This is a genomic window from Enterobacter cloacae complex sp. P14RS (genome assembly GCF_014895895.1).
GTDB classification, from domain to species: Bacteria; Pseudomonadota; Gammaproteobacteria; order Enterobacterales; family Enterobacteriaceae; genus Enterobacter; species Enterobacter bugandensis.
The window spans coordinates 133269-190939 of record NZ_JADBQM010000014.1 but is presented as its reverse complement, the minus strand read 5'-3'; the positions used below and the strand labels follow the sequence as shown (position 1 = coordinate 190939).

Annotated in this window: 48 protein-coding genes and 4 tRNA genes (1 of these 52 only partly in view); 24 read left to right on the top strand and 28 right to left on the bottom strand. The window is 55.4% G+C overall.

Annotation, left to right across the window (positions count from 1 at the left end; genetic code table 11):
• The 7 genes from ybgC to mngA all read right to left on the bottom strand — a co-directional run.
• A protein-coding gene (gene ybgC, locus IM295_RS13470) for a tol-pal system-associated acyl-CoA thioesterase (RefSeq protein ID WP_003858593.1) crosses the window boundary here: on the bottom strand, positions 1-13 show its 5' end (the start). The gene continues 392 nt to the left of window position 1, outside the view; 13 of the gene's 405 nt are visible here — the first part of the coding sequence; the start codon lies at positions 11-13; its stop codon lies off the left edge, out of view.
• A gap of 148 nt (positions 14-161) precedes the next feature.
• Positions 162-452: a cyd operon protein YbgE gene (ybgE, locus tag IM295_RS13465; protein WP_008501100.1), complete on the bottom strand. Its 291-nt coding sequence runs from the start codon at positions 450-452 to the stop codon at positions 162-164.
• Positions 452-565 carry a cytochrome bd-I oxidase subunit CydX gene (gene cydX / locus IM295_RS13460; RefSeq protein WP_003858598.1) on the bottom strand — a complete coding sequence of 38 codons (114 nt, stop codon included), beginning with the start codon at positions 563-565 and terminating at the stop codon, positions 452-454. Before cydX ends, ybgE begins: the two co-directional genes overlap by 1 nt.
• 14 nt (positions 566-579) lie before the next feature.
• Positions 580-1719, bottom strand: a complete 1140-nt coding sequence (cydB, locus tag IM295_RS13455; RefSeq protein ID WP_028012386.1) for a cytochrome d ubiquinol oxidase subunit II — start codon at positions 1717-1719, stop codon at positions 580-582.
• Between the two features lie 15 nt (positions 1720-1734).
• The gene (gene cydA, locus IM295_RS13450; protein WP_045261075.1) at positions 1735-3303 is read right to left on the bottom strand and encodes a cytochrome ubiquinol oxidase subunit I; all 1569 of its coding nucleotides are present in this window, start codon (positions 3301-3303) and stop codon (positions 1735-1737) included.
• Between the two features lie 679 nt (positions 3304-3982).
• Entirely contained in the window at positions 3983-6613 is a 2631-nt protein-coding gene (mngB, locus tag IM295_RS13445; protein WP_193066812.1) for a mannosylglycerate hydrolase, read from the bottom strand.
• 24 nt (positions 6614-6637) lie between these two features.
• Positions 6638-8554, bottom strand: coding sequence for a PTS 2-O-a-mannosyl-D-glycerate transporter subunit IIABC (gene mngA, locus IM295_RS13440; RefSeq protein ID WP_193066811.1), 1917 nt, complete (start codon positions 8552-8554; stop codon positions 6638-6640).
• A 171-nt stretch (positions 8555-8725) separates the two neighbouring features.
• Between mngA and IM295_RS13435 the strand changes: the two genes are divergently transcribed.
• Positions 8726-9445: a GntR family transcriptional regulator gene (locus IM295_RS13435; RefSeq protein WP_063154695.1), complete on the top strand. Its 720-nt coding sequence runs from the start codon at positions 8726-8728 to the stop codon at positions 9443-9445.
• An 83-nt stretch (positions 9446-9528) separates the two neighbouring features.
• On the opposite strand, the gene sucD is transcribed toward IM295_RS13435, so the two are convergent.
• From sucD to sdhC, 8 genes are all read right to left on the bottom strand, one after another.
• Entirely contained in the window at positions 9529-10398 is an 870-nt protein-coding gene (sucD, locus tag IM295_RS13430) for a succinate--CoA ligase subunit alpha (protein WP_008501094.1), read from the bottom strand.
• Positions 10398-11564, bottom strand: a complete 1167-nt coding sequence (gene sucC, locus IM295_RS13425; protein WP_006809579.1) for an ADP-forming succinate--CoA ligase subunit beta — start codon at positions 11562-11564, stop codon at positions 10398-10400. Before sucC ends, sucD begins: the two co-directional genes overlap by 1 nt.
• Positions 11565-11659: 95 nt before the next feature.
• Positions 11660-12880, bottom strand: a complete 1221-nt coding sequence (odhB, locus tag IM295_RS13420; RefSeq protein ID WP_041910762.1) for a 2-oxoglutarate dehydrogenase complex dihydrolipoyllysine-residue succinyltransferase — start codon at positions 12878-12880, stop codon at positions 11660-11662.
• A gap of 14 nt (positions 12881-12894) precedes the next feature.
• A complete protein-coding gene (gene sucA, locus IM295_RS13415; RefSeq protein WP_045261080.1) occupies positions 12895-15702 on the bottom strand; it encodes a 2-oxoglutarate dehydrogenase E1 component in 2808 nt (935 codons plus the stop codon).
• Positions 15703-15925: 223 nt separating this feature from the next.
• Positions 15926-16642, bottom strand: coding sequence for a succinate dehydrogenase iron-sulfur subunit SdhB (gene sdhB / locus IM295_RS13410; RefSeq protein WP_008501090.1), 717 nt, complete (start codon positions 16640-16642; stop codon positions 15926-15928).
• 15 nt (positions 16643-16657) lie between these two features.
• Positions 16658-18424, bottom strand: a complete 1767-nt coding sequence (gene sdhA, locus IM295_RS13405) for a succinate dehydrogenase flavoprotein subunit (RefSeq protein WP_041910764.1) — start codon at positions 18422-18424, stop codon at positions 16658-16660.
• Positions 18424-18771 (bottom strand): succinate dehydrogenase membrane anchor subunit, encoded by a 348-nt coding sequence (gene sdhD, locus IM295_RS13400; protein ID WP_003858621.1) that lies wholly within the window; start codon positions 18769-18771, stop codon positions 18424-18426. Before sdhD ends, sdhA begins: the two co-directional genes overlap by 1 nt.
• The gene (gene sdhC / locus IM295_RS13395; protein ID WP_026080740.1) at positions 18765-19169 is read right to left on the bottom strand and encodes a succinate dehydrogenase cytochrome b556 subunit; all 405 of its coding nucleotides are present in this window, start codon (positions 19167-19169) and stop codon (positions 18765-18767) included. The genes sdhD and sdhC overlap by 7 nt, the downstream gene beginning before the upstream one ends.
• Before the next feature lie 638 nt (positions 19170-19807).
• Between sdhC and IM295_RS13390 the strand changes: the two genes are divergently transcribed.
• A complete protein-coding gene (locus tag IM295_RS13390; protein ID WP_028012378.1) occupies positions 19808-21091 on the top strand; it encodes a citrate synthase in 1284 nt (427 codons plus the stop codon).
• A gap of 99 nt (positions 21092-21190) precedes the next feature.
• On the opposite strand, the gene nei is transcribed toward IM295_RS13390, so the two are convergent.
• From nei to IM295_RS13355, 7 genes are all read right to left on the bottom strand, one after another.
• Positions 21191-21982 (bottom strand): endonuclease VIII, encoded by a 792-nt coding sequence (gene nei / locus IM295_RS13385; protein WP_048959990.1) that lies wholly within the window; start codon positions 21980-21982, stop codon positions 21191-21193.
• Between the two features lie 18 nt (positions 21983-22000).
• A complete protein-coding gene (gene pxpA / locus IM295_RS13380) occupies positions 22001-22741 on the bottom strand; it encodes a 5-oxoprolinase subunit PxpA (RefSeq protein ID WP_193066810.1) in 741 nt (246 codons plus the stop codon).
• Positions 22728-23660 carry a 5-oxoprolinase subunit PxpC gene (gene pxpC, locus IM295_RS13375; RefSeq protein ID WP_193066809.1) on the bottom strand — a complete coding sequence of 311 codons (933 nt, stop codon included), beginning with the start codon at positions 23658-23660 and terminating at the stop codon, positions 22728-22730. The genes pxpA and pxpC overlap by 14 nt, the downstream gene beginning before the upstream one ends.
• Positions 23654-24310, bottom strand: coding sequence for a 5-oxoprolinase subunit PxpB (gene pxpB / locus IM295_RS13370; protein WP_063942827.1), 657 nt, complete (start codon positions 24308-24310; stop codon positions 23654-23656). Before pxpB ends, pxpC begins: the two co-directional genes overlap by 7 nt.
• Before the next feature lie 14 nt (positions 24311-24324).
• Positions 24325-25068: a type 2 GTP cyclohydrolase I gene (locus tag IM295_RS13365; RefSeq protein WP_193066816.1), complete on the bottom strand. Its 744-nt coding sequence runs from the start codon at positions 25066-25068 to the stop codon at positions 24325-24327.
• Between the two features lie 10 nt (positions 25069-25078).
• Positions 25079-26491, bottom strand: a complete 1413-nt coding sequence (phrB, locus tag IM295_RS13360) for a deoxyribodipyrimidine photo-lyase (RefSeq protein ID WP_193066808.1) — start codon at positions 26489-26491, stop codon at positions 25079-25081.
• 598 nt (positions 26492-27089) lie between these two features.
• Positions 27090-27296: a YbfA family protein gene (locus IM295_RS13355; protein WP_014069366.1), complete on the bottom strand. Its 207-nt coding sequence runs from the start codon at positions 27294-27296 to the stop codon at positions 27090-27092.
• Positions 27297-27604: 308 nt separating this feature from the next.
• Between IM295_RS13355 and kdpF the strand changes: the two genes are divergently transcribed.
• The 9 genes from kdpF to potE all read left to right on the top strand — a co-directional run bounded on the left by kdpF (position 27605) and on the right by potE (position 39537).
• Complete coding sequence (kdpF, locus tag IM295_RS13350) at positions 27605-27694, top strand: K(+)-transporting ATPase subunit F (RefSeq protein WP_014069365.1); 90 nt, start codon at positions 27605-27607, stop codon at positions 27692-27694.
• Positions 27694-29373 (top strand): potassium-transporting ATPase subunit KdpA, encoded by a 1680-nt coding sequence (gene kdpA / locus IM295_RS13345; protein ID WP_193066807.1) that lies wholly within the window; start codon positions 27694-27696, stop codon positions 29371-29373. The genes kdpF and kdpA overlap by 1 nt, the downstream gene beginning before the upstream one ends.
• Before the next feature lie 18 nt (positions 29374-29391).
• Entirely contained in the window at positions 29392-31440 is a 2049-nt protein-coding gene (kdpB, locus tag IM295_RS13340) for a potassium-transporting ATPase subunit KdpB (RefSeq protein ID WP_048957828.1), read from the top strand.
• 12 nt (positions 31441-31452) lie between these two features.
• The gene (gene kdpC / locus IM295_RS13335) at positions 31453-32028 is read left to right on the top strand and encodes a potassium-transporting ATPase subunit KdpC (RefSeq protein ID WP_045261086.1); all 576 of its coding nucleotides are present in this window, start codon (positions 31453-31455) and stop codon (positions 32026-32028) included.
• Positions 32029-34716, top strand: coding sequence for a two-component system sensor histidine kinase KdpD (gene kdpD / locus IM295_RS13330; protein ID WP_193066806.1), 2688 nt, complete (start codon positions 32029-32031; stop codon positions 34714-34716).
• Positions 34713-35390, top strand: coding sequence for a two-component system response regulator KdpE (gene kdpE / locus IM295_RS13325; RefSeq protein ID WP_008501074.1), 678 nt, complete (start codon positions 34713-34715; stop codon positions 35388-35390). The genes kdpD and kdpE overlap by 4 nt, the downstream gene beginning before the upstream one ends.
• A gap of 279 nt (positions 35391-35669) precedes the next feature.
• Positions 35670-35774: a leader peptide SpeFL gene (gene speFL / locus IM295_RS13320; RefSeq protein ID WP_003858645.1), complete on the top strand. Its 105-nt coding sequence runs from the start codon at positions 35670-35672 to the stop codon at positions 35772-35774.
• Between the two features lie 254 nt (positions 35775-36028).
• A complete protein-coding gene (gene speF, locus IM295_RS13315) occupies positions 36029-38227 on the top strand; it encodes an ornithine decarboxylase SpeF (protein ID WP_193066805.1) in 2199 nt (732 codons plus the stop codon).
• Complete coding sequence (gene potE / locus IM295_RS13310) at positions 38224-39537, top strand: putrescine-ornithine antiporter (protein WP_045630860.1); 1314 nt, start codon at positions 38224-38226, stop codon at positions 39535-39537. The genes speF and potE overlap by 4 nt, the downstream gene beginning before the upstream one ends.
• Positions 39538-39641: 104 nt before the next feature.
• Here potE and pgm read toward each other — a convergent pair whose 3' ends face one another.
• Positions 39642-41282: a phosphoglucomutase (alpha-D-glucose-1,6-bisphosphate-dependent) gene (pgm, locus tag IM295_RS13305; RefSeq protein WP_193066804.1), complete on the bottom strand. Its 1641-nt coding sequence runs from the start codon at positions 41280-41282 to the stop codon at positions 39642-39644.
• Between the two features lie 24 nt (positions 41283-41306).
• Complete coding sequence (gene seqA, locus IM295_RS13300) at positions 41307-41855, bottom strand: replication initiation negative regulator SeqA (RefSeq protein WP_041910775.1); 549 nt, start codon at positions 41853-41855, stop codon at positions 41307-41309.
• Between the two features lie 183 nt (positions 41856-42038).
• Between seqA and ybfF the strand changes: the two genes are divergently transcribed.
• From ybfF to fur, 4 genes are all read left to right on the top strand, one after another.
• A complete protein-coding gene (gene ybfF / locus IM295_RS13295) occupies positions 42039-42812 on the top strand; it encodes an esterase (RefSeq protein WP_193066803.1) in 774 nt (257 codons plus the stop codon).
• Between the two features lie 128 nt (positions 42813-42940).
• A complete protein-coding gene (gene ybfE / locus IM295_RS13290) occupies positions 42941-43228 on the top strand; it encodes a LexA regulated protein (protein ID WP_014883017.1) in 288 nt (95 codons plus the stop codon).
• Between the two features lie 155 nt (positions 43229-43383).
• Positions 43384-43914 (top strand): flavodoxin FldA, encoded by a 531-nt coding sequence (fldA, locus tag IM295_RS13285; protein WP_008501067.1) that lies wholly within the window; start codon positions 43384-43386, stop codon positions 43912-43914.
• A gap of 287 nt (positions 43915-44201) precedes the next feature.
• Entirely contained in the window at positions 44202-44648 is a 447-nt protein-coding gene (gene fur / locus IM295_RS13280) for a ferric iron uptake transcriptional regulator (RefSeq protein ID WP_028012361.1), read from the top strand.
• Positions 44649-44740: 92 nt separating this feature from the next.
• On the opposite strand, the gene chiQ is transcribed toward fur, so the two are convergent.
• The 4 genes from chiQ to nagE all read right to left on the bottom strand — a co-directional run bounded on the left by chiQ (position 44741) and on the right by nagE (position 50759).
• Positions 44741-45067 carry a ChiQ/YbfN family lipoprotein gene (gene chiQ / locus IM295_RS13275; RefSeq protein ID WP_028012360.1) on the bottom strand — a complete coding sequence of 109 codons (327 nt, stop codon included), beginning with the start codon at positions 45065-45067 and terminating at the stop codon, positions 44741-44743.
• Positions 45068-45114: 47 nt separating this feature from the next.
• Entirely contained in the window at positions 45115-46512 is a 1398-nt protein-coding gene (gene chiP / locus IM295_RS13270; protein ID WP_028012359.1) for a chitoporin, read from the bottom strand.
• A 447-nt stretch (positions 46513-46959) separates the two neighbouring features.
• A complete protein-coding gene (gene glnS, locus IM295_RS13265) occupies positions 46960-48627 on the bottom strand; it encodes a glutamine--tRNA ligase (RefSeq protein WP_041910779.1) in 1668 nt (555 codons plus the stop codon).
• Between the two features lie 179 nt (positions 48628-48806).
• The gene (gene nagE, locus IM295_RS13260; RefSeq protein WP_028012357.1) at positions 48807-50759 is read right to left on the bottom strand and encodes a PTS N-acetyl glucosamine transporter subunit IIABC; all 1953 of its coding nucleotides are present in this window, start codon (positions 50757-50759) and stop codon (positions 48807-48809) included.
• Positions 50760-51087: 328 nt separating this feature from the next.
• Here nagE and nagB point away from each other — a divergent pair, with 328 nt between their 5' ends.
• The 9 genes from nagB (at position 51088) to IM295_RS13215 (ending at position 57635) form a co-directional block, all read left to right on the top strand.
• Positions 51088-51888, top strand: coding sequence for a glucosamine-6-phosphate deaminase (nagB, locus tag IM295_RS13255; protein ID WP_028012356.1), 801 nt, complete (start codon positions 51088-51090; stop codon positions 51886-51888).
• A 55-nt stretch (positions 51889-51943) separates the two neighbouring features.
• Positions 51944-53092, top strand: a complete 1149-nt coding sequence (gene nagA, locus IM295_RS13250; protein WP_193066802.1) for an N-acetylglucosamine-6-phosphate deacetylase — start codon at positions 51944-51946, stop codon at positions 53090-53092.
• An 8-nt stretch (positions 53093-53100) separates the two neighbouring features.
• A complete protein-coding gene (locus IM295_RS13245) occupies positions 53101-54321 on the top strand; it encodes an N-acetylglucosamine repressor (RefSeq protein WP_028012354.1) in 1221 nt (406 codons plus the stop codon).
• A gap of 45 nt (positions 54322-54366) precedes the next feature.
• Complete coding sequence (nagD, locus tag IM295_RS13240) at positions 54367-55119, top strand: ribonucleotide monophosphatase NagD (RefSeq protein WP_003858667.1); 753 nt, start codon at positions 54367-54369, stop codon at positions 55117-55119.
• 250 nt (positions 55120-55369) lie between these two features.
• Positions 55370-57034, top strand: coding sequence for an asparagine synthase B (asnB, locus tag IM295_RS13235; RefSeq protein ID WP_028012352.1), 1665 nt, complete (start codon positions 55370-55372; stop codon positions 57032-57034).
• A 227-nt stretch (positions 57035-57261) separates the two neighbouring features.
• Positions 57262-57338: transfer RNA gene (locus tag IM295_RS13230), tRNA-Met, on the top strand.
• 7 nt (positions 57339-57345) lie between these two features.
• A tRNA-Leu gene (locus IM295_RS13225) sits at positions 57346-57430 on the top strand.
• 23 nt (positions 57431-57453) lie between these two features.
• Positions 57454-57528, top strand: a tRNA-Gln gene (locus tag IM295_RS13220).
• A 32-nt stretch (positions 57529-57560) separates the two neighbouring features.
• Positions 57561-57635, top strand: a tRNA-Gln gene (locus tag IM295_RS13215).
• Positions 57636-57671: the final 36 nt, after the last annotated feature.

Below are 57671 nucleotides of genomic sequence, written 5' to 3'. Positions count from 1 at the left end.
GCGTTGTATTCACTTTACATCCCAGTAATGCAACAAAAGTTAGAGCTTTTAAACTTCGCTACTATACGCGCGGGAAAGATGGTTTGGAATGGGGGAAAGTAAACGGAGAGTAAATTTTTATGGGCTCGGGTAAGCCCATAACGTTAACGGACATTTCTTATTCAGAAGAAGAAGAAAATCAAACCGGCGAGAAGCACCAGATCGGCAATCAGCGGGCAAAAAATTCCCTGCCAGTGAACGGCTTTCGGACGAAAGCCCACGCCGTGGATCACCCCGGCACACACTGCCCACATGATGAGGAAGCCGTGCCAAATCTCAAGCTCGCTGGTCTTTGCCGCAAAGCGCGACGGGTCCCAGAAGATACAGCCTGCCAGCAGTAATGCCATCACTAAAGAAAGCGCCCGTAACGGGCGCTTATCCATTACCGCGTAAAGCTTCGCGATAATATTCATCAGTGTTTTTCTTCACCCGCTTTGGTCGCTTCGACGTGCTCAAGCGCCAGGGCAGTGATGACACCAAAAGCACAGGCAAGAAGCGTCCCTAAAATCCATGCGAAATACCACATATTCAGCTCCTTACTTAGTACATAGAGTGGGTGTTGCTTTCGATATGTTCTTTGGTGATACGACCGAACATTTTCCAGTAACACCAGATGGTGTATGCCAGAACAATCGGAACGAACACGCAAGCAACGTAAGTCATTAAGTTCAGCGTCATATGGCTGGAGGTTGCATCCCACATGGTCAGGCTAGCATTCAGCATGGTGCTGGATGGCATGACGAATGGGAACATGGCAATACCCGCCGTCAGGATGATGCACGCCAGCGTCAGTGAAGAGAACACGAACGCCAGAGCACCTTTCTCCAGACGAGACGTCAGCACGGTCAGCAGCGGCAGCAGCACGCCCAGAGCAGGGATCGCCCACAGCGCAGGGGTATTGTTGAAGTTCACCAGCCATGCACCAGCCTGACGCGCCACTTCTTTGGTCAGCGGGTTAGACGGTGCCGAGTGGTTAATCGCAGACGTCACCACGTAGCCATCAATACCGTACACCACCCACACGCCTGCCAGAGCGAAGCAAACCAGCGTCACCAGTGCCGCCACCTGAGCAGTAGCACGGGAACGCAGGTGCAGTTCACCCACAGTACGCATCTGCAGGTAAGTTGCGCCCTGAGTGATGATCATCGCCACGCTCACCACACCGGCCAGCAGGCCAAACGGATTCAGCAGCTGGAAGAAGTTGCCGGTGTAGTAAAGACGCATGTATTCATCGAGGTGGAACGGTACGCCCTGCAGCAGGTTACCGAATGCCACGCCAATCACCAGCGGTGGAACGAAGCTACCAATGAAGATGCCCCAGTCCCACATGTTGCGCCAGCGGGTATCTTCAATCTTGGAACGGTAGTCGAAACCGACCGGACGGAAGAATAAAGAGGCAAGCACCAGAATCATCGCCACATAGAAGCCGGAGAACGCAGCCGCGTAGACCATCGGCCAGGCAGCGAACAGCGCGCCGCCTGCGGTGATCAGCCACACCTGGTTACCGTCCCAGTGAGGGGCGATGGAGTTAATCATGATTCGACGCTCGGTGTCATTACGACCGAGGAAACGGGTGAGCATCCCCACCCCCATGTCGAAACCATCCGTGACGGCGAAACCGATCAGCAGAACGCCAACCAGCAGCCACCAGATAAAACGCAATACTTCATAATCGATCATTTGATGACTCCTGTCTTAGCGTGCCGGCTGAGTAGTCGCAGTGGACTGCTCGTAGTGATAGCGACCGGTTTTCAGGCTGCTTGGGCCAAGGCGCGCGAACTTGAACATCAGGAACAGTTCAGCCACCAGGAACAGGGTGTACAGACCACAGATCAGCAGCATGGAGAAGATCAGGTCGCCTGCCGTCAGGGAAGAGTTCGCGACCGCCGTTGGCAGCACCTCACCAATCGCCCATGGCTGGCGGCCATACTCCGCTACAAACCAGCCGGATTCAATCGCGATCCACGGCAGTGGAATACCGTACAGCGCGGTGCGCAGCAGCCATTTTTTCTCGCCGATGCGGTTACGAATCACGGACCAGAAGGACGCCGCAATGATCAGCAGCATGATGATGCCGCAGCCCACCATGATACGGAATGCGAAGTACAGTGGCGCAACGCGTGGAATCGAGTCTTTGGTCGCCATCTGAATCTGTGCTTCCGTCGCATCAGAAACGTTCGGGGTATAACGTTTCAGCAACAAACCGTAGCCCAGGTCTTTCTTCACGTCGTTAAATTGATCGCGAACGGCCTGATCGGTAGAGCCGGCACGCAGCTGTTCCAGCAGCGAGTAAGCCTTCATACCGTTACGGATACGCTCTTCGTGCTGAACCATCAGCTCCTTCAGACCCGTTACCTGCTTATCGACAGAACGGGTTGCGATGATACCCAGCGCGTAAGGAATTTGGATGGCGAAGCGGTTTTCCTGCGCGTCCTGATCGGGAATACCGAACAGCGTAAAGGCAGCAGGCGCCGGTTGGGTTTCCCATTCGGCTTCGATAGCGGCCAGTTTGGTTTTCTGCACGTCACCCATTTCGTAACCGGATTCATCACCCAGAACGATAACGGAGAGGATTGCAGCCATACCGAAGCTTGCAGCGATAGCAAAGGAGCGCTTGGCAAACGCGAAGTCACGACCGCGCAGCATATAGTAGGAGCTAATACCCAACACGAACATCGCGCCGCACACGTAGCCAGATGCCACGGTGTGAACAAATTTAACCTGAGCAACCGGGTTCAGGACCAGCTCGGCAAAGCTGACCATCTCCATACGCATGGTTTCGAAGTTGAAGTCAGACGCGATCGGGTTCTGCATCCAGCCGTTCGCCACCAGGATCCACAGCGCGGACAGGTTCGAACCTAATGCCACCAGCCAGGTTACGGCCATGTGCTGGACTTTACCCAGACGGTCCCAACCGAAGAAGAACAGACCTACAAAGGTGGATTCGAGGAAGAAGGCCATCAGGCCTTCAATGGCCAGCGGCGCACCGAAGATATCCCCTACATAGTGGGAATAGTAAGACCAGTTAGTCCCGAACTGGAACTCCATGGTCAAACCGGTTGCCACGCCCAGCGCGAAGTTGATACCGAACAACTTGCCCCAGAACTTGGTCATATCTTTATAAATCTGTTTGCCGGAGAGGACGTAAACCGTTTCCATAATTGCCAGCAGGAACGCCATACCGAGCGTCAGCGGCACAAACAGGAAGTGGTACATCGCGGTCAAGGCAAACTGTAAGCGCGACAGTTCGACTACGTCTAACATTATGACTCCTTGCTCATCGCATGAAGACTCCGAGAGTGAACCCCGTCAGAAAGAGATTCACACGCATGCCCCAATACAAATTATTCGCATCCTGGTCGTCGTTATTACCCTGGAGAAGGATAAAAACGATGACGACAGGTTACAAATAGGTTAATAAAAAACTCAAATTGATCCCGCAAATATAATACGCTGCAAAACCCTTACAATAAACAGGTTTTTATTGAATCACATTTACGTTTTTCGACGGCGATCAATTTATAGCAAAATTACCACTTTTCGGCCATTTTGATCGGGGACAATTTAGCGCTTTTCGGCATCTTTTTCCAAGCATTAAACTTTGATTTAAATCAAAAACCGGTCTTGATGTTAATCATGTTTAGCTGCGGTAAGAATGGTAAAAACCATGTTAATGATATGTGCATGCAAAGATGCGATTGGTTATCGAAGACCAAAAAAAATATAAACAGAAGTGATTTTAATTAACGCGAGAGAAAAATGCCCTGTCGAAGCGGGACAAACAATAAGCGTAGCTGGGCCAGTTTATTTTTCCATTCTGTTTTTGCAACTCTTAGAAATTACATTTAATTTACTTTTATTATCCCGGAAGTTAACACCGAAACGTGACTATTTAATGAAAAAGGCCGCAAACTCTGCGGCCTTTTGATCGTATCAGCGGTTTTCAGGCAAGAAGAATGCTGAAGGTTCGTGACTGTCCCGGTCTGAACGCCCCGACGATGCCCTCTTCTTCACGATTGTCTATTATCCGTTCATTCATGTCCGTTTCGCAGCACCGTTTCACGGTCGGATCCACGGATAACGTCGCGTCACATGCGCTGGACTCGGAAGGGTTGAACAGACGAAGAATGAGCTCGTCTCGATCTTCAGCCTTTTTGAGCGTACTGAGCACGCATCCCGTTGGCGAAAGCGCCAGCAGGCTGTAGCTTTCCGGCGTGGTAAACGACGAGCGATTGAGCTTCATCGCGTCCCAGGGAATTTTGTTATAGCACTGCACCGCCGTTAACCACGATTTAGCCTGCTGCGCGACGCCCGCGTTTTCCGGCGTTCCACTGAAGCTGAAGAGGCTAAAGCGACAGCTTAACGAACCGCGCACCTGGGAGTCAGGAACAGGCATTTTGATTCCTGAAGGTCTGCCGGGGCGCAACAGCAAATCTTCTTTGCCGAGTAACCCCACGCCGCGCAGCAGGGTCAGGGCAAAGGCTTTTTTATCCTCGCCTACTACTTCAAACTCGCGTAGTCCCTCGGTGAATAGCGCAAGCCCGTTTCGTTTTTCCTGCAGGACGGCATAGTTGAGTAAATTCCAGACGGGAACCGGCGCTTCTTTCCACCCCTCCTCCTGCCAGTGTTGCATCGCCACGTCCTGCACCGGACGAGTGAGGGTGCCAAACTGGGTATCCGCTAACACGTCCTCTGTCATAAACGGCGTAGGGATCAGCACGCGGACGCGGTGGTCGTCAGCCTGATTATCCAGACGCACCGCCACATCAATACGCCTGCTGTGGTGGCTAAGCGTGATTTCAACCTCAGCGCCGAGAGACCCGTTTCGCTGACGCGCCGCGCGTTCGGCCAGATTAGCCGGTACCGCGATCTGATGGCGAATCACCGCCCTGCTCTGCCAGCCTTCGTGTATAACCTCGACCTGATGCTCGCCCTGCGCTGAAGTGAGTCTCCACTCTTCCCGCGAAGGCGAGTAGTCGTACTCATCGCCATCATCCGAACTCTCTTCGATTTCCAGCACCCGGTCATAAATCAGCCCGGTTTCTTTGTCGCGCAGGCGCAGCGTACCGTCGTTATTTAAATCAATCTGCCAGAAGGCGTTTTCGAGCAAGGATTCGGTGTTTATCACCGGAGAGATCACCTTCCCGGCCACGTTTGGCTCGATAAACAGCGTACGGTAGCCCATCGACGGCAGTATCTGGCTGAGCTGAATATCAAACTCCATAAACGGCTCATAATTACCGTAATGGACAATCTGCCGGTCAATGAGACCAGGGTCCAGCTCGCGCGCGCTGCGAATGAAATACGGGATCTCGTTGCCTTTATCATCCAACAGACGGAACTGGCTGGCGCGCAGTCGAATCGTGGTGTTCATCACCTCTTCACGCGGCCAGGGCATCAGGTTGAACATCACCAGTTTGTCGGCGTCGCTTTGCGGCATGTTGTCGACAATCTTGCGCATATAGAAACGCACCAGGTTATCTGCCATGTCTTCAGCCAGTTCAAAACGAGAGACAATCTCACGATGCACCTTGTCGCTGCAGCAGCAGCCGATGCTGTCGTGAGCGTGGTTTTTAAGGATCTCTTTCCACATCTTCTCCAGCAGGCCGTGGTGATAATCGAAGCCCAGCGTCCATGCAAGCGTTGCCAGCGGTTCGAGGATGTTGACAATTTTGTTCTCAATACGCGCATGGGCAATTTTGATATCCATGCGCGTGGAGCCGATTGTCCGGTGCACGCGCATGTATTTCCCGTCGATAAACTCCCCTTTCAGGGTCGCCAGTTCATCGCGGCGTGCCTCAATGTGGTCAAACACCTCTTCAAAGCGGCTCATTACAAATTGACGCTGCGGATAGATTTCACGCAGCTTATCCATCACGGAGAAAATGTTCTGCTGCAGCGGCATCTGATCGTGACCGTTGGGCAGCAAAATCTCTTTGGTGACAGAGGCCTTTTCCAGAACGTCGAAATAGCTGTCGAGCCGTTTTCGCAGCCCGGCTTCGTCCTCCGGTAAGTACTTACCAATCGCGTAGCCCAGCGGCAGCACCTGTGCCGTGACTTCACTGCCGTCCTGGCTCTGCCAGAGAAATTCGGTTTTATCGGTCCCGTGTCGTTCCGAGCAGCCGCGCCAGAACATCGTCCGGGTAATGCCAAATCCGTTATAGATATGCGGAAGCTGGCCGGACATACCAAACGAATCCGGCAGATAGCCGATCTTCATCGGCTCGCCGAACGCCATGCAGTCCCGAATGCCGTACATCAGGTTGCGGACAATCGACTCGCCGCTGACAATCGTGGTATCGGTCTGGGTATACCAGGGGCCGATAATCAGTTTTCCGCGCTCCACAAGCGCCTTTACCCGCGCGCGGTTTTCGGGCACGACGGCAAAATAATCTTCCAGCACCGCCGTCTGGCCATCAAGGACGTAATATTTATACTCGTCGTCCTGCTCCAGGCGGGTCAGGATCTCTTCCATATTATTGACCAGAAGAATGCGCGACTCTTCAGTGGTGAAGTACCACTCACGGTCCCAGTGCATATGCGGCGTGATATGAACGCGAGATACAGCTTTCATCTTCGTTTCCTGTTTTGTGAGTTTTTACGGTATGGCGTCTTCTGTGAGGTACTTGCCCTTTTTTACCGCCTGACGTCGCCAGAGCAGCAGAACAAACGTGGAGACAGCGGTCCCCGCCAGCGCCGCGCCAAACCAGCCCGCCGCCGCAACCACACCGCCCAACCCGGCATCGTGAAGTAAAAAGAGAGAGAAAATCCCGGCCCCCGGGGTAGACAACCCGATCCCCATCGCACCGACAGCCGCGCCTGTTACCATGGAGCCGAGTACAAATGAGCCAATGACGCGAAGCGGATCTTCAATCGCCATCGGGATCGCCCCTTCGGTAATGCCCGCCAGGCCGAGCAGCCACGTTGATTTACCGGTTTCAATTTCAAACGGTTTAAACAGCTTCGGCGCCAGCATCGTCGACGCCGTGACGGTGAAGGCCGAGACCATTTTGACGGAGGCAAAGATTGCGTAAGGACCATAAACGCCGTTCGCCATCGCCCCCAGGCAAAACGCGTAAGAGGCTTTGTTGACCGGGCCACCCAAATCGAATGAGCACATAAACCCGAGGATGGCCCCCAGAAGCAGCGCATTCGCGCCGGAGAGACCGTTAAGCCAGACGGTGAGCGTGTTATTGAGCCAGGCCACCGGTTCGCCAATCACAAACAGCATCAGGCTGCCCGCGCCCAGCACGCCAATCACCGGATAGAGATAAAAGGTCAGAAAGCCGTTGTAGCGGCTACTGAGCCGGATGTGGTTTTTCACCCAGCGCATCAGATAGCCCGCGATCAGCCCACCGACGATAGCGCCCAGAAAACCGGAGCCGATCATATTGGCAGCAAGACCGGCCGCAAAGCCCGGCGTCAGCGCAGGTTTATCCGCCAGCGAATACGCGGTATAGGCCGCCAGAACAGGTACCATCAGAATGCCGAGCATGCCGCCGCCAAGCTTGCGGTACATCCACAGCCACGAGTTTTCCTGGTCAAACAGGTGCTGCAGACCCAGGATTTGCGCCAGCAGTACCGACACGGCCAGCACCGTACCGCCAGCGACGATCAGCGGCACCGCAAAAGAGATACCGCTGAGAAGTGCCTGCTTGAGTTCAGTTTTAACGCTCTTTTTCGTTTCGATATCGACATGCGCAGGACGCGCATCGGATGCAGGCTGCAGCGCCAGCGCGCGCTCAATAAGCGCTTCAGCATGGCGCAGAGGCTCCGCGACGGGCACGGAGATGGCGGGGATCCCCTGAAAACGCTCGCTCTCTTTGATCGCCACTTCTGCGGCAAAAATGCACGCTTTGGCCTCACGAAGCTGCTGCGCGGTGATGCGCCCCTCAATGCCGTTCGCCCCCTGCTTTTCGACCACCACGTTGACGCCAAGCTTGCGTCCCGCTTTTTCCAGGTACTCTGCAGCCATATAGGTATGCGCGATCCCGGCCGGACAGGCGGTCACGCAGACGATTGTCGGGGCATTCAGCGCGACGGCTACCTCTTCCGTGTCAGGAGCAGCTTCAAGCGCAGCAAGCACGTCTTCCGCCGTGGTAGCAGCCATCACGCGCGCCCTGAGATCGTCATCCGCCAGGCGAGACGTCAGCTCCGTCAGCACCTGAATATGGGTCGAACCCGCTTCTGCTGGCGGAATGGCGAGCAGAAAAACCAGCTCAACCTCTTCCGGCCCGTCCACGCCTTCCCATGCAAGCGGTTCTCGCAGAGTTGCCACGGCAAAAGCCGCCTCCTTCACGACGGCTGATTTACCGTGAGGAACGGCCAGTCCTTCACCCAGCGCGGTCGGCCCAAGCGATTCCCGATGAAACACCTCCTCCAGAAACGCATCGGCATCAGCGATTTTGCCCAGCGCCACCAGCCGCGCCGTAAGCTGACGGATTGCCTCATCCCGGCGGGTAAACTGCGCCTGAACGCAAACAGCACGCGGATCGGTCAGAGTCGTCAGGTTCATAAAGATCCTCACCTATACAGAGTTATTGTCTGGGGAGGATTCTGGCAGACCTGATAATACATTTATGTGATCACTTTCACTAAAAGCCAAATTTGTATTTTAATTGTATTATTTACAAATCATCAGTTGAATGCATAATTCCCTGAAAAGGTATTAAGCAGGCGCGATAAAATGGGCAACAAACCGATGTACCGGCAGATAGCCGATGCGTTCCGCGAGAAAATCAACGCCGGGGAATTAAAACCCGGAGACGCGCTGCCGACGGAGTCCAGTCTTCAGGAGACGTTTCGCGTCAGCCGCGTCACCGTGCGGCAGGCCCTGAAACTGCTCGCCGATGAGCAGATCATCGAAAGTATTCAGGGCAGCGGCTCTTATGTAAAAAAAGAGGAGCGCGTCAATTACGATATTTATCAGCTCACCGGCTTTTACGAAAAGCTGGCGGATCGTCATGTCGATACGCACAGTGATGTCAAAATCTTTGAAGTGGTGAAAGCCGATGCGCGGCTGGCGGCAACATTAGCGGTTGGCGTGGAAGATAAGGTCTGGCACGTTAAGCGCGTGCGTTTCATCAAGCAGAAGCCGGTGAACCTGGAGGAGACATGGATGCCGCTGGCCATGTTTCCCGACCTCACCTGGGAAGTGATGGAGAATTCGAAATATCACTACGTTGAGCAGATCAAAAAGCTGGTTATCGATCGCAGCGAGCAGGAGCTGATGCCGATCATGCCGTCAGAGGAGGCGATCGCCGCGCTGTCGCTCGATCCGGCAAAGCCGATCCTGGAAAAAGTCTCCCGTGGGTTCCTGAAAGACGGACGGGTGTTTGAATACAGCCGCAACGTGTTCAATACCGACGACTACAAGTTCACTCTCGTCGCCAGACGCAGGCAATAAAAAAGGCCGCTTTACAGCGGCCAACCATGTCGAAACGGACATTTTTATACTTCATCGCTCCCCGTTCGGGGAGCAGAGAGGACTTACTTAATGATGGATTTCAGTGCTTCGCCGATATCCGCCAGGCTGCGAACGGTCTTCACGCCTGCGGCTTCCAGCGCGGCAAACTTCTCATCAGCCGTACCTTTACCACCGGCGATGATCGCGCCCGCGTGGCCCATACGCTTGCCTTTCGGCGCGGTCACGCCCGCGATGTAACCGACAACAGGCTTGGTTACGTGTTCTTTGATATAAGCAGCCGCTTCTTCTTCCGCGCTACCGCCGATCTCACCGATCATCACGATCGCTTCGGTCTGCGGATCTTCCTGGAACAGCTTCAGGATGTCGATGAAGTTAGATCCCGGGATTGGGTCACCGCCGATGCCCACGCAGGTGGACTGGCCGAAGCCGTAGTCGGTGGTCTGCTTAACCGCTTCATAGGTCAGGGTACCGGAACGGGAAACGATGCCCACTTTGCCCGGCTTGTGAATGTGGCCAGGCATGATGCCGATTTTGCATTCGCCCGGAGTGATCACGCCTGGGCAGTTCGGGCCGATCATGCGCACGCCTGCTTCGTCCAGCTTCACCTTCACGGTCAGCATATCCAGGGTCGGGATGCCTTCGGTGATGGTGATGATCAGCTTGATGCCTGCGTCGATCGCTTCCAGAATGGAGTCTTTGCAGAACGGTGCCGGAACGTAGATCACAGTCGCGGTTGCGCCCGTCGCTTCTACCGCTTCACGCACGGTGTTGAACACCGGCAGGCCCAGGTGCGTGGTGCCGCCTTTACCTGGCGTTACGCCGCCAACCATCTGCGTGCCGTAGGCAATCGCCTGTTCGGAGTGGAAAGTCCCCTGGCTACCGGTGAAGCCCTGGCAGATAACCTTGGTATCTTTATTAATTAAAACTGACATTATTTCCCCTCCACTGCGGCAACAACCTGCTGAGCTGCATCCGTCAGACTTTTCGCTGCAATAATATTCAGGCCGCTGTCAGCCAGTTTTTTCGCGCCGAGTTCAGCGTTGTTACCTTCCAGACGCACAACCACCGGAACGTTAACACCCACTTCTTCTACCGCGCCGATGATGCCGTCAGCAATCAGGTCGCAACGGACGATGCCGCCGAAGATGTTAACCAGTACCGCTTTAACGTTGTCGTCAGAGAGGATGATTTTGAACGCTTCGGTTACGCGCTCTTTGGTTGCGCCACCGCCCACGTCGAGGAAGTTTGCCGGCTCACCGCCGTGCAGCTTAACGATGTCCATGGTGCCCATCGCCAGGCCCGCACCGTTAACCATGCAGCCAATGTTGCCATCCAGCGCCACGTAGTTCAGCTCCCACTGAGCAGCCTGTGCTTCACGCGGGTCTTCCTGAGACTGGTCGCGCATTTCGCGCAGATCCGGCTGGCGGAACAGCGCGTTGCCGTCAGCGCCCAGCTTGCCGTCGAGGCAGATCAGGTCGCCCTGGGTGGTGATCACCAGCGGGTTGATCTCGATCAGCGCCAGATCGCGCTCAAGGAAGATAGTCGCCAGGCCCATGAAGATCTTGGTGAACTGCTGAACCAGCTTGCCTTCCAGACCCAGCTTGAACGCCAGCTCGCGACCCTGATAAGGCATTGGGCCCGCCAGCGGGTCGATAGCCACTTTGTGGATCAGGTGCGGGGTCTCTTCCGCCACTTTTTCAATTTCCACGCCGCCTTCGGTAGACGCCATGAACACCACGCGACGGGAGCTACGGTCAACCACCGCGCCCAGGTACAGCTCTTTCGCGATGTCGGTCGCCGCTTCGACCAGGATCTGGTTAACCGGCTGGCCGTTCGCATCTGTCTGGTAGGTCACCAGACGCTTGCCGAGCCAATGTTCAGCAAACGCACGAATCTCTTCTTTGCTCTTAACAACCTTCACACCGCCCGCTTTACCACGGCCACCAGCGTGAACCTGACATTTAACTACCCACGGGCCGGAACCGATTTTAGATGCGGCTTCTTCTGCTTCACGCGGGGTAGTACAGGCATAACCCACCGGAGCCGGTAAGCCATACCGGGCAAACAGCTGTTTGGCCTGATATTCATGTAAGTTCATGTGTTCTATCCATCCTTCAGGGTAATCGTTATCTTCAAACCTGTAGACCGGCGCAGCGTGTGCCGGTCCACGGGGCAGGTGATGCTAAATCGTTACTAGACGTCCAGCAGCAGACGCGTTGGATCTTCCAGCAGCTCTTTAATGGCTACCAGGAAGCCCACGGACTCGCGGCCGTCGATCAGGCGGTGATCGTAAGAGAGCGCCAGGTACATCATCGGCAGGATCTCAACTTTACCGTCAACCGCCATCGGGCGATCTTTAATGGCATGCATACCCAGGATCGCGCTCTGCGGCGGGTTAATGATCGGGGTAGACATCAGCGAGCCGAATACGCCGCCGTTGGTAATGGTGAAGTTACCGCCGGTCAGGTCGTCTACGGTCAGCTTGCCGTCGCGGCCTTTCACGGCCAGCTCTTTAATGTTCTTCTCGATGTCAGCCATACCCAGGGTATCCACATCACGCAGAACCGGGGTCACCAGGCCGCGTGGGGTAGAAACCGCCATGCTGACGTCGAAGTAGTTGTGGTAAACCACGTCATCGCCATCGATAGACGCGTTCACTTCCGGGTAGCGTTTCAGCGCTTCAACCACCGCCTTCACGTAGAAGGACATAAAGCCCAGACGGATACCGTGACGTTTTTCAAACGCGTCACCGTACTGCTTACGCAGGTCCATGATTGGCTTCATGTTCACTTCGTTGAAGGTGGTCAGCATCGCGGTGGAGTTTTTCGCTTCCAGCAGACGCTCGGCCACGCGCTTACGCAGGCGCGTCATCGGTACGCGTTTTTCGCTGCGGGCACCCAGAGCAGGCTGAGCTGCCGGCGCGGCCACAGGGGCTTTCGCTTCCGCCTGAGCAGGCGCTTTCGCCAGGTGCTTGTCGATGTCTTCGCGGGTCAGACGACCGCCCACACCGGTGCCTTTGATGGCTGCCGGGTCAAGGCTGTGTTCAGCCAGCAGGCGACGGATCGCCGGGCTGAGGGCGTCGTTAGACTGTTCTTCCAGAGAAGCCTGCTGGCGCTGAGCCGGCGTAGAGGCTTTCTCTTCAGACTTCGCGCTGGACTCTTTGCCCGCGCTGTTGCCTTCACGCAGGCGCCCCAGGATCTGACGAGAGGTGACGGTGGTGCCTTCATCTTCCAGCACCGCGTCCAGAACGCCATCCGCCGAAGCCGGTACTTCCAGTACCACTTTGTCAGTTTCGATTTCTACCAGCACTTCATCGCGCTTAACGGCATCGCCTGGTTTTTTGTGCCAGGTAGCGACGGTCGCATCTGCTACGGATTCAGGCAGGTCGGGAACAAGAATATCTACGCTACTCATTATGTATCCTTTAATTAATCGACGTTCAGCGCGTCATTGACCAGATCTTGTTGCTGCTTCTGGTGAACGGACATATACCCTACCGCCGGAGAGGCGGAGGCCGGGCGACCTGCATAGCGCAGGGCTGACCCAAATGGAATCACTTCACGGAAATGATGCTGGCTGCAGTACCATGCGCCCTGGTTGAGCGGCTCTTCCTGGCACCAGACAAAATCATGTACGTGAGCGTACTGTTTCAGCACTTCCTGCATCGCCTGATGCGGGAACGGATAAAGCTGTTCGATACGCACGATGGCGACATCTTTCTGATCGTTCTTGCGGCGCTGTTCCAGCAGGTCGTAATAAACCTTACCAGAACACATCACCACACGCTTAACGGCCTGCGGATCCAGCTCGTCAATTTCACCGATGGCCGGCAGGAAGGTACCGTTCGCCAACTCTTCCAGGCTGGACACCGCTAGCGGATGACGCAGCAGGGATTTCGGCGACATCACCACCAGCGGACGGCGCATACCGCGCAGCGCCTGACGACGCAGCATGTGGTACACCTGAGCCGGGGTGGACGGCACGCAGACCTGCATGTTCTGCTCGGCGCAGAGCTGCAGATAACGTTCCAGACGCGCGGAGGAGTGCTCCGGACCCTGGCCTTCATAACCGTGCGGCAGGAGCATCACCAGGCCACACATGCGGCCCCACTTCTGCTCGCCGGAGGAGATGAACTGGTCGATAACGACCTGCGCACCGTTGGCGAAGTCACCGAACTGCGCTTCCCAGATGGTCAGGGTGCGCGGTTCCGCCGTGGCGTAGCCGTATTCGAATGCCAGGACCGCTTCTTCAGACAGCACGGAGTCCCAGACCTTGAACTGGCCCTGACCGTTATGCACGTGCTGCAGCGGAGTGTAGGTTGAACCGTTAGACTGGTTGTGAACGACCGCGTGACGGTGGAAGAAGGTCCCACGGCCCGCATCTTCACCGGACAGACGAACAGGAATGCCTTCGTCAACCAGCGTTGCGTAAGCCAGCGTTTCCGCCCCGCCCCAGTCGAACAGCTTCTCGCCTGCCGCCATGGACTGACGGTCGGCGTAGATTTTCGCCACGCGAGACTGCATCTCGATAGCGTCCGGCACGGTGCTGATGCGTTTAGCCAGCTCCTGCAGGCGCTTCATCTCAACCTTGTTCGGGTAGCTCTCATCCCACTCGTGGTTGAGGTACGGCGACCAGGTAAAGGAGTGCATGTTCATCGGACGCAGCTCTTTCACCACGCATTCACCCGCGTCCAGCGCGTCGCGGTAGAGGTTGACCATTTCGGTCGCATCTTCCAGCGTCGCCACCTTGTCGCTCTCCAGCTTGTCAGCATAGATTTTGCGCGGGGTCGGGTGTTTTTTGATTTTCTGGTACATCAGCGGCTGGGTTGCACTTGGCTCATCCGCTTCGTTGTGGCCGTGACGGCGGTAGCAGAAGAGGTCAATGAACACATCGCGCTTAAAGGTATTACGGAAGTCCAGCGCCAGACGGGTCACGAAAGCCACGGCTTCCGGGTCATCCGCGTTAACGTGGAAGATCGGCGCCTGTACCATCTTACCGATGTCGGTGCAATATGGAGTAGAACGGGCATCCAGCGGGTTAGAGGTGGTGAAGCCCACCTGGTTGTTGATCACGATGCGAACGGTACCGCCCACTTCATAACCACGCGCTTTCGACATGTTCAGGGTTTCCTGAACCACGCCCTGCCCTGTGACCGCCGCATCACCGTGAATGGTGATTGGCAGCACTTTATTGCTGCTCGGCTCGTCCAGACGATCCAGACGCGCGCGCACGGAACCGATAACCACCGGGCTGACGATTTCCAGGTGTGACGGGTTGAACGCCAGCGCCAGGTGAACCAGACCGCCTTCGGTTTCGATATCTGACGAGAAGCCCATGTGGTACTTCACGTCGCCGGTGCCGAGGTGTTCTTTATGTTTGCCCGCGAATTCGTCGAACAGGTCCTGCGGTTTTTTACCCAGCACGTTGACCAGCACGTTCAGACGACCACGGTGCGCCATGCCGAGCACCACTTCACGGGTGCCGCTCTTGCCTGCGTGGCGAATCAGCTCTTTCAGCATCGGCACCAGCGCGTCGCCGCCTTCCAGCGAGAAGCGTTTTGCGCCCGGGAACTTCGCGCCCAGATAGCGCTCAAGCCCTTCCGCTGCGGTCAATTCGCTGAGGAAGCGTTTCTTCTCGTCGGCCGAGAAGGTCGCGTGGCCCGCTACGGATTCGATGCGCTGCTGGATCCAGCGTTTCTCTTCGGTAGAGGTAATGTGCATATATTCCGCGCCGATGGAGCCGCAGTAGGTTTGCTTGAGCGCGTCAATCAGATCGCCCAGCTTCATCGTGTCTTTGCCGATAGCAAAGGAACCTACGTTAAAGCTTTCCTGGAAATCGGCCTCGGTCAGATCGTGATACGCCGGATCGAGATCGGCCACACGTTCCTGCTGCCACAGTCCCAGCGGATCGAGATTCGCATGCTGGTGACCGCGGAAGCGATAAGCGTTGATAAGCTGCAGGACTTTAACCTGCTTCGCATTGGTGTCAGGGTCGGAAATCGCAGAAGAGTAACGTGAGGCATCCTTCGCCAGACGACGGAAATAATCACGTGTTTTGGAATGGAATTGATCCGGTTTGACCCCTGTACCAGGCAACTGCTGGAACATGGAACGCCAGTTTGCGTCCACTGAGTCAGGATCGGTTAAGAAGTCTTCATAGAGCTGTTCTATCCAGCTCTGGTTGGCACCAGAGAGGTAAGAAGAGTCCAGCCAGGCTTTCATTGCGCCGTTCTGCATCGTGATCCCTTAAGCATTTTTATGCTTACTTTCGCCGTAGAAACTACCACGCACACCGCGTGTACGTGCCGGGGTTCACCTGCGAGCTCTTTTCATTTGGCCCGCGAAGGAACCTTTAGAAACTGTCTAGACTTCAGGGCAGTTTTTAAAGGTTTCTGCAATTTATTCCCTCTCCCTTTGGGAGAGGGTTAGGGTGAGGGGAACAGCGCTCCCCTCTCACTACTTACGCACTGCGCTGCAGCAGCATCGACTTAATATGGCCGATGGCGCGCGTCGGGTTCAGCCCCTTCGGACACACACTGACGCAGTTCATGATGCTATGGCAGCGGAATACGCTGAAAGCGTCACTTAATCCTTCCAGACGGCTGTCGGTTTCGGTGTCGCGGCTGTCGATCAGGAAGCGATAGGCAGCCAGCAGACCCGCAGGGCCGATAAACTTGTCCGGGTTCCACCAGAACGACGGGCAGGACGTTGAACAGCATGCGCAGAGAATACACTCGTACAGACCATCGAGTTTTTCACGCTGCTCAGGAGACTGTAAGTGCTCACGAGCGGGTGGATTTTGCCCATTATTCAATAAGTAAGGCTTAATCTTCTCATATTGTGCATAGAATTGCCCCATGTCTACCACCAAATCACGCACGACCGGCAGGCCTGGCAGAGGACGGATAACAATTTTTTGACCAGGACGCTGCAGCGCTGAAATTGGCGTGATGCAGGCCAGGCCGTTTTTGCCGTTCATGTTCACACCGTCAGAACCGCAGACCCCTTCACGGCAGGAGCGGCGGAAAGACAGCGTTGGATCTTTTTCTTTCAGCTGGATTAACGCATCCAGCAGCATCATGTCGCGACCTTCTTCCGCTTCGAGGGTGTAGTCCTGCATGCGCGGAGCGTCATCAACATCCGGGTTATAACGATAAACTGAGAATTCGAGTTTCATTATCCTGTCTCCGCATTAGTAAGTACGAATCTTCGGCGGGAACGCCGGACGCAGTTTCGGTTCCATGTTCACGTTACGACGCGTCATGGTTTCCGACTCTGGCAGATACAGGGAATGGCACAGCCAGTTTTCATCGTCACGATCCGGGAAGTCGAAGCGGCTATGGGCGCCACGGCTTTCGGTACGGAAGTTTGCCGACATCGCGGTTGCGAATGCGGTTTCCATCAGGTTATCCAGCTCCAGGCACTCAACGCGCTGGGTGTTGAACTCGCTGGAGGTGTCGTCCAGACGGGCATTTTTCAGACGCTCGCGGATCGCTTTCAGTTGCTCAAGACCTTTAGCCATCGCGTCGCCTTCACGGAATACCGAGAAGTTGTGCTGCATGCACTCCTGCAGCGCTTTACGGATTTCCACCGGATCTTCGCCGTTACGGTTACCGTTCCAGCGGTTGAGGCGTTCAAGAGAGGCGTCGATTTCGTCGTCGGTTGCATCACGCAGCGCGCCCTGCTCGGCAATGGACTCCTGCAGATGCAGACCCACCGCACGACCAAATACAACCAGGTCCAGCAGCGAGTTACCGCCCAGACGGTTGGCGCCGTGTACGGATACGCAGGCGATTTCGCCTACCGCGAACAGGCCAGGAATGACCACGTCTTCGCCCTGCTCGTTCACGGTCAGCGCCTGACCGGTCACTTTGGTCGGAATACCGCCCATCATATAGTGGCAGGTTGGGATAACCGGAATCGGCTCTTTCACCGGATCGACGTGCGCGAAGGTACGGGACAGTTCCAGGATGCCCGGCAGACGGGATTCCAGCACTTCTTTACCCAGATGGTCGAGCTTCAGCTTCGCGTGTGGACCCCATGGGCCATCGCAGCCGCGGCCTTCACGGATTTCGATCATGATGGAACGCGCCACCACGTCACGACCCGCCAGGTCTTTCGCATTCGGGGCATAACGCTCCATGAAGCGCTCGCCGTGTTTGTTCAGCAGGTAGCCACCTTCACCGCGGCAGCCTTCGGTGACCAGCACGCCCGCACCGGCGATACCGGTTGGGTGGAACTGCCACATCTCCATGTCCTGCACCGGTACGCCGGCGCGAATAGCCATACCGACGCCGTCACCGGTGTTGATGTGGGCGTTAGTGGTGGATTGGTAAATACGGCCTGCACCGCCGGTCGCCAGCACGGTCGCGCGGGCTTTGAAGTAAACCACTTCACCGGTTTCGATGCACAGCGCGGTACAGCCAACAATTGCGCCATCGGCGTTTTTCACCAGATCCAGCGCATACCACTCGGAGAAGATGGTGGTGTGGTTTTTCAGGTTCTGCTGATACAGGGTGTGCAGCAGCGCGTGACCGGTACGGTCAGCCGCCGCCGCGGTGCGTGCCGCCTGCTCGCCGCCGAAGTTTTTCGACTGGCCGCCAAACGGACGCTGATAGATGGTGCCATTTTCCAGACGGGAGAACGGCAGACCCATGTGATCCAGCTCCAGAATCGCTTCCGGGCCGGTTTTACACATATATTCGATGGCATCCTGGTCGCCGATGTAATCGGAACCTTTTACCGTGTCGTACATGTGCCATTCCCAGTTATCTTCATGGGAGTTACCCAGCGCAACGGTAATACCGCCCTGCGCGGACACAGTGTGGGAACGGGTCGGGAACACTTTAGAGAGCAGCGCACAGGTCTGGCCGCTCTGGGAAATTTGCAGTGCGGCGCGCATACCTGCGCCACCCGCACCAATCACAACAGCATCAAATTCTCTGACTGGCAGTTTCATTACACACCCCACACCACAACAAATCCATAAATGACGTAAACCAGCAGCGCAACAACAATAATCAGTTGCAGCGGAAGGCGAATCGCCAGCGGTTTAACGTAATCGGTCAACACCTGCCACATGCCGATCCAGGCATGGATAAGGATGGAGAACAGGGCCAGCAGTGTGAACACTTTGGTGAAGGCCGATCCGAAGAAACCACTCCAGATTTCCCACGTCAGCGTGCCGCTGGTCGCGAAGAAACCGATCATATAGATGATGTAAAGCGTGAGGACGATGGCGGTAGCGCGGACCAGAATGAAGTCATGTACGCCGTTGCGTCCTAATGCGGAGGCGTTGCTTACCATACGAGAACTCCTGCGAGAAGTGAAAGCACGACAGTGATCACAAATGAAATGTTCGCGGTACGTTTCCCGGCCTCGAACGTCTCTTCCAGATAGCCAAAGTCCATCAGCATGTGGCGTACGCCGCCAACAACGTGATAGGCCAGCGCGGTGAGAATGCCCCACATGATAAATTTCACGAAGAAGCTATTCATGATGGCCGAGGCCTGGAGGAATCCTTCAGGGGAAGAGAGGCTGGTGCCCAGTAACCACAGCAAAATACCGACCGCCACAAACGTAATCACACCAGAAACACGGTGCAGAATGGACGCTATTGCTGTTACGGGGAACCGGATCGTTTTGAGATCCAGATTGACAGGTCTTTGTTTTTTCACATTTCTTATCATGAATAACGCCCACATGCTGTTCTTATTGTTTCCTTCCTCCGGACTGCGATGCGGGTCAAGCAGCGTTCCTTTTCTATAACTGCGCGTCATGCAAAACATTGCTTCCAAATGCTAAAACGACACGTTACAACGCTGGGTGGCTCGGGATTGCAGGGTGTTCCGGAGACCTGGCGGCAGTATAGGCCGTTCACAAAATCATTACAATTAACCTACATACAGTTTGTTGGGTTTTCTCTGGAACAGTGATCAGGGTCACGATAACAACATCTTTTTAATTTTTAATCATCTGATTTGACAAATGTTAAACAATATTGTTACAAACGTCATCAGAAAAGGCATATAATGCGCAAAAGTTATGAGGTCTCTCTTTCACCTGACAAATAGTTATGTAACAGTGTGATGGTATTGACCGAAGTTATCAGGACAGTTATTAGTGATATACAGGTTTGAATAATTCGGACTGCAAAAACGCTGATTTGCTGTTGTTTCACTGATATTTCATTCGTTTACCTGCAAGGCGCCATAGCTCTGTACCCTGGTTACTCCTCGTGAGCTGAGCGGTAAGCCAAATAACAATCTGGTAACGGTGATTAACAGCTGAAGGCAAATCCGGTAAAAGCAGTCTTAAGCATAAGGCGCTAAGGAGACCGTAAATGGCTGATACAAAGGCAAAACTCACCCTAAATGGTGATGATGCTATTGAACTGGATGTGCTAAAAGGCACGCTCGGTCAGGATGTTATTGATATCCGTACGCTGGGTTCCAAAGGAGTATTTACCTTTGACCCTGGATTTACCTCTACCGCATCTTGCGAATCCAAAATCACCTACATTGACGGTGACGAAGGTATCCTGCTCCATCGCGGCTTCCCCATCGATCAGTTAGCCACCGAATCCAACTACCTGGAAGTGTGCTACATCCTGCTGAACGGCGAAAAGCCGACGCAGGCCCAGTACGATGAATTCAAAACCACCGTAACCCGTCACACCATGATCCATGAGCAGATTACCCGTCTGTTCCATGCGTTCCGTCGTGACTCTCACCCAATGGCGGTGATGTGCGGGATTACCGGTGCGCTGGCGGCGTTCTACCACGACTCACTTGACGTGAATAACCCGCGTCACCGTGATATCGCGGCGTTCCGCCTGCTGTCCAAAATGCCGACCATGGCGGCGATGTGCTACAAATACTCCATCGGCCAGCCGTTTGTGTACCCACGTAACGACCTCTCCTACGCCGGCAACTTCCTGCGCATGATGTTCTCCACGCCGTGCGAAGAGTATGAAGTGAATCCGGTGCTGGAACGCGCGATGGACCGTATTTTGATCCTGCACGCTGACCACGAGCAGAACGCCTCTACCTCTACTGTCCGTACCGCAGGCTCTTCAGGCGCGAACCCGTTCGCCTGTATCGCTGCGGGCATCGCCTCCCTGTGGGGACCGGCGCACGGCGGCGCGAACGAAGCGGCGCTGAAGATGCTGGAAGAGATCAGCACCGTTGAGCACATTCCAGAGTTCGTGCGTCGCGCGAAAGACAAGAATGACTCCTTCCGCCTGATGGGCTTCGGTCACCGTGTTTACAAAAACTACGACCCGCGCGCCACCGTTATGCGTGAGACCTGCCACGAAGTGCTGAAAGAGCTGGGCACCAAAGACGATCTGCTGGAAGTGGCGATGGAGCTGGAACACATCGCGCTGAACGACCCGTACTTCATCGAGAAGAAACTCTACCCGAACGTCGATTTCTACTCTGGCATTATTCTGAAAGCGATGGGCATTCCGTCTTCCATGTTCACCGTGATCTTCGCCATGGCGCGTACCGTGGGCTGGATTGCGCACTGGAACGAAATGCACAGCGAAGGCATGAAAATCGCCCGTCCTCGTCAGCTGTACACCGGCTACGAGCAGCGTGATTTTAAGTCTGACCTGAAGCGCTAAAAAACGTTGGGTGCGGCCTGATGCCCTCACCCCGGCCCTCTCCCACATGGAGAGGGAGAAAACCTTAAAAACGGTAACCCTTGGGTTACCGTTTTACTTTTATTTCTGGCAGTGCGGGCACCAGTAAAAAGGTCTGGAAGAGAGCATCATCCTGTCAATAATCCCGCCGCACCGCTCGCACTTTTTTCCCGCCCGATGAAACACTTTGAACCGGAACAGCGCCCCGTGATGCTTGTTTTCATCTACGATGCCGCGCGTATTGTACGACAGCCGCGGGATGTCCAGCAGCGCGTGGGACAGCACCTCCAGCCGTTCATCGCTCAGCTGAGAGGCTTTGTGCTGCGGCGCCAGCCCGACTTCCCAGAGAATTTCCACCCGCAGGTAGTTGCCCAGCCCGGCCAGAAAGGACTGGTCAAGGAACAGGCCGGAAAACTGCCGGTTGCGGAACGTGGGCGACAACAGTCGGGCCTTCACATCGCTCGCCGTCAGGCGCATGTCCAGCACGTCCGGCCCGACGCGCTGTAAGAACGGATGCGTCAGCAGCTGCTCCGGCGTTAACATTTCGATATCAGAGGCGCTATAGAGCAGGATCGCCTTATCCGCCGTTTGTAACCGGACGCGCAGCACGCGCGTCGTTTGCGGCTGCTCGTCCGCATCGACGACGCGCCACACACCGTAGAGCTGGTTATGGCTATATAACGTCAGGTTATGGGAAAAATGCGTGAGCAACGCTTTGCCGCGCGTTTCAATATGGGTCACCGTCTGTCCCACCAGCTCTGTTTCAAACGGCTTAAGTTGAGGAAAGGCAAACCAGACATCGGTCAGGGGTTTGCCCTTTATCGCCGCCTCCAGGCTATCCGCCGCGCGGCGGATCTCCGGACCTTCAGGCATGTCATTGTCCTTTTATAATCAATCTGCGCTGACGAGAATGCCCTCTTCAGAGAACGCCGCCCGCAGGCGTCGCGCAAACTGGAGCGCATGCTCCCCGTCGCCGTGTAAACACACCGTATCGGCCTGAACATTTGCGGATGTTCCATCCACGGCGGTCACCCGCCCGGCGCGCACCATCTCCAGCGTCTGCGCCAGCGCTTTATTTTCGTCAGTAATCAGCGCACCGGCCTGCGTGCGCGGCACCAGGCTGCCGTCCGGCATGTATCCCCGATCGGCAAAGACTTCCTGCCGCGTCGTCAGCCCCAGCCGTTCTCCGGCACGAATAAGCTCGCTACCCGCCAGGCCAACCAGAATCAGCTGCGGATTGCAGTCCCGCACCGCGCGGGCAATCGCCTCCGCCAGCGCCGGGTCTTTCGCTGCCTGGTTATAGAGCATGCCGTGCGGTTTGACGTGACGCAGCACGCCATACTCAGCGCGCGCTATCGCCTCCAGCGCGCCGATTTGGTAGAGCACCTGAGCGTAGACCGTCTCAGGGGGCAGATCCATCGCCGTACGGCCAAAGTTCTCCCGGTCCGGGAAGCTCGGGTGAGCGCCAATCGCCACGCCGTTGTTAATGGCATTACGCACGCTCTCCAGCATGGTTTGCGCATCGCCCGCGTGAAAACCGCAGGCGATATTGACCGAGGAGACCAGGGTCATCAGTTCCGCATCGGCGCTGCTGCCCTCCCCCAGATCGGCGTTTAAATCAATCTTTACCATCAAGCCTCCACGCCAGCTTTTCGAGATAGCGCTGCCGATCCTGCCGCGCCTTTAGCGCCTCCTCCAGCGTACACTGCACGAAATGAATCGGCTGACCGAGGGGGATTTGCGCCAGATGGTAGCGATCCGCTTCGATAATGCAGGCAATACGCGGATAGCCGCCGGTAGTTTGCGCGTCGTTCATCAGTACGATGGGCTGCCCGTTGCCCGGCACCTGAATCACCCCCGGCAGCAGCCCATGGGAAAGCAACTCCCGGTCAGTCGTGCGGGTCAGCGGCTGCCCCTGAAGCCGGTAACCCATACGGTTACTCTGCGGGCTGATTTTCCACGGCGAACGCCAGAAAGACTCTTTTGAGGCTTCATCAAACTCCTGATATTCCGGTCCCGGCAAGGCGCGGATCACGTTCCCCCACAGCAGCTGCTTCACGCCCTGCGTGGTGGTGAAATGGCGCGCTGATGGCTTAATCGCAAGACGATCGCCGTCGCGCAGCAGCCGTCCTTCATGGCCGCCCATTCCCGCTTTCTGGTCGGTGCTGGACGACCCCAACACCTCCGGCACGTCGATGCCCCCCGCCACGGCAAGATAGCTGCGCACGCCGTGCAGAGGACGCTTAAGCGTCAGACGCTGCCCGGCTTTCGCCCGCAATCGCCAGCCGGTCCACACCGCTTTGCCGTCCAGCGTCGCGTCACAGCCCGCGCCAGTTAAGGCGAACCAGGTCTCCTCACCAAATTCAATAACGCACTGACCCAGCGTAATTTCTAACGCCGCCGTGCTGCCCTCGTTGCCTACCAGCAGGTTGGCAATCTCCAGCGAAGGACGATCGAGCGCACCGCAGTAGCTCACGCCGGACTGGCGCATGCCAAAGCGTCCGGCATCCTGAACGGAGGTATAAAGCCCCGCGCGAATAAGCGTTAACATACCCCCTCCTTCTGCGGGATAAAGCGCAGGGTATCACCCGGACGCAGGAGTATTGGCGCGTCATGGCCGGGTTCAAATAACGGCGTGGATGTGTGCCCGATAAGCTGCCAGCCGCCCGGTGAAGTAAGCGGATAAATTCCGGTTTGTTCACCGCCAATCGCCACCGTTCCTGCGGGAACGCTCAGGCGCGGCTCAGCCCGACGCGGGGTATGCAGCCGGGGAGATAATCCGCCCAGATACGGAAAGCCCGGCTGAAAACCCAGAAACCAGACGACGTAATCCACCGAGCTGTGCAGCTCCACAACCTGCTTTGCTGTTAATCCACAGTGTTCGGCCACCACGCCAAGGTCAGGGCCACCTTTGCCGCCATAGACAACCGGGATCTCAATCGCCCGCGATTCTGGCTCCAGCGCCTCGCTCTCTTCCCACCAGCGCTGCAGACGCTCAATGGCATCCAGCGCCCCGGTGTGCGGATCGCGTAGCACCACGGTGATATTATTCATACCCGGAATAGCTTCAACCACGCCGGGTAGCTCGGGCAGCCGCTGAGCCAGGCGCCAGATACGCTTTTGCGTGGCAAGCGTCACGGGAGGCTCAAGCTCCAGAACTACCGCGGTTTCACCCAGAAGATAACAACGCGCTCGCTGCACTTAACTACCTCTCATCAGGCCGGATTAGGAATATCAATAAAGGTCACATCCAGATCGGTATTTTCCGTCAGCCACTCGCTGAGGGCGCGAATACCGCCGCGCTCGGTAGCGTGGTGGCCTGCCGCGTAGAAATGCAGCCCCTGCTCGCGGGCAGAGTGAACCGTCTGCTCGGAAACTTCGCCGGTAATAAACGCATCAACACCAAAGCACGCGGCGCTGTCGATAAAGCCCTGGCCGCCGCCGGTACACCACGCCACGCGCTTCACGGTATCCGGCCCGGTATCTCCGCACCACAGCGGACGACGCCCCAGCCGCGCTTCGATCCACGATGCCAGCTCCAGCCCCGGTACCGGCATCGACAGTTCGCCCCACGGCACCAGCGGCTCGATTTCACCCATCACGGTAATCCCCAACAGTTGCGCCAGCTGAACGTTATTTCCCAGTTCAGGATGCGCATCCAGCGGCAAATGGTAACCGTACAGGTTGATATCATTCGACAGCAGCGTTTTGAGGCGGTTGCGCTTCATGCCGCGGATAATCGGCGATTCGTTTTTCCAGAAGTAACCGTGATGGACAATCACCGCGTCGGCTTCCTGACGCACCGCCTCATCCAGCAGCGCCTGGCTTGCCGTCACGCCGGTGATGATTTTCTGCACCGTTTCGCGCCCTTCGACCTGCAGGCCATTCGGGCCATAGTCGCTAAAGGAGGCGGTATTAAGTTTTTCGTTAATCAGGCGTTCCAGTTCACTGTTTTTCATCATCATTCTCTCAAACTTTTCGTGCGGCTTCGTACGCCGCCAGCGTGGCGACGCGCGCCTGTTTATGGTCGACAATCGGGCGGGGATAATCGAGCTTTACGCCCTGTTTATCCGCCCATGCCCACGGGTCATGGATCGCTTTTTCAGGAACGTTCCTGAGCGCGGGCAACCAGCGGCGAATAAAGTCGCCGTTGGCATCAAATTTTTGCCCCTGAGTGGTCGGATTAAAAATCCTGAAATAGGGTGCCGCATCAGTGCCGGTAGAGGCCGCCCACTGCCAGCCACCGTTATTCGCAGCCAGATCGCCATCGATCAGCTGAGAAATAAAATAGCGCTCTCCGATTCGCCAGTCGATAAGCAGATCTTTCACCAGGAAGCTCGCGGTAATCATTCGCAGACGATTGTGCATCCACCCGGTTTCATTTAGCTGGCGCATAGCGGCGTCCACAATCGGATAGCCCGTCTCCCCTTTTTGCCAGGCCTGTAAAAGTGCCTCATCGTGCTGCCATTTTACGCTGTCGGTCCACGGAATGAACGGACGATGCTTACAGAGACTGGGATGGTACGTCATCAGATGGCGGTAGAATTCACGCCAGATAAGTTCGTTCAGCCACACCGAGCCCGCACCACCGTCCAGCGCCTGCGGCTGTTCGGCCAGAAGACGATGCAAACACTGGCGAGGGGAGAGCACGCCCAGCGCCAGGCAGGCCGATAATCGGCTTGTCCCTTCAATTGCCGGGAAATCCCTGCGCGCGTCGTATTCTCCCGCGCCCTGCCTGCAAAACTGGCGCAGCTTCGCAATAGCGGCCTTCTCACTGGCAGGGAACAGAAGTTCATCAAATGCCCGTTGGGGATAGTTGAACGTTAATTCGGGGAGATCGGTTATAGCCTCTCCTCTGGCGGCGGGCGCGGGTACGCACTCCGGCAGCGCCTCTTTCAGGCGCTTAACAAAAGCATTTTTAAACGGCGTAAACACTTTATACATTTCGTGACCGCCGGTCATAACGCTGCCCGGTGCCAGCATCACGCTGTCATCAAATCCCTCACATACCACCTCTCCCAGCATTTTCTCCAGTTGGCGATCCCGCTGCTGTTCGTTCAGTTCGTACTGGTAGTTATAAAAAAGATGCGTGACGCCGTTCTGCTGGCATATCTCCTTCAGCATATGAAGCTGCGCGGTAAAATCGCTGACCTCTTTGTAGATCAGCGGAATGCCTTTCCCGGCAAGCGCGTGCTGCAGTTCGTTCAGGTGTGATTTGAGGTAAGCCGCCTGCCGTGGAGCCATATCATGCTGTTGCCACTGCTCAGGCGTGGCGATAAATAGCGCCAGTACGCTGGCGTCATCAGAGCGGCAGGCTGCCGCGAGAGCGATGTTGTCATGTACGCGCAAATCCGCGCGAAACCAAACCAGATGGGTGGGCATAAAACTCCAGGCTATTGTCCATTATGTCCATAAGGGCATGCCGTACAAGGAAAAAGCATGCATTGAACTACTTTGCCATGAAGTGTAGACGGGATGAAATAAAAAAGGCCGCCCGGGGCGGCCTTAACGCTACTTGTCCTGCGCTATCGTGGTTAAAGCGACAAACGCATTAGGTTCATCACTCTTTACAACGAGTACGCTGGCGACAATGAACGCGATGCATATATAGCGTTTCACTATGCGGTCCCTGCTGCTAACCGCTCCACCGTTCACCACCGGTGATAAGTCGGTGGACACAAGCCCGGGTAGGCGGGCTGCTTTACGGCTGAAAATACACCTTTCCCAGGACCGATGCCCATTTGCGAGATGGCGGAAAGGGACGCAGCATCATAATTACTATCCGCTGCAAAGGTAAGATACCCGAATAAAATTAGGAATTTATAAAGGCTTCGAGGGATTGCCATCTTCTTACAGAAGGGTATGATAAAAATCCCGGGTAGGGGCTGCAAGACCACCCAACGGACCGCGAATCCCGAGGGACAAAAAAACCGCCATATTGCTATTGGCGGTTTTTTTATGGCTACGCGTCAGCGTTGTATCAATAGAAATCGCAGGTCGCTTTCTCTGCCTGATCCATCCACACCGGCTTCTCGCTGGTTTTCGCCCAGACGCGGTGCAGATAGCTATAAAAACGCGCGCGATCTTTCCAGAACAGCATCACCGGCAGGGCCAGCACGCCAGCCACTACGGCGAAAGTGCGACGCATGAACACGATATGAGCCGGATACTCTTTATAAAGATCCATATTTTTCTCCCCTGTAGTTGGCCGGAAACCTTCTCCGGAAAATGTGAAATCTGTGACCTGGATAAAATAATATCGCTTTGCGTGTAATTTTACTACTCATCCGACCACTTATTTTTATTCATTTAGCGAATATTTACATTCGCGCCGTAATTAAGTTACAAAAAAGTTAATGATTTACTTATCAATAGTTAAATTATGGTCTTTCCATTTTTATACTTTTTTTACACCCACCCTTCTGATTTTTGCGAAATCTTTGCGCCATAAATCCTACCGTTAGCACAACAACAAAAGTCACCCGGAGGTGGATTGTGAGTGCAGGTCTTATTGCCGGCATCGTGCTGGTGTTCCTGTTATTGGGTTATCTGGTCTATGCCCTGATTAACGCGGAGGCATTCTGATGGCTGCTCAGGCGTTTTTGCTTATTGCCAGCTTCTTAGTGGTATTGTTCGTTCTGGCAAGGCCGCTGGGAACGGGGCTGGCCAGGCTTATCAACAACGTCCCCCTGCCCGGCACGGAAAGCGTTGAAAAAGGGATCTGGCGCGTACTGGGTATAGACGATCGGGAGATGAACTGGCGTGACTATCTGATCGCCATTCTGCTGCTGAACATCGTTGGGCTCATTGCACTTTTTGCCATGCTGATGCTGCAGGGTAGCCTGCCGCTGAATCCGCAACGGTTACCGGGCCTGTCCTGGCACCTGGCGCTGAATACGGCAGTCAGTTTTGTTACCAACACCAACTGGCAGTCCTATGCCGGTGAAACCACCCTCAGCTATTTCAGCCAGATGGCTGGATTAACCGTGCAGAACTTCCTCTCTGCAGCCAGCGGTATCGCGGTAATTTTCGCGCTGACGCGCGCGTTTGCACGTCAGAAAATCGGTACCCTGGGTAACGCCTGGGTGGATCTGACGCGCATTACGCTGTGGATCCTGCTGCCGATTGCGCTGCTTATCGCGCTGTTCTTTATTCAGCAGGGCACCCTGCAAAACCTGCTGCCTTACGCCCCGTATACTTCGCTTGAAGGAGCAAAACAGATCCTGCCGATGGGACCAGTGGCGTCGCAGGAAGCTATCAAGATGCTCGGCACCAACGGCGGCGGATTCTTCAACGCCAACTCGTCGCATCCGTTTGAAAACCCTACCGCCCTGACCAATTTTGTACAGATGCTGGCGATCTTCCTGATCCCCGCCGCGCTCTGTTTCGCCTTTGGTGATGTGGTCAACGATCGCCGTCAGGGCCGCACACTGCTCTGGACCATGTCGCTGATCTTCGTGGTCTGCGTGGCGCTGGTGATGTGGGCTGAATGGAGCGGCAACCCCCATTTCATGCAGCTTGGGGCGAACAGCACTATTAATATGGAAGGCAAAGAAAGCCGCTTCGGCATTCTTGCCAGCAGCCTTTATGCTGTCGTCACCACAGCAGCCTCGTGCGGGGCGGTGAACGCCATGCATGACTCTTTCACCGCGCTGGGCGGCATGATCCCGATGTGGCTGATGCAGATCGGCGAGGTGGTGTTTGGCGGCGTGGGCTCCGGTCTTTACGGCATGCTCCTGTTCGTGCTGCTGGCGGTGTTTATTGCCGGTCTGATGATTGGCCGCACCCCGGAATATCTCGGTAAAAAAATCGACGTTAGCGAGATGAAACTAACCGCGCTGGCGATTCTGGTCACCCCGGCGCTTGTGCTGCTCGGCACCGCGCTGGCGCTGATGACCGAAGCAGGACGCAGCGGCATCTTTAACCCGGGCATTCACGGCTTTAGCGAAGTGCTGTATGCCGTCTCCTCGGCCGCCAACAACAACGGTAGCGCCTTTGCAGGCTTAAGCGCCAACTCTCCGTTCTGGAACTGTCTGCTGGCGTTCTGCATGTTCGTGGGCCGCTTCGGGATCATTGTGCCGGTAATGGCGATTGCCGGATCGCTGGTGAATAAAAAAATCCAACCGACCACCACCGGGACGTTACCGACCCACGGCGCGCTGTTTATCGGCCTGCTGACGGGCACCGTGTTGCTGGTCGGCGCCCTGACCTTTATCCCCGCCCTCGCGTTAGGCCCGGTCGCGGAAACTCTCTCTTTACGCTGATTTTGCGGAGTATTTGTCATGAGTCGTAAACAACTGGCCCTGCTCGAACCGACGTTAGTTCGTCAGGCGCTTATGGATGCGGTCAAAAAGCTGAGCCCGCGCGTGCAATGGCACAACCCGGTGATGTTTATCGTCTGGGCCGGCAGCGTCCTGACCACCGCACTGGCGATTGCCATGGGGACGGGTCACATGCCGGGAAACGCGATGTTCACTGGGGCCATCAGCCTGTGGCTGTGGTTTACCGTGCTATTCGCCAACTTTGCCGAAGCGCTGGCGGAAGGCCGGAGTAAAGCGCAGGCCAACAGCCTGAAAGGGGTGAAAAAAACGGCGTTTGCGCGGAAATTACGTGAACCGAAATACGGCGCGCAGATGGACCACGTTCCGGCGGATGAACTACGTAAAGGTGATGTGGTGCTGGTGGAAGCTGGCGACATCATCCCGTGCGACGGAGAAGTCATTGAAGGTGGCGCATCGGTAGATGAAAGCGCCATTACCGGGGAATCCGCACCTGTGATCCGTGAATCCGGCGGTGATTTTGCCTCCGTAACGGGTGGGACGCGCATTCTTTCCGACTGGCTGGTGATCCAGTGCAGCGTCAACCCGGGCGAAACCTTCCTCGACCGGATGATCGCCATGGTTGAAGGCGCTCAGCGCCGTAAAACACCGAACGAAATTGCCCTGACCATCCTGCTGATAGCCTTGACCATCGTCTTCCTGCTGGCAACCGCGACGCTGTGGCCATTTTCCGCCTATGGCGGCACTCCGGTCACCATCACCGTACTGGTGGCGCTGCTGGTCTGCCTGATCCCTACCACCATCGGCGGCCTGCTGTCGGCCATCGGCGTGGCCGGCATGAGCCGTATGCTCGGTGCTAACGTCATCGCCACCAGCGGGCGCGCGGTTGAAGCCGCCGGTGACGTGGATGTCTTGCTGCTGGATAAAACCGGGACCATTACCCTCGGTAACCGCCAGGCATCCGAATTCTTACCCGCCCCGGGCGTGGATGAAAAAACGCTGGCGGATGCGGCACAGCTCTCCTCGCTTGCCGATGAAACCCCGGAAGGCCGCAGTATCGTGATCCTCGCTAAGCAGCGCTTTAACCTGCGCCAGCGCGACGTTCAGAGCCTGCATGCCACCTTCGTGCCGTTTACGGCGCAAACCCGAATGAGCGGGATTAACATTCAGGATCGCATGATCCGTAAAGGCTCTGTTGACGCCATCCGTCGCCACATTGAGGCCAACAATGGCCACTTCCCGCCTGAAGTGGACAACCTGGTCGAAAGCGTAGCCCGTCAGGGGGCCACGCCGCTGGTGGTGGCAGAAGGCGCGAACGTGCTGGGCGTAATTGCCCTGAAAGATATCGTCAAAGGCGGCATTAAAGAGCGCTTTGCCCAGCTGCGTAAAATGGGCATTAAAACGGTGATGATCACCGGGGATAATCGTCTTACCGCCGCGGCGATTGCCGCCGAAGCGGGCGTGGATGATTTCCTTTCCGAAGCCACGCCGGAAGCGAAACTGGCGTTGATTCGTCAGTATCAGGCGGAAGGTCGTCTGGTGGCGATGACGGGCGACGGTACCAACGATGCCCCTGCCCTGGCGCAGGCCGACGTGGCGGTGGCGATGAACTCCGGTACCCAGGCGGCAAAAGAGGCGGGCAACATGGTCGACCTCGACTCTAACCCGACCAAGCTGATTGAGGTGGTGCACATCGGCAAGCAGATGCTGATGACGCGCGGTTCGCTGACCACCTTCAGTATCGCCAACGACGTGGCGAAGTATTTTGCCATTATCCCGGCGGCCTTTGCGGCCACCTATCCGCAGCTCAATGCGCTGAACGTGATGCACCTGCACTCTCCGGCATCGGCCATTCTGAGCGCGGTGATTTTCAACGCCCTGATCATTGTCTTTCTTATTCCGCTGGCGCTGAAGGGCGTGAGCTATAAGCCGCTGACCGCCGCCGCCATGCTGCGCCGCAACCTGTGGATATACGGCCTGGGGGGGCTGGTGGTGCCTTTCATCGGTATCAAGGCTATCGACTTGCTGTTGACCCTGTTCGGGCTGGTTTAAAAGGTGAATCAAATGACGATGTTACGCCCCGCTATACTTTTGTTTATTCTGCTGTCTCTCATTACCGGCGGGCTGTACCCGCTGGTAACCACCGCGCTGGGCCAGTGGTGGTTTAAGGATCAGGCCAACGGCTCGCTGATTATACAAAACGGCGAAAACCGCGGTTCACGGCTGATTGGTCAGAACTTTACGGATGCTCGCTACTTCCAGGGACGCCCTTCCGCCACTGCCGAAAGCCCGTATAATCCGATGGCATCCGGCGGCAGTAACCTGGCGGGCAGCAACCCGGAGCTGGACAAAGCCGTCGCTGAACGCGTGGCAACCCTGCGTGCCGCCAATCCTCAGGCCAGCCGCGAGGTGCCCGTAGAGCTGGTGACCGCCTCGGCCAGCGGGCTGGACTACAGCCTGACGCCGGCAGCGGTGGCCTGGCAGATCCCGCGCGTCGCCGCCGCCCGTCAGTTGACCGTCGAACAGGTGAGCAAGCTGGTGGCAGAGCACACGCAAAAGCCGCTGGTCAGCTTCATCGGCATGCCCGTGGTAAATATTGTTGAGCTGAATCTGGCGCTGGACGCGCTAAGGAAAAACTAAATGACCGACGAGCCCATGCGCCCGGATCCGGACAGGCTGCTTGAACAGACGGCTGAAGCCCATCGCGGCAAACTGAAAATTTTCTTTGGCGCCTGCGCGGGCGTCGGGAAAACCTTCGCCATGCTGACGGAAGCCCAGCGGCTTCGGGCGCAGGGGCTCGATATTCTGATCGGCGTGGTTGAAACCCACGGACGTAAAGAGACAGCATCGCTGCTGAAGGGGCTGGCTACCCAGCCGCCCCGCCGCATCAGCCACCGTGGTCGGTTAGTTACGGAGTTTGATATTGATGCCGCCCTCGCGCGCCGCCCTGCCCTTATCCTGATGGACGAACTGGCGCACAGCAATGCGCCAGGCTCACGCCATCCCAAACGCTGGCAGGATGTTGAAGAGCTGCTCGAGGCCGGCATTGATGTGTTCACAACGGTTAACGTTCAGCATCTTGAAAGCCTGAACGACGTAGTCAGCGGCGTGACCGGCATTCAGGTGCGCGAGACGGTGCCCGACCCGTTCTTTGATTCTGCCGATGAGGTGGTGCTGGTTGACCTGCCTCCTGACGATTTGCGCCAGCGCCTGCACGAAGGCAAGGTTTATATTGCCGGCCAGGCCGAGCGCGCCATCGAACATTTCTTCCGCAAAGGTAACCTGATTGCCCTGCGCGAGCTGGCCCTGCGGCGTACTGCCGATCGCGTTGACGATCAGATGCGCGCCTGGCGCGATCTGCAGGGACAGGAGCGCGTCTGGCACACGCGGGATGCTATTCTGCTGTGCGTGGGCCACGGCAGCGGCAATGAAAAGCTGGTCCGCACCGCCGCGCGCCTGGCGGCCAAATTTGGCAGCGTCTGGCATGCGGTGTATGTCGAAACGCCGCAGCTGCACGCTCTGCCCGAAAACCAGCGCCGCGCGATCCTGAGCTCGCTGCGCCTGGCGCAGGAACTGGGTGCCGAAACCGCTACCCTTTCCGATCCGCAGGAAGATAAAGCCATTCTGCGCTACGCGCGGGAGCATAACCTGGGGAAAATTGTCATTGGCCGCCGCCAGCATCGCCGCTGGTTTAGCCGCGAATCCTTTGCCGACAAGCTGGCCCGCCGCGCGCCGGATCTGGACCTGGTGATCGTGGCGCTGGATGATAAACCTGCTCCCCTCCCCAGCCGCGCGCCGGACAGCCGGGCCTTCAGCGATAAATGGCGTATTCAGCTCCGCGGCTGCCTTGTCGCCGTCGTGCTCTGCGCCCTGATCACTATAATCGCCAGCAAATGGCTGATTGCCTTCGATGCGGCCAACCTGGTGATGATCTACCTGCTGGGCGTGGTAGTGGTGGCGCTCTTTTACGGACGCTGGCCGTCGGTACTGGCGACGGTTATTAACGTCATCAGCTTCGATCTGTTCTTTATTGCCCCCCGCGGGACGCTCGCCGTCTCGGACGTACAGTACATCCTCACCTTCGCCGTGATGCTCACCGTCGGGCTGGTGATCGGGAACTTAACGGCTGGCGTGCGCTACCAGGCGCGTATCGCCCGCTATCGCGAACAGCGCACGCGGCATCTTTATGAGATGTCGAAATCGCTGGCGGTAGGCCGCACGCCGCTGGATATTGTGCAGACCAGCGAACAGTTTATTCGCTCGACCTTTCATGCCAGCAACCTGATTTTACTCCCGGACGATCACGGCAAGCTGCGCCCGCTGACGTCGGCTTCGGGCATGACGCCCTGGGACGAAGCCATCGCCCGCTGGAGCTTTGATAAAGGGCTACCGGCGGGTGCAGGGACCGACACCCTGCCCGGCGTGCCCTATCAAATTCTGCCCCTGCGCAGCGCCGTTAAAAACCTGGGGCTGGTTATCGTGGAGCCCTCTAATCTGCGCCAGCTGATGATCCCCGAACAGCAGCGACTGCTGGAGACCTTTACGCTGCTGGTTGCCAGCGCGCTGGAACGGCTGGCCCTCACCGCCAGCGAAGAGCAGGCCCGGCTGGCAAGCGAGCGCGAAAGCATCCGTAACTCGCTGCTGGCGGCGCTGTCTCACGACCTGCGCACACCTCTTACCGTCCTGTTTGGCCAGTCGGAAATCCTGACGCTGGACCTGGCAGCGGAAGGTTCAAAACACGCCATGCAGGCCAGCGAAATCCGTCAGCACGTGCTCAATACCACGCGCCTGGTGAATAACCTGCTCGATATGGCGCGTATCCAGTCGGGCGGTTTTAACCTCAAAAAAGAGTGGCTCACGCTTGAAGAGGTGGTGGGCAGCGCGCTGAAAATGCTCGAACCCGGCCTCGGTGGGCGGCATATTGCGCTGAACATGCCCGAGCCCCTGACGTTAATTCACGTCGACGGTCCGCTGTTTGAACGAGTGTTAATTAATCTGCTGGAAAACGCCGGCAAATATGCGGGTGCCAGCGCCCGGATTGGGGTGGATGCGACGGTGGTCGACGACACGCTTCGTCTTGACGTCTGGGATACCGGGCCGGGCATTCCTGCCGGACAGGAGATGGCTATTTTCGAAAAATTCGCACGCGGCAATAAAGAGTCTGCCATCCCGGGCGTGGGGCTGGGGCTGGCGATTTGTCAGGCAATAATTGATGTTCATGGCGGAACCATTTTCGCGGAGAATCGTCCGGAAGGCGGCGCGCGTTTTTGTGTTACACTTCCTCTGGAAACCCCGCCGGAACTGAATGAATTACCAGAGGATTTGTGATCAACGTTCTGATTGTTGAAGATGAGATCGCCATTAGCCGGTTTCTGCGCGCAGCGCTGGAAGGTGATGGTCTGCGCGTTCATGATGCGGGTACGCTTCAGCGGGGGCTAATTGAAGCCGCGACCCGCAAGCCGGACCTGGTAATCCTCGATCTTGGCCTGCCGGACGGTGACGGCATCGATTTTATCCGCGAGGTACGTCAGTGGAGCCAGATGCCGATTCTGGTGCTCTCCGCCCGTACTGAAGAGACGGATAAAATCGCCGCGCTGGATGCCGGGGCGGACGACTATCTGATAAAACCTTTTGGTATCGGCGAGCTACAGGCTCGCCTGCGCGTGGCCCTGCGCCGCCACAGCGCAACCACGCCTGCTGACCCAACCTACACGTTTGGGGATATCCGGGTTGATCTGGCCGCGCGGCGGATTGTGCGCGGTGAAGAAGAAATCCATCTCACGCCAATCGAGTTTCGCCTGCTCGCCGTGCTGCTTAATAATCACGGTAAAGTACTCACCCAGCGCCAGCTGTTAAGTCAGGTGTGGGGACCCAACGCGGTGGAGCATAGTCACTATTTACGCATATATATGGGACATCTTCGCCAGAAACTTGAAGTTGACCCCGCGCGCCCCCGTCATTTATTAACTGAAACCGGTATCGGTTATCGGTTTATGCTTTGAATAACTATTCAATTTATTTTTAAATAAAAACGAAACCTCTCAGAAAATATTTCACAAATATCCCAGCCGTTATTTTTTTTGATTATTTACGCTCATATCAAACATTCACAACACAATCTATTAACGTGACACTAACAATTCAGAATTTTGATCTGCATTATTCATCAAAAACGACTAATTATTTCTGAAATGATCGGTTAATGGTGATCTGCTTCACGGTTAATCGCCTTTGCCTGGATAAAATGACCATGCTTTCAATTACTGAAAGGAAAATGAAACATGGAAAACAACAATCGCTTAATGCCCCATATAAGGCGGACAACGCATATTATGATGTTTGCCCACCGAAACTGCTTTGACTTTCATCTCTTTAATGCCCGGTAGTCCTTCGACTTCTGGCGCACTCGCTTACAGGTTATCCTGAAAAACCTTAACTTACAGGCAATTGCCTGTGAACTCGTGCGCTCATTCATCTTGATTCAGACTCATCCGCACCGTGCGGACTGAATTTCAATCATCAAAAAAGCAATTCACTGATTTTAATCAGCGGCTACCCATTGCTTTTTTTCCGGAAAATTATCGATTTCTTTCTTGCAAGAAATCGAGGGACGCTTATTACCTAAAATAAAGAGAGAAAGATGAAAAATTTAAAAATCGCAGCCAGCCGTGCATGTCCGGACTGCTTTACTACCCAGCGTGAAGTGGTGGATGTCCGCGCTTCTGATTATATTGATGTTGCCGCCATTGTTCTGGCGGTCACGGATATTGCCAGCGGTATCCTGGAAGAAATAGAAGCTACCGGTTTTGGTATTCCCGTATTTGTGGCGACGCACAAAGAAGAGATCATCCCGGCAGATTATTTATCGCGCATTCACGGCGTATTTGAGCATTCAGACACCAGCAAAGACTTTTATGGACGCCAGCTGGAAGCGGCCGCGCAGAAGTATGAAACCCAGCTGCGCCCGCCGTTTTTCCGCGCCCTTGTCGACTACGTGAAGCAGGGCAACAGCGCGTTTGACTGCCCGGGGCATCAGGGCGGGCAGTTTTTCCGCCGTCATCCTGCCGGCAATCAGTTTGTCGATTTCTTTGGCGAGACGTTATTCCGCTCCGATCTGTGCAACGCCGACGTGGCGATGGGGGATCTGCTGATCCATGAGGGCGCGCCATGCATTGCCCAGCAGCATGCGGCAAAAGTCTTTAACGCCGATAAGACCTACTTCGTGCTGAATGGCACCTCGTCGTCCAACAAAGTGGTGCTTAACGCCCTGCTCACCCCAGGCGACCTGGTGCTGTTTGACCGTAACAACCACAAATCTAACCACCACGGTGCCCTCCTTCAGGCTGGCGCAACGCCGGTCTATCTGGAAACCGCGCGCAACCCGTACGGCTTTATCGGCGGCATTGACGCGCACTGCTTTGAGGAGAACTACCTGCGTGAACGGGTGGCAGAGGTGGCGCCTGGCCGTGCACGCGATGCGCGTCCGTTCCGTCTGGCGGTGATCCAGCTGGGCACCTACGATGGCACCATCTACAACGCCCGTCAGGTGGTGGATAAGATTGGGCACCTGTGTGATTACATCCTGTTTGACTCGGCCTGGGTGGGTTACGAGCAGTTTATTCCGATGATGGCCGACTGCTCGCCGCTGCTGCTGGAGCTGAACGAGAACGATCCGGGGATCCTGGTCACCCAGTCCGTGCACAAACAGCAGGCTGGCTTCTCGCAGACCTCGCAAATTCACAAGAAGGACAGCCACATCAAAGGCCAGCAGCGCTATGTCCCACATAAGCGGCTCAACAATGCCTTTATGATGCACGCCTCCACCAGCCCGTTTTATCCGCTGTTTGCCGCGCTGGACATTAACGCCCGCATGCATGAGGGGCAAAGCGGCCGCAACATGTGGATGGACTGCGTGGTGACGGGCATTGAGGCGCGCAAGCTGATCCTGGAGAACTGCCGATTTATTCGTCCATTTGTGCCCGAGACGGTGGATGGCCGCGCGTGGGAAAGCTGGGACACGGCAGAGATTGCAACCGATCTGCGCTTCTTCCATTTTGTACCGGGTGAACGCTGGCACGCCTTTGAAGGTTATGCTGAGCACCAGTATTTTATCGACCCGTGCAAGCTGCTGCTGACCACGCCGGGCATTAACGCCCGCACCGGGGAGTATGACGACTTCGGCGTGCCCGCCACCATTCTCGCCAACTTCCTGCGTGAAAACGGCATCGTGCCGGAAAAATGCGATCTCAACTCGATCCTGTTCCTGCTCACCCCTGCGGAGGACATGGGCAAGCTGCAGCAGCTGGTCGCCCAACTGGTGCGCTTCGAAAAACTGCTTGAGAGCGATGTGCCGCTGAAAGACGTCCTGCCCTCCCTCTACAAACAGCATCCGGAACGTTACGCGGGTTACACCCTGCGCCAGATCTGCCAGGAAATGCACGATCTGTACGCCCGCCATAACGTGAAGCAGCTGCAAAAAGAGATGTTCCGCAAGTCTCACTTCCCGCGCGTGATGATGAACCCGCAAGAGGCGAACTACGCCTACCTGCGCGGTGAGGTCGAGCTGGTCTCCCTGCGCGACGCGGAAGGCCGCATCGCCGCCGAAGGCGCTCTCCCTTACCCACCGGGGGTACTGTGCGTGGTTCCAGGGGAAGTCTGGGGCGGTTCCGTGCTGCGCTACTTTGCCGCGCTGGAAGAAGGCATCAACCTGCTGCCGGGCTTCGCGCCGGAGCTGCAGGGCGTGTACGTCGAGGAGTGTGACGGTCGCAAACAGGTTCGCTGCTACGTCATCAAACAATCCGCTGCTCAGCCATCGCTGCTGAAAGGAGAAAAATTATGAGCAAGTCCAATAAGATGGGCGTGGTGCAGCTGACTATCCTCACCATGGTTAACATGATGGGCTCCGGGATTATCATGCTGCCCACCAAGCTTGCCGAGGTGGGGACCATCTCTATCATCTCCTGGCTGGTGACGGCTGTCGGATCGATGGCGCTGGCGTGGGCGTTTGCCAAGTGCGGGATGTTCAGCCGCAAGTCAGGCGGCATGGGCGGCTATGCCGAGTACGCCTTCGGCAAGTCCGGCAACTTTATGGCGAACTATACCTATGGGGTGTCGCTGCTGATCGCCAACGTGGCGATTGCCATCTCCGCCGTGGGCTACGGTACGGAGCTGTTTGGCGCGACGCTCAGCCCGGTGCAAATTGGGCTGGCGACGATCGGCGTGCTGTGGATCTGTACCGTCGCCAACTTTGGCGGCGCGCGCATCACCGGCCAACTCAGCAGCATCACCGTCTGGGGCGTGATCATCCCGGTGGTCGGTCTGTGCATTATCGGCTGGTTCTGGTTTAGCCCGACGCTGTACGCCAACTCCTGGAACCCGCACCATGTGCCGTTCTTCACCGCCGTGGGCTCGTCTATCGCCATGACGCTCTGGGCTTTCCTGGGCCTGGAATCCGCCTGCGCGAATGCGGAAGTGGTGGAAAATCCGGAGAAGAACGTGCCGATTGCGGTTCTCGGCGGGACGCTGGGCGCGGCGGTGATCTATATCGTTTCAACCAACGTGATAGCGGGGATCGTGCCAAACATGGATCTGGCTAACTCCACGGCACCGTTCGGACTGGCCTTTGCGCAGATGTTCACCCCGGAAGTCGGGAAAGTGATCATGGGGCTGATGGTGATGTCCTGCTGCGGATCGCTGCTTGGCTGGCAGTTCACCATTGCACAGGTTTTTAAATCTTCGGCAGATGAAGGCTATTTCCCGAAAATCTTCTCCCGCGTGACCAAAGCCGATGCGCCGGTGCAGGGGATGCTGGCAATTGTCATCTTCCAGAGCGGATTATCGCTAATGACCATCAGCCCGTCGCTGAACAGCCAGTTCAACGTGCTGGTCAACCTGGCGGTGGTGACGAACATCATCCCGTATATTCTGTCGATGGCGGCGCTGGCGATCATTCAGAAGGTGGCGAAGGTGGATCCGCACAAAGCGCGAGTAGCGAATATCGTGGCGCTGGTTGGGGCGATATACAGCTTCTATGCGCTCTACTCGTCTGGCCAGGAGGCGATGCTGTACGGGGCGATAGTGACCTTTATGGGCTGGACGCTGTACGGTCTGGTGTCGCCGAGATTTGAATTGAAGAACAAACACAGTTAGGTAAAAGCAAAACGGCAACCCTGAGGTTGCCGTTTTTAGTGTTTTCTCCCTCTCCCCGTGGGAGAGGGCCGGGGTGAGGGCATCAGCCCGCACCAGAACACGACTTATGCGTTTTTCAGCACTTCGCTGACAATCTCTACCGCTTCTTTCTCAATCTGCTGGCGATGCTCAGCGCCGAGGAAGCTTTCGCAATAGATCTTGTACGCATCTTCCGTACCGGACGGACGCGCGGCGAACCAGCCATTTTCGGTCATCACTTTCAGGCCGCCGATAGACGCACCGTTACCCGGTGCCGCCGTCAGACGCGCGGTGATCGGATCGCCTGCCAGGGTGCTTGCGCTGACCATCTCCGGAGAGAGTTTGGACAGAGCCGCTTTCTGGGCAGAGGTCGCGCCAGCCTGAATACGGTTATAGCTTGGTGCACCAAAGCGTGCAGCCAGCTCGTTGTAATGTTCCTGCGGGTTTTTACCGGTGACCGCGGTAATCTCCGCCGCCAGCAGGCACATGATGATGCCGTCTTTATCGGTTGACCACGGGGTGCCGTCGAAACGCAGGAAGGACGCGCCTGCGCTCTCTTCGCCGCCGAAGCCAAAGCTGCCGTCGTGCAGACCGTCAACGAACCACTTGAAGCCTACCGGCACTTCCACCAGCTTGCGGCCCAGCGCGTCCACCACGCGGTCGATCATCGCAGAAGAGACCAGCGTTTTACCGACAGCCACCTCTTTGCCCCACTGCGGACGGTGCTGGAACAGGTAGTTGATCGCAACAGCCAGATAGTGGTTCGGGTTCATCAGCCCGGCAGGGGTGACGATGCCGTGACGGTCATAGTCCGGGTCGTTAGCAAACGCCAGGTCGAATTTATCGCGCAGCGCCAGCAGGCCCGCCATCGCGCATTCGGAGGAGCAGTCCATACGGATCGCGCCGTCTTTGTCCAGGTGCATAAAGCGGAAGGTCTGATCGACGTGATCGTTCACGATGGTCAGATCCAGCTTGTAGTGCTCGGCGATGCGCTTCCAGTACTCAATACCGGAGCCGCCCAGCGGATCCACGCCCAGCTTCAGGCCAGCTTTCTGAATCGCCGCCATATCGACGATATCCGCCAGCCCTTCCACAAACGGCTGAACCAGATCCTGCTCTTTCACGTGACCGGAGGCCATCGCCTCATCAAGAGAAATACGTTTAACGCCTTTCAGACCTTCGGCCAGCAGCGCGTTTGCACGATCTTCCACCACTTTGGTGACGTTAGTGTCAGCCGGGCCGCCGTTAGGCGGGTTGTATTTGATACCACCGTCTTCCGGCGGGTTGTGGGATGGCGTAATGACGATACCGTCAGCCTGCGCGCCACCTTTTTTGTTGTGCACAAGGATCGCGTTTGATACCGCCGGTGTTGGAGTAAACCCATTGTTCTCCTGAACAATCACGTCCACACCGTTCGCCGCCAGCACTTCCAGCACGGAAATAAACGCCGGTTCAGACAGCGCATGGGTATCTTTGCCCACGTAGCACGGACCGGTAACGCCGTTTTTAGCGCGCTCTTCCGCAATGGCCTGAGCAATGGCCAGAATGTGCGGTTCGTTAAAGCTGTGGCGCGCCGCGCTGCCGCGGTGACCAGATGTACCAAACTTCACTGCGTGTTCTGCGTTGCCCACGACCGGTTTCAGCACGTAATACTGCGCGGTCAGCTGAGCGACGTTAATCAAATCGCTTTGTTGTGCAGGTTGGCCTGCACGGCTGTGATTTGCCATTACCGGGTCCTTATGATGCAAGGGTTAAATTGTACCGCAAACCTTTTCAATCAATTCCGCCGGGAACTGCATGGACTGCATGATGTGTTCAATCATGCTGCACTTGCGGCCCGTATTGGTATTGGTGATCACCCAGTACGGAGTGCCAGGGACATGTTTAGGTTTGGTTTGATTGCCATTTTGCAACAGCGTCTGCTCGTCGCCCGCGAAATAGACGCGGGTACGGCCGTGCAGCGACTCGGTCGCTTCAGCAAACGCTTTGTTATCCAGGGAGTAAAGTGTAGACAGCACCAGCATAAAACGGTTAACCGCCTTTTTCTGCTCCGCATATTCGTCGGAGAGCAGCAGTTCGCGCATCGCGCGCACTTTATCTTTTACCGGCGTCACGGCAGGTTTTGCTTGTACAGCAACGCTCGGCTGAGACACGACATCTTTGGTTACTGGGGTGGCAGGCTGTGAAGCGGCGGAAATTTTAAGCATGCGCCGTAAAATGTCGGACGCGCTCTCCCCGATATGCCGCGTCTGGCTGGCAATATACTGATAGAGTTCGTCATCAACTTCGATTGTTTTCATCTTAATCCAGTGCGATATCTTATCTGAATACAAGTCATTGGGATTATAAGGTCAAATCCCAACAGCGGATAGCGTCAAACCAGGTTGGCGGCAAAAGTCAGATTAAACTGGAACCTTGCAGCCGGGCGGCAGAATGGTCAACATGATACCCTAACCTGACATACGTAAAAAAAGAACTTTGCCATGAAATTGAATACCCGAGCGCAAACTGCACAATCGCCGAACAATAATTCCCCCATCGTGCTGGTTCATGGACTTTTTGGCAGCCTGGATAACCTGGGCGTGCTGGCCCGCGATTTGGTTACCGATCACGATATTTTACAGGTCGATATGCGCAACCACGGGCTTTCCGGCCGCTCAGACGAGATGACCTATGCGGCAATGGCGAAGGATCTGCTGGATACGCTAGACGCGCACAACCTGCAGAAGGTGACCCTCATCGGGCATTCAATGGGCGGTAAAGCGGTTATGGCGCTCACCGCGCTGGCGCCAGAGCGAATTTCCGGGCTTGTCGTGATTGACGTTGCGCCTGTGGATTACGACGTTCGCCGTCACGATGAGATTTTCGCGGCGATCAATGCCGTAACCGAAGCTGGCGTTTCCACTCGTCAGCAGGCGGCAGCGGTTATGCGTGAGCATCTTGATGAAGAAGGCGTGGTGCAGTTCCTTTTGAAGTCGTTTGTTGACGGGCAGTGGCGTTTTAACGTGCCGGTGCTGTGGGACCAGTACAACAACATCGTGGGCTGGGAAACCGTTCCCGCCTGGCCGCACCCTGCCCTCTTTATTCGCGGCGGTAACTCTCCTTATATTACCGACGCGTACCGCGACACGCTGCTGGCACAATTCCCGCAGGCGCGCGCCCACGTCATTGCCGGTGCCGGACACTGGGTGCATGCGGAAAAACCGGATGCTGTACTGCGCGCCATTCGCCGCTATCTCGCTGATACTGCAAATTGATTAAAAAGAGAGCGACTGGAAGATGACGGGCTTCCAGTCGTTGGCGTGCCGTTTTTGGTGATGTATGATGGCGCGCTTATCGCCCGGGCTTTAGCAGGGCGGCGTGTTTCCCCCGAAGTCTCATAATCATGGCCAAAGAACAAACGGACCGTACGACACTAGATCTGTTCGCGAATGAGCGTCGACCGGGACGACCGAAAACGAATCCGCTTTCGCGCGATGAACAGCTGCGTATCAATAAACGCAATCAGCTTAAACGCGATAAAAATCGTGGGCTTAAGCGTGTCGAATTGAAGCTCAACGCCGACGCGGTCGATGCGCTTAACGAGCTGGCAGAGGCGCGTAATATCAGCCGCAGCGAGCTTATTGAAGAGATGCTCATCGCCCAACTAGAGACGCTGCGCAGCCAGGCATAAGTCTGAAAAACCCCTTTATCGCCCTTTTCATGTAGCACAGAGTGCAGTCCTGCGCGATAGCGGTTTCCGCAGGGTTGCCAGTTCTGCTATTATTGCCCTTATCCGTGGCCGAATTGCGCCACCATACCATTAAGTTTCAAGAGGTTATTTTACTCATGGCAATCATCGGCATTTTCTTCGGCAGTGATACCGGCAATACCGAAAATATCGCAAAAAACATTCAGAAACAGCTCGGTAAAGACGTTGCTGATGTGCATGACATCGCCAAGAGCAGCAAAGAAGATCTCGAGGGCTATGACATTCTGCTGCTGGGTATTCCAACCTGGTACTATGGTGAAGCCCAGTGCGACTGGGACGATTTCTTCCCGACGCTGGAAGAGGTGGACTTCAACGGCAAGCTGGTTGCCCTGTTCGGTTGTGGCGATCAGGAAGATTACGCCGAGTACTTCTGTGATGCGCTGGGGACGATTCGCGACATCATTGAGCCTAATGGCGCGGTTATTGTGGGCCACTGGCCGACTGCCGGTTACCACTTCGAAGCCTCTAAAGGCCTGGCAGATGACGATCATTTTGTCGGACTTGCCATTGACGAAGACCGTCAGCCAGAACTGACCGCAGAGCGTGTAGAGAAGTGGGTTAAGCAGATCCGCGAAGAACTGCATCTGGACGATATTCTCAACGCCTGATTTTTTACGGCGCAACGCGGGTTGCGCCCTTTTCCAGGTAAAACCGATTAAATTAATTGCTACAAACTTTTAACTTTTTCGCCCAGACCTGTACAATGTCTCCCTGGCAAAATGTGGTTTCCTTTGAGCAAGTTTGTAGGTGATACCACGTTTTTATAAGCATACTTTGCCTGAGACTTGCAGTTTTCATTTAGGCATGGCAGTTCTATAATGAGACGCATTATCCCAGGTGCATTTTCTGTCACTTCCCAGAGAAGTGAATCGTTTAGCAACAGGACAGATTCCGCATGACTGACAACAATACCGCATTAAAGAAGGCTGGCCTGAAAGTAACGCTTCCTCGGTTAAAAATCCTGGAAGTGCTTCAGGGTCCAGACAATCACCATGTCAGTGCGGAAGACCTTTATAAACGTCTTATCGACATGGGTGAAGAGATTGGGCTGGCCACCGTATATCGCGTGCTGAACCAGTTTGATGACGCGGGCATTGTTACCCGTCATAATTTCGAAGGCGGTAAATCTGTATTCGAACTGACCCAGCAGCATCACCACGATCACCTGATCTGCCTCGATTGCGGCAAGGTCATTGAATTTAGCGATGATTCCATCGAAGCGCGTCAGCGTGAAATCGCAGCTCGTCACGGTATCCGTCTGACCAACCACAGCCTGTACCTTTACGGTCACTGCGCTGAAGGTGATTGCCGCGAGAATGAACACGCTCACGACACAAAATAAGTTAGCGTTCATACTCTGAGCCAGCCGTAAGGTTGGCTTTTTTTTGCCTGAAAAAAGCCCGGTCAGCAAAGTGCCACCGGGCGTAGAGCAACTTATTTGTTGTTATTGCGTATCTCGTTCCAGATTTTATCGCAACGCTTCGCCACTTCCTGATCGTTACCGGTTTTACGTGCCTGGATGCAGGCCTGATAATCCATCACGCGAACATTCTCCTGCGTCGCGAACGCCTCATGCGCTTTCTCTTTCTTTAACACATTTAGCACACTCTGGCAGGCTTCAATTTTCTCAGGCGATCCTTCCGCGGTATTAATACAGGCGCTATACGCCTCCTTCAGACGGGCGTCCTCTTTCGGCGCCTGAGTCTGAACACACGCCACCAGCCCTGATGCCATCAGCGCGACGATTACGATTTTTTTCATCATATGCAGTCTCCAGACCGGCGGGACTCAGCCCGCCGGTGTGCTCATCAGAAGATGGTGAATGGGGCGATAACCATGAATTTGACGTCACGTTCATCCTGGAAGATGTTGCCGTAACCGCCCGCATAGCTTGGGATATCGGAGTGGTTGTCATACTGCGTGAAGTGCAGCTTGAACATCGTGCCTTTTGCGCGGCCATCCTGCAGGGTGTAGATAGCATCCAGGCTGTAGGAGGACTCTTTCAGGCGATAGTTTGGATCGTAGTACGCATCCGGCGTCGCCATGTCTGCTGGTTTTGCATCCCAGGCGTAAGCGTAAGAAGCGCCCACCGCCCAGCCCGGCAGGTTCCAGTTTTTCAGGTCATACATGGCGCCGAAGAAGACCGCTTTCTCGCCGTCGGCGTTGAAGTCTGAGCGGTTATCCCACCAGATATCCAGACGACCGTTGGATGAGGCATAGGTCGGCGTCATACGCTGCAGGAAGTAGCCCTGCTGCCCTTCCGCCTTCACCCATGTCCCTTCCAGGCGCAAATCAACCTGGCCAACCTTGTAGCCGAAGGTTAACGCCTGCAGCCACGCGGTACCGTTATAAATGTCATTTACGCTGCCATCGCTGACCTTATCGCGCGTACCGTAGAACTGGTAGCTGGTGCTCAGCGGACTACCGGCGATATCAAATTTGTAGCTGGCTTTAGCAAAATACTGATCGATATAGCCTTCCGCCTGACCAAATGCGGCTTCCAGAACCAGATCGTTTTTGAAATCGTACTTCGCGCCCAGCGAGTGGAGGTAATCGACTTTGGTTTTCTTATCGTTCTGGTAGAACTTGTCCATCTCAATGTGCCACGGCGCTTTGTACTCGTTGGTCCACATATAGGAGAAGCTCAACGCACCTGCATCACCATAGTCAAAGTTAGCCCCGGCTTCTGCCCCCTGATAGGTACCAGGCATAAAGCTCCAGTGCGGCGCTAACAGCGTCTGGCCGGTTGGCTGAATATAGCCCCCACGCGCCCATACCGGGCCGTATTTGAATTTCGCTGCGGCCTTATAAAGGCTGATACCGCTTTTATCCCCTGACCAGTCTTCGTCATAGGCTTTATTGCTGGAGGAGAAGGCAATTTCGTTCGGGTGGCCGCTGTCGCCATTTTCAGCCATTTCAATCGCCGTAAACGCGGCAATATCCAGACCGAACATATCGGCGGCGTAGCCTGACTGGAAGTCCAGGTTGGCGTTCCAGGTGGAGTGAGAGAGGTTGGTTTTGTATTTATCTTCTGTGACATCTTTACGGTCACGTTCACGCTGCCAGTAATAAATACCGCCAGTGAGGGTAGAATCTTCGATGAAACCTGCTGCTTTTGCCTCTGGTGTCACCACCAGGCCCGACATTGCTGTCACACCGGCAATAGCCAGCGCCAGCGCACTACGTTTGCCACTGAACGTACGCATAGATTATTCCTCTTTGACGAATTAAAACGCCTTAAACGGCGAAAATATAAAAGACCAAAAGGCCAGGGGTAGTTATAAATACCCTCGAATTAACTACCGTCTTTAGGTTATTTTTCGCGACGCGAATTATCAATGCTTTTCAGTGGGCAAAAGTCAGGATTATGACGAAGTGCACATAATTGGTAGTGCTTTGTAACATTTGGCCGGATGCGAGGTGTGGCGGGGGTAGAGCAGGTAATTTCGGCGTCTTAGATTGTAATAAAACCCGTATTTGTCTTTATTCTTCATTTTATGAAACAGACAAACTTTTTTTAGAAAAATAAGTAGCACCGCATTGACCAAAAATTTTATCTGGCCTAATTACGGGCCTACTTTAACGATATGATCATTAAATAAAAAAACGCCGCAAAAAGCGGCGTTTGTTTCTCATTGACCAGTGCAACGTTATTATTCGCCGATCTTGGTCCAGGTATCACGCAGACCTACGGTACGGTTAAATACCGGTTTTTCTGCCGTGCTGTAACGGCTGTCCAGGCAGAAGTAACCTTCACGCTCGAACTGGAACGCTTTGCCCGCTTCAGCGGCTTTCAGCGATGGCTCCGCATAACCCTGCTTGATCACCAAAGATTCCGGGTTGATGGTCGCCAGGAAGTCTTCCGCCGCACCCGGGTTAGGTACGCTAAACAGACGATCGTACAGACGAATTTCTACCGGCAGCGCGTGGGAAGCGCTCACCCAGTGGATCACGCCTTTCACCTTGCGGCCGTCTGCCGGATCTTTGCTCAGCGTCTCAGCATCGTACGAACAGAAGATGGTGGTAATGTTACCTTCAGCATCTTTCTCTACGCGCTCGGCTTTGATGACGTAGGCGTTACGCAGACGAACTTCTTTACCCAACACCAGACGCTTGTACTGCTTATTGGCTTCTTCACGGAAGTCAGCACGGTCGATCCAGATCTCACCGCTGAACGGCACGTCGCGGCTTCCCATTTCCGGTTTATTCGGATGGTTAGGCATAGAGACCAGCTCGCTTCCACCCTGCGGGTAATTTTCAATCACCAGTTTCACCGGATCGATAACAGCCATCGCGCGCGGGGCGTTTTCGTTAAGATCTTCACGAATGCAGGATTCCAGAGACGCCATTTCGATGGTGTTGTCCTGCTTGGTCACGCCGATACGTTTGCAGAACTCACGAATAGAAGCGGCAGTGTAACCACGACGACGCAGGCCAGAGATGGTCGGCATGCGCGGGTCGTCCCAGCCTTCAACGTGCTTGTCGGTCACCAGCAGGTTCAGCTTACGCTTGGACATCACGGTGTATTCCAGATTCAGACGAGAGAACTCGTACTGACGCGGATGCACAGGAATGGTGATGTTATCCAGCACCCAGTCGTACAGACGACGGTTATCCTGGAACTCCAACGTACACAGCGAGTGGGTAATGCCTTCCAGCGCATCGCTGATGCAGTGGGTGAAGTCGTACATCGGGTAGATGCACCACTTGTTGCCGGTCTGGTGGTGTTCTGCGAACTTAATGCGGTACAGCACCGGATCGCGCATCACGATAAACGGCGACGCCATATCGATTTTGGCACGCAGACACGCTTTGCCTTCTTCGAAGCCACCGGCACGCATTTTTTCAAACAGGGCCAGGTTCTCTTCCACGCTGCGATCGCGGAACGGGCTGTTTTTGCCTGGTGCAGTCAGCGTACCGCGATACTCGCGGATTTCGTCCGCAGACAGCTCGTCAACGTAGGCCAGACCTTTGTTGATCAGCTCCACCGCGTAGGCATACAGCTGATCAAAATAGTCAGAGGAGTAGCAGATATCGCCAGACCAGTTGAAGCCCAGCCATTGCACGTCGTTTTTAATGGACTCAACGTATTCGATGTCTTCTTTTACTGGGTTGGTGTCATCGAAACGCAGGTTGCACTGCCCCTGGTAGTCTTGCGCAATGCCAAAGTTCAGGCAGATCGATTTCGCGTGACCAATGTGCAGGTAGCCGTTCGGCTCCGGCGGGAAACGCGTATGTACCGTGGTGTGCTTACCACTGGCCAGATCTTCATCGATGATCTGACGAATAAAGTTACTCGGGCGGGCTTCTGCCTCACTCATCGTGGATTCCTCAAAGCGTAAACAACGTATAACGGCGTATGATCTTATAAGCCGGACGTAGTGACAACCCTTAGTTACGGAAAATACGTATCAGATGAAAATAATGGGGGCGTTTGCTGCAAAAAAAAGCGGCGGAGGATATCCCCCGCCGCTTAAGGCATGACTCTACTCAGGAGCGATTACTTGCCTTTAATCTCATACAGCGGTGTCTGACCCGCAACCACCTGACCTTTCGCCTGGAGTACCAGACCGCTAAAGTCGTCGATGTTGCTGCACACGACCGGACTAATCATCGAGCGCGCGTTAGCGTTCAGGAAGTCCAGATCCATTTCCAGAATCGGCTGACCTGCCACCACTTCGGCCCCCTCTTCCACCAGGCGAGTAAAGCCCTGACCGTTCAGCGCTACGGTATCGATCCCCATATGGACAACGATCTCCGCGCCTTTTTCGGTTTCGAGGCAGAACGCGTGATTGGTGTTGAAGATTTTCACGATGGTGCCTGCCGCCGGAGACACAACGGTTTTGTCCGTTGGTTTCACCGCCACGCCGTCACCGACCGCTTTGCTGGCGAACGCTTCGTCAGGCACCTGCTCAAGGTCAACCACGTCACCCGTTACCGGAGAGACCAGCGCGGCCACCGTCACGGCGTTAGGCACGGCCTGCGGCTTCGCTACCGGGGCAGCCGTCGACGCAGGTGCGCTGTCGGCTGATGCCGCCGCGACCGGGCCACGGGCAACCACTTTCTTCATTTCGTCGCCAATGGATTCCGCTTTGGCGCCTACGATAACCTGGATAGTTTGTTTGTTCAGTTTAACCACGCCCGATGCACCAAGGCGTTTACACATTGCGTCGCTTACGCGCGCCGAGTCACCCACCGTCAGACGCAGACGGGTGATACAGGCGTCAATCGCTTTCAGGTTGTCAGTCCCACCGACGGCAGCGATATAGCTGGTCGCCAGCTGAGTCAGACCCTCTTCGGTATTGCTGTTGGCTTCGTTGGTGACCACTTCGTCTTTGGTATCTTCGCGGCCTGGTGTTTTGAGGTTAAACATACGAATAACCGCAGTGAACAGCACGAAGTAGATGACGAAGAAGACCAGACCCATTACCACCAGCATCCAGACGTTCTTGCTTGCCGCCGGCAGGTTGTACATCAACACGTAGTCGATCGCGCCTGCAGAGAAGGAGAAGCCAGCATGGATGCCCAGCAGGGTCGCCACAAACAGGCTGATACCGGTAAGCACCGCATGCATGAGGTACAGCACTGGCGCCAGGAACATGAACAGGAATTCCAGCGGCTCGGTTACACCGGTCAGGAACGCGGTAATCGCAACGGACAGCAGCATGCCGCCAACCATTGGGCGACGCGCTTTTGGCGCAGCCAGGTACATTGCCAGTGCAGCGCCCGGCAGACCAAACATCATGATTGGGAAGAAGCCAGACATGAACATACCCGCGGTGCCGTCACCCGCATAGAAGCGGTTGATGTCGCCGTGGAATACGGTGCCCGCAGCATTGGTGAACTCACCAATCTGGAACCAGGCGATGGTGTTCAGCACCTGATGCAGACCGGTTGGGATCAGCAGACGGTTGATAAAACCAAAGATACCTGAGCCCACTGCACCCGCTGAAACAATCCACTCGCCGCCCGCATGGATAGCATGCTGCACCGGCGGCCAGACGTAGCCAAAGATAGCTGCCAGGATCAGACAGAAAAAGCCCGTCGCAATTGGCACAAAACGTTTACCGCCGAAGAAGCTCAGGAAGTCAGGCAGTTTGATACCCGCCCAGCGGTTGTACACGGCACCACCGACCAGACCGGTAATGATACCCGCCAGTACACCCATGTTGATTTCCGGGTTGATGGTTACCATCGCTTTCGTGAGGATGAAGTAACCTACCGCCCCTGCCAGTGCCGCAGCACCGGCGCTGTCTTTTGACCAGCTTGACGCCACGCCGATGGCGAAAATCAGCGCAAGGTTGTCAAAAATGGCGCCGCCTGCCTGGGCAATAAACGGCACGTTAAGAAGATCGGGTTGCCCGAATCGCAGCAGCAACGCTGCAACCGGTAGCACGGCGATAGGGAGCTGCAAAGCCCTACCGAGGCGCTGGAAAAAACCTAAAATATTCATCCTATTCCCCCTACGAGACCCATTATTAAGACTCGCGCATAAACTATGTTTTTATTGTGTCACGAACGATAGATACAGTTGATGATTCACTGGCAGTGTGAGTGTGTGAAAAATTAATTCGTATCGCAAATTAAACACCTATTTTTTGTGATTATTGTCACCAAATATCGTATTCCCTCCTCCCTTTCACTGGCTAACAGCCAAAACTTATTTTATCATTCAAAAAATCAAGACGGATTGATCCGGCCTGAAAGGTTCCAGGTTACGCTTAAGCATCAGGTTCCGATACCCATCCGCCCACTCTTCTACTTAAACTTTGAGGTGAACAATGAGACTGATTCCCCTGGCAACTGCTGAACAAGTCGGTAAATGGGCCGCTCGCCATATCGTTAACCGTATTAATGCCTTCAAGCCTACTGCCGATCGTCCCTTCGTTCTTGGCCTTCCAACGGGTGGTACCCCACTGACCGCGTACAAAGCGCTGGTTGAAATGCATAAAGCGGGCCAGGTTAGCTTTAAACACGTTGTGACCTTCAACATGGACGAATATGTCGGCCTGCCAAAGGAGCATCCTGAAAGCTACCATAGCTTCATGCACCGCAATTTCTTTGATCACGTTGATATCCCAGCTGAAAATATTAACCTGCTGAATGGAAATGCGCCTGATATTGACGCAGAATGCCGTCAGTACGAAGAAAAAATCCGTTCTTACGGTAAAATCCACCTGTTCATGGGTGGCGTGGGCAACGATGGTCATATCGCGTTCAACGAACCAGCCTCTTCTCTGGCTTCCCGTACCCGTATTAAAACGCTGACCCATGACACCCGCGTGGCAAACTCCCGCTTCTTTGACGGTGATGTGAACCAGGTTCCAAAATACGCCCTGACCGTTGGCGTAGGCACCCTGCTGGATGCCGAAGAGGTGATGATTCTGGTACTGGGCGGCGTGAAAGCGCAGGCGCTCCAGGCAGCCGTTGAAGGCAACGTTAACCACATGTGGACCATCAGCTGCCTGCAGCTGCATCCAAAATCAGTCATCGTCTGCGACGAACCGTCCACGATGGAGCTGAAGGTGAAAACGCTGAAATACTTCAACGAGTTAGAAGCTGAGAACATCAAAGGTCTGTAATTGAATAACCGCCTCTTCTGTCAGAGGCGGTCGCTTTTTTTAACCGGGGGTCGATATGTACGCTTTAACCCACGGTCGGATTTATACCGGCCATGAAATTCTGGATGACCATGCGATTGTTATCGCCAATGGCCTGATTGAACGTGTTTGCCCGCTGGCGGAACTGCCGCCGGAGATAGAACAGCGCTCACTCAATGGAGCAGTAATCTCCCCCGGTTTCATCGACGTACAGCTTAACGGCTGCGGCGGTGTGCAGTTCAATGACTCCGCCGAGGCGGTGACGGTTGAAACGCTGGAAATCATGCAGAAAGCTAACGAGAAATCAGGCTGCACCAGCTATCTGCCGACGCTCATCACCAGCAGTGATGACCTGATGAAACAGGGTATCCGCGTGATGCGCGAATACCTGGCCAAACACCCGAATCAGGCGCTGGGTCTGCATCTGGAAGGGCCATGGCTGAACATAGTGAAAAAAGGCACGCATAACCCGGATTACGTGCGCAAGCCGGATGCTGAACTGGTCGACTACATGTGTGCCAATGCTGATGTGATCGCTAAAGTGACGCTGGCGCCAGAAATGACCGGTACTGAGGTCATCAGCAAACTGGCTGCCGCCGGGATTGTGGTTTCAGCAGGTCACTCAAACGCCACACTGAAAGAAGCCAAAGCGGGCTTCCGTGCCGGCATTACCTTTGCGACCCACCTTTACAACGCCATGCCGTATATTACCGGCCGTGAACCGGGTCTGGTCGGGGCGATTCTCGACGAACCAGACGTCTACTGCGGCGTTATCGCTGATGGCATGCACGTTGATTACACCAACATTCGCAACGCCAAACGGCTGAAAGGTGACAAGCTCTGCCTGGTCACCGATGCCACCGCGCCAGCAGGTGCAAATATTGAGCAGTTCATTTTTGCTGGTAAAACAATATACTACCGCAATGGACTGTGTGTGGATGAAAACGGTACGCTGAGTGGCTCCTCTTTGACCATGATTGAAGGGGTGCGTAATCTGGTGGAGCATTGTGGGATTGCGCTTGATGAAGTCCTGCGTATGGCCACCCTTTATCCAGCTCGCGCTATCGGCGTGGATAAACAGCTCGGCGGAATTGCACCAGGTATGGTTGCAAACCTGACGGCATTCACACACGATTATAAAATTATTAAGACCATCGTTAATGGTAACGAGGTCGTCACTGAGTAAGTAAAAGTATGACACCAGGCGGACAAGCTCAAATCGGTAATGTCGATCTCGTTAAACAACTTAACAGTGCGGCGGTTTATCGCCTGATTGACCAACATGGTCCAATCTCGCGGATCCAGATAGCCGAACAAAGCCAGCTTGCTCCCGCCAGCGTGACAAAAATTACCCGCCAGCTCATTGAGCGCGGTTTGATCAAAGAAGTCGATCAGCAGGCCTCCACCGGGGGCCGCCGCGCCATCTCCATCATTACCGAAACCCGCAACTTTCAGGCCATTGGCGTCCGGCTTGGTCGTCATGACACCACGCTCACGCTGTACGATTTGAGCAGCAAAGCCATTGCGGAAGAGCACTATCCGCTGCCCGAGCGCACTCAGGAGACGCTGGAACACGCGCTGCTGAATACTATCGCGCACTTTATTGAAAGCTGTCAGCGCAAGATCCGCGAACTGATCGCCATCTCCGTCATTCTGCCGGGCCTGGTCGACCCGGAAAGCGGTGTGATCCGATACATGCCGCATATTCAGGTTGAGAACTGGGCGCTGGTCGACGCGCTGGAAAAACGCTTTAAGGTGACCTGCTTTGTCGGCCATGATATTCGATCTTTAGCGCTGGCTGAGCACTACTTTGGTGCGAGTCAGGACTGTGAAGACTCTATTCTGGTGCGCGTACACCGCGGTACGGGCGCAGGCATTATCTCCAATGGCCGTATTTTTATTGGTCGTAACGGTAACGTTGGCGAGATCGGCCACATCCAGGTTGAACCGCTCGGCGAACGCTGCCACTGCGGCAACTTCGGCTGCCTTGAAACCATCGCCGCCAACACGGCCATCGAGCAGCGCGTTCGCCACCTGCTTGAGCAGGGCTATCAAAGCCGCGTCACGCTGGACGATTGCAAGATAGGCACCATCTGCAAAGCCGCCAATAAAGGCGACGCGCTGGCCTGTGAGGTGATCGAGCAGGTAGGTCGCCATCTGGGGAAAACCATCGCCATCGCCATTAACCTGTTTAACCCGCAGAAAGTGGTGATCGCCGGAGAGATTGTTGAAGCGGAAAAGGTGCTGCTGCCCGCCATCGAAGGCTGTATCAACACCCAGGCGCTGAAAGCATTCCGACAGAACCTCCCGGTGGTTCGTTCGAAGCTTGACCATCGCTCGGCGATTGGCGCGTTTGCGCTGGTCAAGCGCGCCATGCTCAACGGGATCCTGCTCCAGCATTTGCTGGAATCCTGATCGGACCTTATAGTAACGCCTTCTTTTTTTGATGTCGGAATGTCCATGACCATTAAGAATGTAATTTGTGATATCGACGGCGTGCTGATGCACGACAACGTTGCCGTGCCGGGTGCTGCGGAGTTTCTTCACCGCATCATCGACAAAGGAATGCCACTGGTTCTACTCACGAACTACCCTTCCCAAACCGGTCAGGATCTGGCGAACCGCTTTGCCACCGCAGGCGTCAACGTGCCGGACAGCGTGTTTTATACCTCCGCAATGGCAACGGCGGATTTCCTGAAGCGTCAGGAAGGAAAAAAAGCCTACGTGGTCGGTGAAGGCGCGCTGATCCACGAGCTGTATAAAGCAGGCTTTACCATTACCGATGTGAACCCGGACTTTGTGATCGTGGGAGAAACGCGTTCCTTTAACTGGGAGATGATGCATAAAGCAGCCTACTTTGTCGCCAACGGTGCGCGCTTTATTGCCACCAACCCGGATACGCACGGCCGTGGTTTCTATCCGGCCTGCGGCGCGCTGTGCGCCGGTATTGAAAAAATCTCCGGCCGTAAGCCTTTTGTTGTCGGCAAACCGAGCCCGTGGATCATCCGCGCCGCGCTGAATACGATGCAGGCACACTCAGAAGAAACCGTCATTGTTGGCGACAACCTGCGCACCGATATTCTGGCTGGCTTCCAGGCAGGGCTTGAAACCATCCTGGTACTTTCTGGCGTCTCGCAGCTTGATGACATCGATACGATGCCCTTCCGACCTAGCTGGATTTACCCCTCTGTCGACGAAATCGACGTTATTTGATTCTGAACCACGTCCCAGGGCGTGGTTTTTCATTTTCAGCTTATACAAACAAAACACTATCTAACAAAAAACCCTTTTCATTGCATTATCATCAATAAAAGGATGTGTGACGTACTCTTTTTTCACTATTCCGCAATCACTATTGCACTATTTCCGTTTTGGCCCGTAAAACCCTTGCGCCCCTCCCCTCTTTTGCGGCATTTTCATAAGCAAGCAACATCACAATGCAACAGAGTTAACGGAGAAGGTTATGTGTTCAATTTTTGGCGTACTGGATATTAAAACTGACGCGGGCGAACTGCGTAAAAAAGCACTCGAATTGTCCCGCCTGATGCGCCATCGCGGACCGGACTGGTCAGGCGTTTACGCCAGTGACAAAGCGATTCTGGCTCACGAACGTCTGTCTATTGTTGACGTCAACGCCGGTGCACAGCCGCTGTATAACGAGAAAAAAACGCACGCGCTGGCTGTCAACGGTGAAATTTATAACCATCAGGCGCTGCGCGCCGAGTACGGCGACCGCTACGCCTTCCAGACCGGCTCTGACTGTGAAGTGATCCTGGCGCTGTATCAGGAGAAAGGTCCCGAGTTTCTCGACGACCTGCAGGGCATGTTTGCCTTCGCCCTGTACGACAGCGAAAAAGACGCTTACCTGATTGGCCGTGACCATATCGGTATTATCCCGCTGTACATGGGGCACGATGAACACGGCAACTTCTATGTCGCGTCCGAAATGAAAGCCCTGGTTCCGGTCTGCCGCACCATTAAAGAGTTCCCGGCGGGCAGCTATCTGTGGAGCAAAGACGGTGAAATTCGTCCGTACTACCAGCGCGACTGGTTTGACTATGACGCGGTGAAAGACAACGTGACGGATAAAGCCGAGCTGCGTCAGGCGCTGGAAGATTCCGTGAAAAGCCACCTGATGTCAGACGTGCCTTACGGCGTACTGCTCTCCGGCGGTCTGGACTCCTCCGTGATCTCCGCGATCACCAAGAAGTTCGCGGCTCGTCGCGTGGAAGATCAGGAGCGCTCCGAGGCCTGGTGGCCGCAGCTGCACTCCTTTGCCGTGGGCCTGGAAGGGGCACCGGATCTGAAAGCCGCGCAGGAAGTGGCAAACCACCTCGGCACCGTGCACCATGAAATTCACTTCACCGTGCAGGAAGGCCTGGATGCGATCCGCGATGTGATCTATCACATTGAAACCTATGACGTGACCACCATTCGCGCCTCCACGCCGATGTACCTGATGTCGCGTAAGATCAAGGCGATGGGCATCAAGATGGTGCTCTCCGGCGAAGGTTCTGACGAAGTGTTTGGCGGCTACCTGTACTTCCATAAAGCGCCAAACGCCAAAGAGCTGCATGAAGAGACCGTGCGTAAGCTGCAGGCGCTGCATATGTTCGACTGTGCCCGTGCCAACAAAGCGATGTCGGCCTGGGGCGTGGAAGCGCGCGTGCCGTTCCTGGATAAGAAATTCCTCGACGTGGCGATGCGCATCAACCCGCAGGATAAAATGTGCGGCAACGGCAAAATGGAAAAACATATCCTGCGTGAATGTTTTGAATCTTACCTGCCGGCGAGCGTGGCATGGCGTCAGAAAGAGCAGTTCTCTGATGGCGTTGGCTACAGCTGGATCGACACCCTGAAAGAGGTGGCAGCGAAGCAGGTTTCTGACCAACAGCTGGAAACCGCAAGCTTCCGCTTCCCGTACAACACGCCGGGCTCGAAAGAAGCGTACCTCTACCGTGAGATCTTTGAAGAGCTGTTCCCGGTGCCGAGCGCTGCCGAGTGTGTTCCTGGCGGTCCGTCAGTGGCCTGTTCATCCGCAAAAGCCATTGAATGGGATGAATCTTTCAAGGCGATGAACGATCCATCGGGGCGTGCGGTAGGCGTTCACCAGTCCGCCTACAAATAATCACAACGATTTCAAACAGGCCCCTCAGGGGCCTGTTTTTTTTGCCTCACATTTCACCACCAAAAACCGATTAATAACCAATAATTGCCGAATATTCGGCCACGCTGTTCGCAACCTAACCAAACAGTCACATTCCGGCTATTTTCGTTGAAAAAGGTGTTGACGCTGCAAGGGTCTATACGCATAATGCGCCCCGCAACGCCGATAAGGTAACGCGAAAAAAAGATGGCTACGTAGCTCAGTTGGTTAGAGCACATCACTCATAATGATGGGGTCACAGGTTCGAATCCCGTCGTAGCCACCATCTTTTTGCGGGAGTGGCGAAATTGGTAGACGCACCAGATTTAGGTTCTGGCGCCGCAAGGTGTGCGAGTTCAAGTCTCGCCTCCCGCACCATTCCCGGGTAAGCGTTGCACGGATGGGGTATCGCCAAGCGGTAAGGCACCGGTTTTTGATACCGGCATTCCCTGGTTCGAATCCAGGTACCCCAGCCATATTTCTTCGATTTTGCGGTTCTCCGCGGTATTGGGGTATCGCCAAGCGGTAAGGCACCGGTTTTTGATACCGGCATTCCCTGGTTCGAATCCAGGTACCCCAGCCATCGAAGACTGCAGTACTGGCTACGTAGCTCAGTTGG

What these genes read in the sequence shown, in the direction of transcription:
- glnS (WP_041910779.1), bottom strand. Translation starts at nt 48,627, where the DNA reads ATGAGTGAGGCAGAAGCCCGCCCGAGTAACTTTATTCGTCAGATCATC.
- IM295_RS13245 (WP_028012354.1), top strand. Translation starts at nt 53,101, where the DNA reads ATGACACCAGGCGGACAAGCTCAAATCGGTAATGTCGATCTCGTTAAA.
- pgm (WP_193066804.1), bottom strand. Translation starts at nt 41,282, where the DNA reads ATGGCAAATCACAGCCGTGCAGGCCAACCTGCACAACAAAGCGATTTG.
- chiP (WP_028012359.1), bottom strand. Translation starts at nt 46,512, where the DNA reads ATGCGTACGTTCAGTGGCAAACGTAGTGCGCTGGCGCTGGCTATTGCC.
- nagA (WP_193066802.1), top strand. Translation starts at nt 51,944, where the DNA reads ATGTACGCTTTAACCCACGGTCGGATTTATACCGGCCATGAAATTCTG.
- sdhB (WP_008501090.1), bottom strand. Translation starts at nt 16,642, where the DNA reads ATGAAACTCGAATTCTCAGTTTATCGTTATAACCCGGATGTTGATGAC.
- sdhC (WP_026080740.1), bottom strand. Translation starts at nt 19,169, where the DNA reads ATGTGGGCGTTATTCATGATAAGAAATGTGAAAAAACAAAGACCTGTC.
- kdpC (WP_045261086.1), top strand. Translation starts at nt 31,453, where the DNA reads ATGACGATGTTACGCCCCGCTATACTTTTGTTTATTCTGCTGTCTCTC.
- IM295_RS13365 (WP_193066816.1), bottom strand. Translation starts at nt 25,068, where the DNA reads ATGAAAAACAGTGAACTGGAACGCCTGATTAACGAAAAACTTAATACC.
- fur (WP_028012361.1), top strand. Translation starts at nt 44,202, where the DNA reads ATGACTGACAACAATACCGCATTAAAGAAGGCTGGCCTGAAAGTAACG.
- speF (WP_193066805.1), top strand. Translation starts at nt 36,029, where the DNA reads ATGAAAAATTTAAAAATCGCAGCCAGCCGTGCATGTCCGGACTGCTTT.
- nagB (WP_028012356.1), top strand. Translation starts at nt 51,088, where the DNA reads ATGAGACTGATTCCCCTGGCAACTGCTGAACAAGTCGGTAAATGGGCC.
- pxpC (WP_193066809.1), bottom strand. Translation starts at nt 23,660, where the DNA reads ATGTTAACGCTTATTCGCGCGGGGCTTTATACCTCCGTTCAGGATGCC.
- sucD (WP_008501094.1), bottom strand. Translation starts at nt 10,398, where the DNA reads ATGTCAGTTTTAATTAATAAAGATACCAAGGTTATCTGCCAGGGCTTC.
- mngB (WP_193066812.1), bottom strand. Translation starts at nt 6,613, where the DNA reads ATGAAAGCTGTATCTCGCGTTCATATCACGCCGCATATGCACTGGGAC.
- IM295_RS13390 (WP_028012378.1), top strand. Translation starts at nt 19,808, where the DNA reads ATGGCTGATACAAAGGCAAAACTCACCCTAAATGGTGATGATGCTATT.
- nagD (WP_003858667.1), top strand. Translation starts at nt 54,367, where the DNA reads ATGACCATTAAGAATGTAATTTGTGATATCGACGGCGTGCTGATGCAC.
- cydX (WP_003858598.1), bottom strand. Translation starts at nt 565, where the DNA reads ATGTGGTATTTCGCATGGATTTTAGGGACGCTTCTTGCCTGTGCTTTT.
- kdpD (WP_193066806.1), top strand. Translation starts at nt 32,029, where the DNA reads ATGACCGACGAGCCCATGCGCCCGGATCCGGACAGGCTGCTTGAACAG.
- sdhD (WP_003858621.1), bottom strand. Translation starts at nt 18,771, where the DNA reads ATGGTAAGCAACGCCTCCGCATTAGGACGCAACGGCGTACATGACTTC.
- potE (WP_045630860.1), top strand. Translation starts at nt 38,224, where the DNA reads ATGAGCAAGTCCAATAAGATGGGCGTGGTGCAGCTGACTATCCTCACC.
- nei (WP_048959990.1), bottom strand. Translation starts at nt 21,982, where the DNA reads ATGCCTGAAGGTCCGGAGATCCGCCGCGCGGCGGATAGCCTGGAGGCG.
- asnB (WP_028012352.1), top strand. Translation starts at nt 55,370, where the DNA reads ATGTGTTCAATTTTTGGCGTACTGGATATTAAAACTGACGCGGGCGAA.
- IM295_RS13355 (WP_014069366.1), bottom strand. Translation starts at nt 27,296, where the DNA reads ATGGATCTTTATAAAGAGTATCCGGCTCATATCGTGTTCATGCGTCGC.
- phrB (WP_193066808.1), bottom strand. Translation starts at nt 26,491, where the DNA reads ATGCCCACCCATCTGGTTTGGTTTCGCGCGGATTTGCGCGTACATGAC.
- fldA (WP_008501067.1), top strand. Translation starts at nt 43,384, where the DNA reads ATGGCAATCATCGGCATTTTCTTCGGCAGTGATACCGGCAATACCGAA.
- odhB (WP_041910762.1), bottom strand. Translation starts at nt 12,880, where the DNA reads ATGAGTAGCGTAGATATTCTTGTTCCCGACCTGCCTGAATCCGTAGCA.
- sucA (WP_045261080.1), bottom strand. Translation starts at nt 15,702, where the DNA reads ATGCAGAACGGCGCAATGAAAGCCTGGCTGGACTCTTCTTACCTCTCT.
- pxpA (WP_193066810.1), bottom strand. Translation starts at nt 22,741, where the DNA reads ATGGTAAAGATTGATTTAAACGCCGATCTGGGGGAGGGCAGCAGCGCC.
- cydA (WP_045261075.1), bottom strand. Translation starts at nt 3,303, where the DNA reads ATGTTAGACGTAGTCGAACTGTCGCGCTTACAGTTTGCCTTGACCGCG.
- kdpB (WP_048957828.1), top strand. Translation starts at nt 29,392, where the DNA reads ATGAGTCGTAAACAACTGGCCCTGCTCGAACCGACGTTAGTTCGTCAG.
- ybfF (WP_193066803.1), top strand. Translation starts at nt 42,039, where the DNA reads ATGAAATTGAATACCCGAGCGCAAACTGCACAATCGCCGAACAATAAT.
- ybfE (WP_014883017.1), top strand. Translation starts at nt 42,941, where the DNA reads ATGGCCAAAGAACAAACGGACCGTACGACACTAGATCTGTTCGCGAAT.
- chiQ (WP_028012360.1), bottom strand. Translation starts at nt 45,067, where the DNA reads ATGAAAAAAATCGTAATCGTCGCGCTGATGGCATCAGGGCTGGTGGCG.
- speFL (WP_003858645.1), top strand. Translation starts at nt 35,670, where the DNA reads ATGGAAAACAACAATCGCTTAATGCCCCATATAAGGCGGACAACGCAT.
- cydB (WP_028012386.1), bottom strand. Translation starts at nt 1,719, where the DNA reads ATGATCGATTATGAAGTATTGCGTTTTATCTGGTGGCTGCTGGTTGGC.
- seqA (WP_041910775.1), bottom strand. Translation starts at nt 41,855, where the DNA reads ATGAAAACAATCGAAGTTGATGACGAACTCTATCAGTATATTGCCAGC.
- IM295_RS13435 (WP_063154695.1), top strand. Translation starts at nt 8,726, where the DNA reads ATGGGCAACAAACCGATGTACCGGCAGATAGCCGATGCGTTCCGCGAG.
- ybgE (WP_008501100.1), bottom strand. Translation starts at nt 452, where the DNA reads ATGAATATTATCGCGAAGCTTTACGCGGTAATGGATAAGCGCCCGTTA.
- mngA (WP_193066811.1), bottom strand. Translation starts at nt 8,554, where the DNA reads ATGAACCTGACGACTCTGACCGATCCGCGTGCTGTTTGCGTTCAGGCG.
- nagE (WP_028012357.1), bottom strand. Translation starts at nt 50,759, where the DNA reads ATGAATATTTTAGGTTTTTTCCAGCGCCTCGGTAGGGCTTTGCAGCTC.
- sucC (WP_006809579.1), bottom strand. Translation starts at nt 11,564, where the DNA reads ATGAACTTACATGAATATCAGGCCAAACAGCTGTTTGCCCGGTATGGC.
- kdpA (WP_193066807.1), top strand. Translation starts at nt 27,694, where the DNA reads ATGGCTGCTCAGGCGTTTTTGCTTATTGCCAGCTTCTTAGTGGTATTG.
- sdhA (WP_041910764.1), bottom strand. Translation starts at nt 18,424, where the DNA reads ATGAAACTGCCAGTCAGAGAATTTGATGCTGTTGTGATTGGTGCGGGT.